The sequence below is a fragment of the Sphingobacteriales bacterium genome, from assembly GCA_016711285.1.
Lineage (GTDB): Bacteria > Bacteroidota > Bacteroidia > Chitinophagales > UBA2359 > JADJTG01.
This window is the reverse complement of record JADJTG010000017.1, coordinates 1-57671: the sequence shown is the minus strand read 5'-3', so window position 1 is coordinate 57671 and position 57671 is coordinate 1. Positions and strand designations below refer to the sequence as shown.

Below are 57671 nucleotides of genomic sequence, written 5' to 3'. Positions count from 1 at the left end.
TATTATTTATCAATAAATAACAACACTACATCAAAAAAAGTGGTAACTTTATCCTCTTATATATGTAAAGATAAAAGCAACAAACAATTAAAGCAGTTTTTTGTTTTTTCTTAGAAAAATTTGTCTTGCTTGTCAGACATTACTTTTTTGTGCATTTTAATCGTATTTGTAGAAGCGGAGATGAAGCGAAAAAGTATGAAATAAGCGACCTGATATAGCCAAAAAGATACAGAGGTGGACAAGGGCTATATAAAAAAGAAGACAAGATTTTCGCTTGATGTGTTGAATATGAATAGAAACTGGGTGTTAAAAGAAACAGATGAAGAAGCTGTGAACTCATTGCACCAGGAACTAAAAATAAATAGTGTTTTATGCAAATTATTGGTCAATCGTGGTGTCTTAAACATCAATCAGGCTAAACGTTTTTTTCGTCCTTCGCTTGATGACTTGTATGATCCTTTCCTAATGAAAGATATGGACAAGGCAGTGAAGCGAATAGAAGACGCTTTGGTGAATGATGAAAAAATTTTAGTGTACGGAGATTATGATGTGGACGGAACCACGGCTGTCGCCTTGGTGTACAGCTTCTTCCATGAAATCTACCCGAAGGTATATCGGTATATTCCCGACCGCTACGAGGAAGGGTACGGTATATCTTTTAAAAGTATTGACTTTGCCAAACAGCAAGGTATTACACTCATTATTGCTTTGGATTGCGGTATTAAAGCAGAAGACAGGGTATTATATGCCAAAGAAAAAGGCATAGACTTTATTATCTGCGACCATCACCGTCCGGGTGCTTCCTTGCCCGAAGCCTGTGCGGTATTAGACCCCAAACGCGATGATTGTGAGTATCCTTACAAGGAGTTGAGCGGCTGCGGCATCGGTTTTAAACTGTTGCAAGCTTTCGCACTCTCCAATGAAGTGCCTTTCCATTATCTGGAGAAGTTTTTGGATTTGGTGGTGGTGAGCATCGCCGCCGATATTGTACCGATTACCGATGAAAATCGTGTATTGTCGTATTACGGACTCAGACGGCTCAATACAGAGGCGCGTCCCGGATTGAGAGCTTTGCTGGAAAGTTGCGGGCTTGCCAGTAGAGAATTGTCTATTTCGGATATTGTTTTTTCGCTCGGTCCTCGTATCAACGCCGCCGGCAGAATGGGCAGTGGCGTGCTGGCAGTAGAATTACTCATCGCCGACAGCGACTACGAAGCCCGTATCAAGGCGCAGGAATTAGAACAACTCAACGAAAAACGCCGTCAGATTGACAAAGAAATTACTGAAGCAGCCTTAGATATGCTGTACAGTGACCCCGACTCCCAACAGCGATACTCCACCGTACTGTATCACCCTGGCTGGCACAAAGGTGTAATTGGTATCGTGGCTTCGCGGCTGACCGAAACTTACTATCGCCCCACGATTATTTTAACCAACGACAACGGCAAAGTGGCAGGTTCGGCTCGTTCCGTAAAAGGTTTCGACATCTACAACGCGCTTACATCTTGCGAAGATTTGCTCATACAATATGGCGGTCACAAATATGCCGCCGGTATGACGATAGAAGAAGCCAATGTACCTGCTTTTATTCAGCGTTTTGAAGAAGTAGTGAATGAGCAAATTGCCGAGAAATTGCTCATGCCGGAAGTATTGATTGATGCCGAATTAGAAATAGACGAACTTAATCCGCAGTTTTACAAAATCCTCAATCAGTTCAACCCCTTTGGTCCCGGCAACCTCAATCCCGTATTCATCAGCCGCCATGTGCGCGATTCCGGCGTGTCGGCATTGGTAGGGCAGGAGCGTAGCCATATCAAATTGCAGGTAGTACAAAACGGCTCTGCACCCATGGAAGGCATTGGTTTTAATATGTCGGAAAAATTTGAAGTGGTAAAAGAAGGCATTTTTGATATTTGTTATCAGGTAGTAGAAAATGAATTCAGAGGTAATAAAAATCTACAGTTGATTGTGAAAGACCTGAAAATTCCGGATGAAGAATAACAGATATTTGAATTGTTTTTTTTAATAAAAAATAAAACAAAAATGGACGGGATAAAAGATCACGTCCATTTTTTTATCCTTTGTTTGCTATTAAAATATTGTGCCGTAAATATCTGTCAGGTTTATAAAAAGGCACTGTTTATTAGCAGAAAAGTTTTACCTTAGCTGTTCGTTTTATTTGAATATATGCAACTTTTAGACGGAAAACGCGTAGCCGATTATTTCAAGGCAAATATCAAAGAAGCTGTTGCAGCCCTGCCGCGTCCGCCGCATTTGGCGGCAATATGGGTGGGCAATGATGGCGGTAGTACTTCTTATATCAAAAACAAAATCGCCTCCTGCCAAGCGGTGGGCTTTGATTCTACCTTACTCCATTTTGACGACAGCATCAGCGAAGCGTTTTTGCTGGAGCAAGTACAACAACTCAACCAAGCCGCTGATATAGATGGTTTCATTGTGCAGTTGCCCCTGCCGCCGCATATCAATGCCGAGCGCGTCAATCTTGCAATTGCCCCCGCTAAGGACGTGGACGGTTTTCACCCCGTCAATGTAGGGCGTATGATGTTGGATATGCCCTGTTATCTGCCCGCTACTCCGCAAGGAATTATGGAAATGCTGAAATTTTATGATATACCGACCGCCGGAAAACATTGCGTGATTGTAGGGCGAAGCAATATCGTAGGAACTCCGATGAGTATTTTGATGTCGCGCAATAAAAATTTTGCCAATGCCACTGTTACTTTATGCCACAGTCGCACCCAAAATTTGACAGACTACACGCGAGCCGCCGATATTTTGATAGTAGCAATGGGCAAACCCGAATGGGTAGGAGCAGATATGATAAAAGAAGGAGCCGTAGTAATAGATGTAGGCAGCACCTACGTTCCGGCTTCCGATACCAAAAGCGGCGTGCGCCTCAAAGGCGATGTTAATTTTGAACAGGTAGCACAAAAAGCCGCATACCTTACGCCGGTACCCGGAGGTGTAGGACAAATGACAGTAGCAATGCTGCTACTCAACACCCTGCGCGCTGCCAAAGGCGAAGTTTATGATAAATAAATAAAATATTATAAACTCACCTGCCAACCCCCCAAAATCCTTTGATACAAAGTCAATAAAATAATTAGCCTATATTCTGCGCATTACGATAAAGTTTTCTATTTTTGTGCCCACACACTGAACGTAATTAGTCCGGATAATTTGATATTCCTTGTCCTTAGTGCGGCTCATAATGGCGAATATCCTTTACTTTTTGTTATTACTGATTTTTTACTTAGTCAACGAACCCCGTGTCAAAAAAAGCAACTTCAGAGAAAAACACCTCCGCATCTTTGGCATCACTCCGCCAGTTTTTTCAAGGAGAATTGTACGATGATACATTGATGCGTACCCTTTACGCTACTGATGCTTCGGTATATCGCGAAATGCCCTTTGCTGTGGCTTTTCCCAAAAACGACCACGATTTAAAACTCCTGATAACTTTTGCTTCCGAGCAAAGTATGGGGCTTATCCCGCGTACCGCTGGTACTTCTTTGGCGGGGCAGTGCGTAGGAAACGGAATAGTGGTAGATTTTTCAAAATATTTCACTCAAATTCTGGAATTGAACGAAGCAGAACGTTGGGTATGGGTGCAGCCGGGTGTGGTGCGCGACGAACTAAATTTGTTTCTGAAAGATAAAGGTTTGTTTTTTGCGCCGGATACTTCCACTTCCAATCGCTGCATGATTGGCGGTATGGTGGGCAATAATTCCTGCGGTTCTACATCTATTAAATACGGCTCTACCCGCGACCACCTCCTCGAAGCCAAAGCATTATTACGCGATGGCAGCGAAGCGCATTTTATGCCACTGAACAAAGCGCAACTCACCGAAAAATGCCACCTCAACAACAGCGAAGGAGCTATTTATCGCGCTATGAACGAAATATTGTGCGATGAAACCAATCAGAGTGAAATTATCAGTGAATTTCCCAACGAAAACGTAAGCCGCCGCAATACCGGATATGCCTTAGATGCGCTGCTGTTTTCGGAATGTTTTTCGGAAGATGATATACAACCTTTTAATGTATGCAAATTGCTCGCCGGCTCTGAAGGCACATTGGCACTCACTACCGCCGTCAAACTCAATTTAATGCCCCTGCCGCCACCGTACAAAGCCCTGTTGATAGGACATTTCAACAGCATTGACGAGTCGTTGCGTGCCACACAAATAGCAGTGCAATACTATCCAGAAGCCATAGAAATGATGGATAATATTGTGTTGGAATGTACCGAGTCGCATGTAGAGTTCAGCAAATACCGCTTTTTTATTGACGGCAAACCCAAAGCAATTATTTGTGTGGAATTTGCCGCGAAAAAACAAGAAGATTTACAAATTACACTGCAACAACTCAAGCAGACGTGGCAGGCACAGGGCTACGGTTACAGCTATCCGGTGGTAGAAGGAAAAGACATTGTCAAAGTATGGGCTTTGCGCAAAGCGGGTTTAGGGCTGCTGTCTAATGTGCCGGGCGATGCCAAACCTGTTGCTTTTGTAGAAGATACGGCTGTGGCAGTTCAGTATTTGCCCGAATATATTGCCGAATTTAATAAAATATTGGAAAAATACGGCAAACGAGCCGTACACTATGCGCATGCCGGTGCCGGTGAATTGCATTTGCGCCCGATTTTAAATCTCAAAGACCCCCAAGATGTCGTTTTGTTCCGTACCATAGCTGAAGAAACAGCACAATTGGTAAAAAAATATGAAGGCTCTAACAGTGGTGAACACGGCGATGGCAGGGTGCGCGGCGAGTTTTTACCGCTTTTGGTCGGCGAACACAACTACGATTTATTTCGGCAAGTGAAACACATCTGGGACCCGCAGGGCATTTTTAATCCGGGAAAAATTGTAGATACCCCTCCGATGGATACTTCGCTGCGCTACGAAGCCGGACAGATTACGAAACAATTTGATACCATCTATGATTTTTCGGAGGAAGGCGGCATTTTGCGAGCAATAGAAAAATGCAACGGCTCAGGAGATTGTCGTAAAAGCCACCTGATGGGCGGCACGATGTGTCCGAGCTATATGGCTACACACAACGAAAAAGACAGCACCCGCGCCCGCGCCAATATTTTGCGCGAATTGCTCACGCGCTCCAATGCCACCAACCCTTTTGACCACCCCGACATAGAAGCGGCAATGGATTTGTGCATTTCGTGCAAAGGCTGTGTATCGGAGTGCCCCTCCAATGTGGATATGGCAACGCTGAAATCGGAATTTTTGTATCAGAAAAACCGCCACCGCAAAGCATCGCTGCAAACAGATATATTCGGCAACTTCTCTAAATGGATGGAGCGTGCATCGTGGTTTCCGGGGCTTTCCAAAATGGCGATGAATATGTCGCTCACCAAAAAAATGGCGGGCGTGGCAGCACAACGCACCTTGCCCAAACCATATACCTACACCCTCGCAAAATGGTATCAGGGACATAAGCAGCAACTCGTGCCTGATTTTCCGCGTGCAACGGTATATTTGTTCAATGATGAATTTACCAATTATATAGATGTAGAAATCGGCATCAAAACCATTGAATTGTTGAGCCGCTTGCGCTATCGGGTAGAAATTCCCGAACACCGCAGCAGTGCCCGCACACAAATTTCAAAGGGACTTTTGGAAGAAGCCCGACAAATAGCACGCGACAATATAAAATTGCTCGGCAATAAAGTGAGCGACGAAAAACCGCTGATTGGTATAGAGCCTTCGGCAATTTTGGGTTTCAGAGATGAATACATCAAACTGGCAGCCCCTGAGCAGCGTGCCACCGCACAGCAGTTGGCGAAGCATACTTTGACGATAGAAGAATTTTTTGCCCGCGAAATAGAGCGCGGACATCTGACGGCTGCCGATTTTACGGAAGACCACAAAAAAGTACTTGTACATGGTCATTGTCATCAAAAAGCACTCTCTACCATAGATGCCACTGCCTGGATGCTTTCTTTGCCGCAACATTATGAAGTAGAAATAGTACCGAGCGGTTGTTGTGGAATGGCGGGTTCTTTTGGTTACGAGGAGGAGCATTTTGATATATCAATGAAAATAGGGGAATTGGTGCTGTTTCCGGCGGTGCGCAGCAGCAGCAACGATACCATCATTGTAGCGGCGGGCAATAGTTGTCGCCATCAAATAGCCGATGGCACGCAACGTCGCGCTTTGCATCCGGTGGAGGTACTGCACGCCGCTTTGCTGCGCAAGTAATGTTTTTTTACATTTTTTATGTAAAAAAATATAAAAGAATGAAATAATCCAAAAGATATAGGGATTGCGAATACTGATTTTTAGCACTATCACAACTTTTAACTTTTTTTGTCGTGAAATCAAAAAAACACCTGCTGTACGCTACACGCGCTTATACCTATCTCGCCGAAAAAATATTGCTTGTTGCCGACCATTATCAGGCGGGAAATATAGAGCACAAACAGTTTCCGGACGGCGAACATTATCTGCGAATTATTGATGATGTAAAAGGTAAAAATGTGGCATTGCTAGGCGGTACTATCTCTGATACCGATACGCTGGAACTCTATGATTTGGCTTTTGGATTGGTAAAACAAGGGGCTTTATCACTCACGCTCGTCATTCCCTATTTCGGATATTCTACGATGGAGCGCGCCGTACATGCAGGCGAAGTGGTGGTTGCCAAAAGTAGGGCTGTTTTGTTTTCTTCTTTGCCTACCGCTCCTTTAGGCAGCCGCATTTTGATGTTTGACCTGCACTCCGAAGGTATTCCCCATTATTTCGACAGCCAAATTCACACGGCGCATATCTATTGCAAACCCTTGGTGTATCAGGCAGTACACGAATTGAGCGGCGGACAAGAATATGTACTCGCAAGCACCGATGCGGGCAGAGCCAAATGGGTAGAGTCTTTAGCCAACGATTTGAGAGCAGAAGCGGCTTATATTATCAAAAAACGCATTTCCGGCGATAGTACCGCCGTATTGAGTGTAAATGCCAATGTACAAGGAAAACCCGTCATTATTTATGATGATATGATACGCACCGGCGGTTCATTACTCAAAGCCGCCGAAACTTATCTTTCAAAAGGGGCTACGCAAGTATCTGTGATTACCACACACGGAATTTTCGTAAATAATGCTTTAGAGCGTTTACAAAACAGCGGCTTGATACACGCTGTTTATTGCAGCGACTCTTATCCGCGTGCGCAAGCCTTACAAAACGGATTTTTAAAAGTTATCAGTATGGCGGGGTTGATAGCAGAGCACCTGTAAAAAATGGATATATTTGAACCAAAAATACTACAATTACCGACCGACATTTAGTGATAAAAAAACTATCCACATAGCGTCTAATAAAAGACACAGTTGTCTTTTTTTTTATTAAAAATCCCTTTATTTTAAAGGATTTTTGACACAAAATGTCTTAAAAAGTGGTTTATTTGGAACTAACAGAAGTATTTGTTTACTTTGGTATATAGGTTGTTGTTTTTATTACAACGATAACCGGAAATTATGTTACTTCATCAAATAAACGCTCGTGTTTTGTTAAGTGCTTTTGGAATGTCAGCACTTATTATTTTTGTACAGGCTTGTACGCCCGACCACGACCAAGACATCACGATTAGCCATAACGACCAAAAACTTATTCAGTTTGTAGAAACAGCAGCTAAAGGAAAAGGTCTTTCTTTTTTTATGTTGCCCGCAAGTGATGATTTCAGTGCTATTCCGCAAGACCCCCGCAACCCCATTACACCGGCGAAGGTAGCTTTGGGCAAGTTTTTATTTCACGAAACAGCCTTGGCGGTCAATCCAAAAAGTAATAAAGGATTGCTCACTTATTCGTGCGCCAGTTGCCACCACGCCAGAGCAGGTTTTCAGGCTTGTTTGCCGCAAGGCATCGGCGAAGGCGGTATTGGTTTTGGGCATACCGGAGAGGGGCGCATTAAAAATAATGAATACACCAACCAGGAAATAGACGTACAGCCCATTCGCACACCCTCGGCTCTCAATAGTGCCTTTCAAACCAATATATTGTGGAACGGACAATTTGGAGCAACAGGTGTTAATGTCGGTACGGAAGCCGCCTGGACGGTGGGTACACCAAAAGAAAAAAACAATTTGGGTTACGAAGGTATAGAAACTCAGGCTATTGCCGGATTAACGGTGCATCGCCTCAGAATAAATAATACTTTTATGATGGAAACACCCATTTATAAACAATTATTCAATGAGGCTTTTGCAGATTTGCCTGTTTCGGAGCGCATCAGCGATATAACGGCGGGTTTGGCGATAGCTGCTTATGAGCGCACCTTGCTCGCCAATCAGGCACCTTTTCAGCGTTGGTTGCGTGGTGATTATGCTGCTCTTACACCTGCCCAACGGCGCGGTGCTACATATTTTTTCGGCGAAGCCAATTGTGTAGCCTGCCACACCGGTGCAGCACTCAACGATATGCAGTTTTATGCTTTGGGTATGAATGATTTGGGCAACAACGGATATGGCAATGTATATAATACCAACGACAACCAACCTGAACACAAAGGACGCGGCGGATTTACCCGGAAGGGCGGAGGATATGTATAAATTTAAAGTGCCTCAACTTTATAACCTTAAAGACAGTCCTTTCTACGGACACGGTGCTTCTTTTTCCAAGATAATAGATGTCATTCGTTATAAAAACAATGCGGTTGCCGAAAACGAAAAAGTACCGAAATCACAATTATCGCCTAAATTTTATCCTTTGCACCTCAGCGAAGAAGCAATACAAGACATCAGCGATTTTATTGAAAATGCACTCTACGACCCCTATTTGAGCCGTTATGTGCCGGAGGATCTACCTTCCGATTTTTGTTTTCCTAACAATGACGTAGCCGCCCGTAAAGATTTGGGTTGCGAATAATCTTTAAAAATAGAAGAACTTATCAAAAATAAACACCCGTGAAATGCTCTGGTAAAAATTTATATGATAAATACATAAAAAACCGCCCTAAGTCTTTTATCTGGGCGGTTTTTTTATAAAAGAAAAAAGGAAACAACACCTGCATTATGCTGTATTGTTTCCTTTTGATGTTAAGAGTTGCGGGGACAGGACTCGAACCTGCGACCTCCGGGTTATGAGCCCGACGAGCTACCAACTGCTCTACCCCGCGATTTGGTGCTGCGAAGGTAAAAACATTTTTATTACTTTTGTAGGAAAATTAAAATTATTTATGAAAAAATATTCTTTGGAAGATTTTAAGGCTGCTTTTAAAGATACTGTTCCCGAAGAAAATCATTCGGAAGAAACCAACACTGCCACCGAACAAGATGCCTTGCCACCCAAACCGCAAACCATACATTTGTATATAGAGCGCAAGCACCGTGGCGGCAAAACCGTAACTTTGTTGCGTAATATTCAGGGCAGTGAGGCACAATTGGAACAGTTGAGCAAGTGGCTCAAAACACAATGTGGTGGCGGCGGTTCTCTGAAAGACGGCGAAATTTTATTGCAGGGCGAACACCGTGAAAAAGTGAAAAATTTATTGGAAAAACAAGGCTATAAAACCAAATTATGCTAAAAAAATAAAAATAAGGGAGTCTGGCGAAACTGCAATACAAGGCAATAGGGCAATTTTAAATCAAATAATATTTTATCATTAATGACAAAACGTTACCCTTTAATTCCCGATATGGTGCAAAATTATGCGGCTTATACAGCGCAGGATTTTGCGGTATGGAAATTACTTTTTGAAAGGCAGATGAAAATTTTGCCGCATTTGGCAGCCCCCGCTTATATAGAGGGCATAGCAGCCATTGGTTTTATGGCGGAGCAAATCCCGAATTTTGACGACATCAACCGCCGCTTGGAAGTTCTTACCGGCTGGCGGCTCAAATGCGTACCCGGTATTATTGAGGAGGCGGATTTTTTTCAGTTGCTCGCCAATCGTGAGTTTCCGGCTACTTCGTGGTTGCGCCGACTTGATGAGTTGGATTATTTACCGGAGCCGGATATGTTTCATGATGTGTTTGGGCATGTGCCTTTGCTCACCAAGCAGGTTTTTTGCGATTTTTATGAAAATATCGGTATTTTAGGCACTCAATATCTGCACAATCCGCAGGCTGTTGCCATGCTGGGGCGTTTGTATTGGTTTACGGTAGAGTTTGGACTGATGCTCGAAAAAGATGAAAAACGCATCTACGGGGCTTGCATTCTTTCTTCTCATAGCGAAACAAAATTTTCACTGAGCGAAGTGCCGCAGCATTTACCTTTTGATGCGGCGAAGATTTTAAACACTCCTTACGAAAACGACAAAATTCAGTCGGCGTATTTTGTTATTGATTCTTTTGAGGAGTTGTTTCATTCCTTGGCGGAGGTGCGGCAGGTGCTGGAGCAAAATTAAAAAAAAACGCCCCTTTGATAAATGATGTCAAAGGGGCGTTTTAGATAGGTCAAAATATTGCTTTATTTTTTTGTTTTTTTAGCGGGTTTGGCAGCAGGTGTTTCTTCCTTGCTTGCTGCCGCTTTTTTAGGAGCAGCGGCTTTTGCTTTCGGGGCAGTGGCACTTGCTTTGGGTGCTGCGGTTGCCTCTTTTTTTTCACCGATTATTTCCATTGCGATGGGCTGTTGCATAAATGACTGACGCACAAAAGTACCCCAAGTAAGATTGTTTGCACCGGCTTTATGTGCCAAAGCACGCTCAATGGTAAATTTAGCGGCGTGCTCTACCACCCACTCAAAGTTCTCTTCGCCTACGGAATGAATATCAGCATCGGGGGCAGGATTGCAAAAATCAATGGCATACGGAATACCATCGCGCACGGCAAATTCTACAGTATTAAAATCATAGCCCAATGCGTGGTTCAATGCCAGCACATATTTATGAATGGTGTCGATGAGTTTTTTCTCGCTGTTGAATTTATTATGTACATAGCGGAGATGATGCGGATTGCGCGGCTCGTATTCCATAATACGCACATATTTTCCGCCCAAGCAATAACAACGATAATACGACTCAAATTTAATTTCTTCTTGCAACATCATCACCAATTGTCCGGTTTCGCGGTGGGCTTGAAACAATTCTTCGGTGTTTTTTACCTGATACACACTTTTCCAGCCGCCGCCGGAATGTGGTTTCATATATGCCGGAAAGCCGATATGTTCAAATATTCTGCCCCAGCTCATCGGAAACGCCAAATTGCGGAAAGATGTTTCTTTGGTATTGTCAGGACGCTCGTGCGAAGGCAACAGCACCGTTTTGGGTACAGGTACGCCAATAGAAACCGCCAAAGCGTTGTTGAAGAATTTTTCATCGGCACTCCACCAAAACGGGTTGTTCACAACGGCAGTACCGGTGATGGCGGCGTTTTTGAGAAAAGCACGGTAAAAAGGTACATCTTGCGAAATACGATCCACAATAACGGCGTAATCGCTGGCTTTACCCTGCTCTACAATATCCACTTTTACGGGTTCGGCGACAATGCCGCTGATTTTTTTGCTATTGATACGCTCTACAAAGGCGGCAGGAAAGGTATTTTCCATACCGTGTAAAATGCCTATTTTTTTCATGCTTTTATTGATTGAATTATTTGTTTTAAAAAATATGTATTTATAAAAATATATGATTTTGAAAAAATTATTTAGTCATTAAAGACAGATAATGTGGAAACATTTCACGCCACGCGGGCCAATCGTGTACTTGTCCGGGGCGCACATCTAACCAGTTGCCGATATTTTTTTGAGTGAGCAAATTGGACATTTTCTGGTTGGCATCTAAACAAAAATCGTGTTCACCCACGCCCAAAAACACAAACAACTCGCGGAAGTGATCGTCCCAGCAATGCGGCATAAAGTCGGTGGGGTTGTTGAAATAAACATTTTCGTCGTAGTAGCCGTTGAGGTGCGAGCGAATATCAAAAGCAGCACCCATATTGAGGATATAGCGCACTTTGTCGGGGTGGCGGAAGCCGAAATTGGTGGCGTGATAGCCCCCAAAACTGCAACCGGCAGTAGCTACTTTGGAATGTCCGGTTTCTGCCAAGCAGCGCGGCACAAGTTCTTCGTAAATCATACGGTCGTACCACATGTGGTTTTTTACGCGCTCGGCGGGGTGAATTTTTTTGTTGTACCAACTGTACTTGTCCACTGCACCCACGCTGTAAATTTTCACCAAGCCATTTTGTACAAACCACCACGCGCTGCCTATAAGTCCAAAATCCTTATTCTGCTGCACCGACCCCATCGAAGTAGGAAATGCAATGACTGGTAAACCCCGATCGCCGAAAACCAAGCAATCTATTTCGCCGCTCAAGTTGGGCGAATGCCATTTAATGTATTGTTCTTTCATTTCTTATCTTTGCAAGCTCTTTTTTTATAAAAAATATTTTTATTGAAAAATTTAAAAAAAATAACGATTAAACGATATGCTGAAATAGGCTCATTGTATCCGCAGTGTACAACATCGCTGCTTATTATTTTATTCCGAAGCAGTAAATGATGCAAGTATTTTGCTGCAGAAATCGCTGTAAAACAATACGAGCGGCGGCTTGCATACAAAATCTGAAAGAGCAATTTTTTACGCGTAATAAAAAAACGCCACAAAATTACAATAAAATTAATTGAATATAAAATATACTTATTCCCATGTTTGAAGGTTGGATAGCGTTTTTATTGAGGCGAAAAAAGTCAGTAAACATCAATGCTTCTCCTGATTTTTCAGATAGCTACGCGCCGCCTTTGCGACAACATTATCGCTCGCATTTTTTGCAACGCACTATTTATATAGATATTTTTTCGCCGACTGCGGCAGCCACACCGACTCAGGATAAATTTCCTTTTTTAGTACTCAATGACGGTCAAGATGCAGAGGCGTTGCGCTTGCGTCCAGCTCTTAACGATTTGGCGCATCAATACGGTGTTGCTCCCGTGGTTTTTGCGCTGCATACCAACGAACGCCGCCTGCAAGAATACGGCACTGCCCATACCGCCGACTACAAAGGGCGGGGTGCATTGGCAGCAGCCTATACGCAATGTGTGGTGCGGGAGCTTTTGCCCTGGCTGCGCCGACATTATCATTTGGAGGAAAGGGGGGTGATAGCGGGCTGTTCTCTGGGCGGTTTGTCTGCTTTTGATATAGGTTGGCATTGTGCAGATGTATTTAAAAAAGTGGGTGTATTTTCGGGGTCTTTCTGGTGGAATGATAGTGCAAAGCACGAAGAAAGTGAGCGCATCGTTCCGAAACGGATAGCGCAGACAAGTCACAAACCCGCTTTGAAATTTTGGTTGCAGGCAGGTACGAATGACGAAACAGACGACCGCAACAACAATGGTATCATTGATGCCATTGACGACACCTTAGATGTGATAGTGGCACTGGCTCAAAAAGGTTTTCGTCCGTATGATGAGGTGGTATATGTAGAGGTTGAAAACGGAAAGCACGATACAGCAACTTGGGCGGCGGTGCTGCCCGATTTTTTGAAGTGGGCTTTTGTAGAAAAATAAAACTGCTACGCCGACCATTTCAAAAAAGTGGCGATAATGAGTAGGTGTTTTTTTAGTAAAAAAAATTACGATAATTCCAAGCCCCAGCGTTGTACCATGCTTTGCAAATAGGGGTTTTTATTCGCCATGTCTGCAAATTTTTCGCGTGGTGTATAGGGGATTTTGTTTTCTTCCTCTTCTTTTTTCACAATTTCTACCGTCAATTCCAAATGTTGTATATCTGCCTTTTCGCGTAGCATTTCTATAAAATTTCTGCCCTCATTGCGCAGGTCTGCCTGCCGCAAGGCACTTTCTACATTTATTTTTATCTGTCCTTTTTCTAAAAGGGGTTCGCATTGCAACCACAGTTGGCGGCTGCGCTCCGAAGTAATGCTGTTGCCGAAATCTTTCCAGTAATTTTCTAAATGCTCCTGTGTCAGTGTAATACGATTATTTCGGTAAGAGGCGGGTTGTGCTTCTTTAACTACATCAATATTTAAGCTCACCGTAGCCATATTTTCGGTTTTTTTATCAGCTACTTTTTTCATATAGCCTGATGTCGGCGGCGGTGCGGCAGTGGCGATAGCGGGTGCGGCGGGCGGCGGTGTTGGTTCGCTTACTATGGCGGTGGGCGCAGCAACAGGCGGCGGCGGTGCAATAGCGGTGACGGTGGGCGGTGGCGGCAGTTCAGTTTTTTTTTCGGCGGTGGCGGCAGTCGTTGCGGGGTTTGCAGGAGCAAGGGCAGCAGGCATTGTTTTAGCCGTTTGCAGCAAAGTGCCGATATGCGCCATTTTCCACAAAGCCAACTCAATCTGCAAGCGTTTGTTTTGTGCATTTTTGTAGTTCAAACTGCACTCATTGGCGATATTTAAACCATTGAGCAAAAAAGCCCGCGACAAAACGGCGGCTTGCTCGGCGTAGCGGTTTTTGAGATGATTGGAACTTTCCAACAGGGGCAGCAATTGCGGTTCTTTTGCCATCAGCAAATTGCGGATATGTTGCGCCAGCCCGATAATAAAATCTTCGCCTTCAAAGCCTTTGCGCAAGATGCTATCCAATATCATAACGGCTTGCGGCAACTGGTCGCGGCTGAGTGCCTCCAGCACACGGAAAAATAATCGTAATCTAAAATATTGAGGTTGTGCAGAACAGCTTCGTATTCCAATTTTCCATCGCCAAAGCTCACCAAGCGGTCGAATAAGGAGAGTGCATCGCGCAAGCCGCCGTCTGCTTTTTCGGCAATCAGGTGAAGTGCTTGCTCATCGGCGGCGATATTTTCTTCGCTGCATATAGTGTGCAGGCGGTTCATTATTTCCTGAATACCGATACGCGCAAAATCAAAAACCTGACAGCGCGAAATAATCGTGGGCAGGATTTTGTTTTTTTCGGTGGTGGCTAAAATAAAAATGGCATAAGAAGGCGGTTCTTCGAGGGTTTTGAGAAAAGCATTGAAAGCCGTAGCCGACAGCATGTGTACTTCGTCAATGATATACACTTTGTATTTGCCGCTTTGGGGCGCAAAGCGCACCTGCTCCGTGAGGCTGCGAATATCCTCCACGCTGTTGTTGGAGGCGGCATCTAACTCAAAAATATTAAACGACTGCGACTGCCGGAATGCCACACACGAAGGGCAGGTATCGCAGGCTTCGTAGTCGGCGGTGCGATTTTCGCAATTAACGGTTTTGGCTAAAATACGGGCACAGGTGGTTTTGCCCACGCCGCGCGGTCCGTTGAACAAAAACGACTGTGCGAGTTTGTTGTTTTTGATGGCGTTTTTGAGGGTGGTGCTGATATGCTCTTGCCCTGCCACTTCGCTGAAACGGGTGGGGCGGTATTTTCGTGCCGAAACAATATATTGGCTCATACGCTGGCTGTTGCTCTAAGATTTCTTGTTGAAACAGAATAAGGCGGCGGTTTCGGAAAGAGCCGCCCGCAATAATACGCCTGCAAGATAAGACAATTCAGCCAAAGCCGCTTGATTTGCAAATAAGAACCGCAAAAATAATCTACAAAAATCCCGCAAACGGGGGAATAAAGTTGATGTCACCCTGAAGGATTTTTGTTCAAAGTAATCTTTTGTTTTCTACAAAATTGTTCAGCCCTGACGGGCTTTTTTTAACGCTTGAAATATTTATTATCTCACTATCAAAATTTTTGTTTGAGCTTCCACCGCCTTTTCGCTGTTGAGTGTACACAGATACAAACCCGCCGGCAGTTGGGCAATTTCAAAAGTGCTGATGCTTTCGCTGTCTTGTGCTTCTAATTGCTGCATTTTCAACAAAATACCCTGTGCGTTGAATATTTGAATCCAAAGCGGCTCTTCGTGTGCGGGCAGCCATATATGGAGGCGGTCGTTTGCCGGATTCGGGAAGGCTTTGAACGATAAATCGGCGGTGGGCGCATTGTTTTGTGTTTTTGCATTTGCCATTGGCGGCATAGGTGCGGCAGTAGGCACACAACCCACAATCATCGCCGTAAAATCACAAGATTCTTTTGCCCAAAAACCCGCTTGCAGCGACACATAATTGCCGGCAGTATAGGTGATAAGCGCAGCGTTTTCTACCGTATTATCTGCTTCTATATAATCAGCCGCCTGATAGAGCATTACAGTTCCTGCATCAAAAGTGTTGTTGATGATATAAAAAGGGGCGCAATTTTGTACGCTGTCGCAAAGGTCGCCGCTACCGTCATTGTCGGTATCCTGTTGGTCGGCATTGGCAATGGAGGGACAATTATCTGTATCATCGCATATACCGTCATTATCACTATCGCTGCCCAATACTACATTAATGGTGGCAGCAGTGCTGTCGCTGCCGCCTGCATTATACACTTTGAGCGTAATAGTATAAGTTCCTGCCGCCGTAAAAACAATACCTTGCGGGTTTTGGTCGTAAGAAACGGAGGGCGTGGCACCTTCAAAAGTCCAACGCCACGCAAAAGGTGCGTTGCTGCTGTTGTCGGTAAAATTGAAAGTAGCTGCTCCGCAAGTGCTGTTTACCGGAGTTGCCGTAAAATTTGCCATTGGTTGGGGGGTAAAAAATTCGGCACTGTTGCAAAAGATAGTATTGCGCAGGGCACTGTTGGTAATGGTTTCCAGAGGAAAGCCCACATTCACCACCTTAAAAGTTCCTGCATACTGCACTGCCGCCCCATCTGCCGTGCCGCCGCTATAATTTATCGCCGCCACAGAGCCGCCTGTAGTACCCAAGCGGTCGGGATATTCCACTAAATAATAATCGGAATAATCATCATCAAATGCGCCGCTTGTACCCGAAAAAATACCACTCGCCGTACCCGAAAACTGGTAAGTATTGGCATCATCGCCTACATAAGTGGCTTTTAAATAATTGTTGTAAAAAGCCACATCAGCATTGGGCGAAGCCGCCCGCCCTATATCCCAGCCGATTTCAGCACCCGAAATCAATAAATTGCCGCCATTGTTGAGGTAGGTGGTCAAAGCGGCTTTTTCGGCGGTATTGAGGGTATAATCCACCGTAGATTCTTCGCCGCAAATCCAGTCCACGCCTTCGTAATTATTGAGATTAACTAATCCATTGGCGATATTTTCATTGGCAGTGCCGTTAAAAGTCAAATCGCAAGCCGCCATAGAAGCGGCGTGTTCGCTCACATAATCGTAGCTGTTCATACGCTCCAGAAATAAGCGGTTGAGCAACCCCAAAGGAGCAGCCGTAGGTTTGGTTTCATTGACCTTTACGGCTGCCGATTTATCCAAACGGTCAAAACCATCTACTATTAAATAAGGTACTTGTGTAATGCCGTTGTCGGGAGTGCGTGCCGCTACCACAGCAGTAGTAAAAGATTCGCCACCGCCATTGACGGCACTTACTTTGAAATAATAAGTAGTGGCGGGATTGAGACTGCTAAAGGTATAAGAAGTGCTATTTCCCAACAAAATACCATCGTTGAAAGCCTTACCGTGTGTGCCGATATAAACTTTGTAGGCGGTGGCGGCATCGCCGTAAATACCCCCCGACACCGGAGCCGCCCAGTTGAGTGTAATGCCGCCACTTCCGTTGTTTTCGGCACGCAAATCGTTGGGCGGTTCGGGTAATAAAATGGCGGTAGTGCCGTTGGCGTTGGCAAAATATTTGGCAATACCCTGATACACCGCCCGCGCCGCTAAATTGCGGAATTTCGGGGTCAATAAAGCACCCGCATCATAAGAATTATCATGAAAGCCCACTTCTATCAGGCAACCGGGCATGGTGGTCAGTTCACGCAGTTCGCCAAAATCCGCCGACTTTTTACCTCTGTTCACCCAGGCAGCATCATATCCTCCCTGAATATCGCCGACTAATTCATCGTGAATAAAATTGCGCAGTTCTAAACTTCCTGCGGTTGCTGCGCCATTGTACATATAAGTTTCAGTACCTGTGCCACTGCAACAAGCGTTGGTATGCCACGATACATAGCAGGCATTATTTTGTTCGGTGGCTGTACCTTTTGCTAATTCCCATTCGGAATAAAAAGGGCGAATGGTGACATCGCCGTTGCAAGTGCCGTAGCCCTGATAAGGAGCATAGTAGCGGGCGGCTTCTTCAAAGCGCGGCTCGCTATTGGTAGTGCCGTAGGTGCAGTCGCTCACCGAACTGGTGCCGCCGCCCAAGCGCACGGCATCGGCAATAACGGCTTGATTGCTTTCGGCAGATTCGTTGCTGAGGATAATTTTTGCATTGCTGCCCGCATCAAAATAAAATTCGCCCAAATATACCCAAGTATTGCCGTGTACTTCCTGATTGAGGTGCACCACGCTGCTGCCTCCGGCGTGCTGAACGATGTATTTGGTGTCGGTGGCGCGGTTAGCACCGTTGAGGTAATACACCGATACCCAATAATAACCCGCTTTGGGAACAGTGGGCGTATAAATGGCGGTGGCGGTTTCGGTGCTGTCGGTATAAACATAGCGGTAGGAACTTCCGTTGTAGCCGGCAGAGGCACTGGTTGTCCAAGTGCCGGTTTCGGTGTAGGCGGGCGCACCGGCATCGTTATTGACGATAATTTCGCTGCTGTTGAAATCGCGTTCGCGCACCGACCACACCGAAGCACCCGCATTGTGCAGGTATTTCATCAAATAATAATGTACTGCCTCTACACTGCCGAAATCCTCCACCAATCCGAAGCCCGCCGAATTGTCGCGCTGCGTGCTGAAATATCCGAGAGAAGTATAGTACAACCAACCGTGTCCGGGACTGAGCCACACTGTTTTTCCGCTTAAAAAGCCGTTGGGCTGTGCTTGTCCGTTATGCGGATTACCATAATTTTTTTGCAGATAAGTATTGCCTTCTGTAGCCGGAAAAGGGTCTTTATTAGGTGGCGTGATATAATGGTCTTTTTCTTGGTGCGGCAACAGAGCCGAAAGCGGCTGCAATACTCCCGCCTCATCGCGATATACCCACTGCACCTGATAAATACCCTCGCTGTGGAGGCTGCCCAGCGTATGCTCCAAGAGTTCGTCATAAGCCACATCGTCAAAATACAGCAAACTCGCGGGGGCGAGTTCCACTTCTATCATCAACTGCTCACCGGTGCGGTGGAGTTGTTGCAGTTGCAAATCCAATTGCAGTTCTTCTTTGGCTGCTTGCAAAATATCGGCTACGGCAAAGGGCAGGGTTTCGGTTTCGCTTACTTGTTGCGCCGATAAATATTGAGCCACTGCCATAAGCACTATTATGCAGCTTATGTAACAATAACGAAACAGATAATTCATTTTTTTAAGAATTTTGGAAAATTATATAAATATCTTGCGGAATAAAATTACAAAAAGATAGCTTAATATTCTTTTAAAAAATCATATTGTATCTCACTTTTTTATTCACAAATCTTTGTGCTTTGATTATTAGTTTTTTTTATATTAAATATTTATTAAATGGTTGCTCTTTTGTGCCGCACCTATCAAACATCTGAACCTTGATTTGTTGGATTCAATGATTTTTGGGATTTTTTAGAGTGCATCGGCTTCGGTCATAACTTTGACAAAGTTCGAACTTTGTCAAAGTTGAGATAAAAAAACCTCCCTCCTGTGAAATAGAAGGATTGAGGGAGGTAAAATTGCTGCACCTAAAGAACTGCTACCCTCGGCGGGATATATATCGTGGTTCACCTAAAGAACTGCTACCCTCGGCGGGATAGGTATCGTGGTTCACCTAAAGAAATGCTACCCTCGGCGGGCGCGGATCGTCGTTCACCTAAAGAAATGCTACCCTCGGCGGGATAGGTATCGTGGTTCACCTAAAGAAATGCTACCCTCGGCGGGATAGGTATCGTGGTTCACCTAAAGCAATGCTACCCTCGGCGGGATAGGTATCGTGGTTCACCTAAAGAATTGCTACCCTCGGCAGGATAGGTATCGTGGTTCACCTAAAGAAATGCTACCCTCGGCGGGATAGGTATCGTGGTTCACCTAAAGAACTGCTACCCTCGGCGGGATAAGTATCGTGGTTCACCTAAAGAACTGCTACCCTCGGCGGGATAAGTATCGTGGTTCACCTAAAGAACTGCTACCCTCGGCGGGCTTGTATCGTGGTTCACCTAAAAATTGTCTGAACCTTGATTTTTATGATTAAATGATTAACAGGTTTTTTTTAAAGTGCCTCGGGTTCGTTATCGGCTTCGGTCACAACTTTGTCAAAGTTTATTTTACAGACTCCAATGCAGTCGTGCAATACGGCGATGTTAGTAACTTCTCTGCTTTTCTAATAGCCTCAAAGAAAACCCCTTACACCTTGATTTCTATTGCTGCTTATTCGGGTGCGAAAATATATCTTCCAAAAAAGTGTTTTCAACCAAATGAGGTAGCGTCACCTGCAACTGCGGATTTTTTTTCATAGCACGCTCTATCGCAAAACGCGCCCCCGCATTGCGTGCCCACGAACGGCGTGCAATGCCATTGTTTACGTCCCAATACAACATATTCTGTAATCGCCGTGTTGCCGCTTCGCTGCCATCGAGTACCATACCGAAGCCGCCATTGATAACATTGCCCCAGCCCACACCGCCGCCATTGTGAATACTCACCCAAGTTGCCCCTCTGAACGCATCGCCAATTACATTATGGATAGCCATATCCGCCGTAAATTGCGAACCATCGTAAATATTACTCGTTTCGCGGTAGGGCGAGTCTGTACCCGACACATCGTGGTGGTCGCGCCCCAACACGATAGGTGCTGAAATTTCGCCTTTGGCAATTGCATCATTAAATGCCTGCGCAATACGGCGGCGACCTTCGTCATCGGCATATAAAATGCGTGCCTGCGAACCCGCCACCAAGCGGTTGGCTTCGGCTTGCTCTATCCACAGCAGATTATCCTGTAATTGCTGGCGAATATCGGGCGGAGCTTCTTGCAGCAATTGGCGCAATACCTGTGCTGCAATGTGGTCGCTGCGCCGCAAGTCGGCGGCATCGTTGGAGCAACACACCCACCTGAAAGGACCAAAGCCATAATCAAAACACAAAGGTCCCATAATATCCTGCACATACGAAGGATATTTAAAAGCACCATCAGGCGTATCAATATCAGCACCTGCATCGTGTGCCTGCTTCAAAAAAGCATTTCCATAATCAAAAAAATACATGCCTCGCGCACTCACGGCATTAATCAGCTCCACATGGCGGCACAAAGTTGCCTGCACTGCTGCTTTGAATGACTGCGGCTGCTCGGCAATCATCGCTTGTGCTGTTTCAAAAGGCATACCCGCCGGATAATAGCCGCCCGACCAAGGATTGTGCAAAGAGGTTTGGTCGCTGCCCAAATCGGGGGTGATATTTTCATCGTATAATTTTTGCCACAAATCCACAATATTTCCCTGATAAATCAAAGCAACAGCTTCGCCCGTTTGGAGGGCAGCCCGCAAGCGCGGAATGAGCAATTCCAAATCGCTGAACACATTGGCAACTTGTACATAACCGTCGTTGCAGCGTTGTTGAATAGCTTTGGGATTGATTTCTGCAATCAGCCCTACGCAACCTGTAATCACCGCCGCCTTTGCCTGTGCGCCCGACATACCGCCCAAGCCGGAGGTTACAAATAATTTGCCGCTCAAAGAAGTAAAAGCAGGGGTGTGGTCGCCACCGTTTCGGCGTTGTTCCAACAGGCGTGCCGCATTGAGTACCGTGAGGGTAGTGCCGTGCACAATTCCCTGCGGACCTATATACATAAACGAGCCAGCAGTCATTTGTCCGTATTGTGTTACACCGAGAGCATTAAAATAATTCCAGTCTTGGTCTTTACTGAAATTCGGAATCATCATACCATTGCTCACCACCACGCGCGGTGCTTCGGGGTGCGAAGGAAACAAACCGAGTGGGTGTCCTGAATACAGCACCAAGGTTTGGTCGTCTGTCATGGTAGCGAGGTATTGCATCGTGAGGAGGTATTGCGCCCAGTTTTGAAACACCGCACCATTGCCGCCGTAAGTGATGAGTTCGTGGGGGTGCTGCGCCACAGCATCGCTGAGATTATTGGAGAGCATGAGCATAATGGCGGCGGCTTGTTTGGAGCGATGCGGAAATTCGTCGATATGCCGCGCCTGAATGGCGTAGGTGGGGCGAAAACGGTACATATAAATACGTCCGTATTGCTCTAATTCCTGCAAAAATTCGGGTGCGAGCGTGGCGTGGTGCGCCGCCGAAAAATAGCGCAAAGCGTTGGCGAGTGCCAGTTTTTTATCTTTGAGCGTAAGGGCAGAAACATCGCGCTTGGGCGCGTGGTTGATGCGCGGGTCGTAGGGTGGGAGCGGAGGCAGTTCTTGGGGAATACCCTGCAAAACAGCCTGCTGAAAGGTAGAATGTGTTGTCATAAGATGCAAGCAAAAATCGCTTAAAAGATAAGCCGATAATTTTGAATTTTACGAGATAATCGCCTTTTGCGCTTGCTTTGCTGCATAAAATGTTAATTTTGCTTTCCAACTCAATTATACCAAAGAGATAAGAGATGCTACATATTGTTCCTACCCCTGTCGGAAATCTGGCAGATATTACGCTGCGTGCCTTGGATACGCTGCGCCGCGCCGATTTAATACTTGCCGAAGATACGCGCACCACTGCCAAATTATTGCAACATTATCAAATTGCAGTGCCTACGGCTTCTTTTCATGCCCACAACGAACATGCGGCTTTGGCAAAATATATAGAGCAACTCAAAAGCGGCAAACACATTGCGTTGGTGAGCGATGCCGGTACGCCTGCCATCTCCGACCCGGGATTTTTGTTGGTGCGTGCCGCCGTGCAAGCGGATATAGCAGTAGAGTGCCTGCCCGGGGCTACCGCTTTTGTGCCTGCATTAGTGGCTTCGGCTTTGCCCTGCGACCGCTTCATTTTTGAAGGTTTTTTGCCACATAAAAAAGGGCGCAAAAGTCGTTGGCTGCAACTCAAGGAGGAAGAGCGCACGTTGGTGTTTTACGAGTCGCCTTTTCGTTTGACGCATTTGTTGGAGGAGGTGACGATTTTTTGTGGCGACGAACGCCCCGTGGCGGTGGCACGAGAATTGAGCAAACTGCACGAAGAAATTAAGCGGGGTACTGCCGCCGAAGTGTTGGAATATTTCAGGCAAAAAGGCGTGAAAGGCGAAATAGTGGTGGTAGTGGGCGGAAAAAGCAGCGAAGCGTGAGGGAAAACAGTTTAAATTTAGGTAGATGGACATACAGTTATCAAATGAATTTTAACCTCGCAGTTAAATGATAATGCACAATTTATTTTAATTGTTGTTATTGTTTTGACTTATTTTTAGGCTTGGTGGTCTTCCATTGCAACGGTAAAACTATTAAAGAAAAATGCAAATGCAGTAACCTGTAAACAATTGTAATTGGAATTCTATATATTTTTCGTTAAATTCTTTGTAAGTGGAATGATGACAAATACAACTCTATAATTTATTAAATCCAATTGATGACTATAGATATAAGGTGATATTATCACATCTTGTTTTTGGGTAAAGAAATGCCTTTTTGAAGTAGCAATTTTATTTTTTAAACGTTCAAGATATTACAATGATGTTAATTTTGTATTAAAGCTTATTGTAAACTGCCTTATGGACCATTAAACGCTAACACTTTCATTGATTTTTATTTTATTGGGCGTATTATTGAGTGTTGCTATTTTATTTCAAGTATCTGTTCATAATACTGAAACATTAGATACATATAGCAATGACGGACAAAATCTATTTTTATTTGCTCCATTGTTGAGTATTGCGCTGGGTGTTTATTTTATCTATAAAGCTACCATTCAAGAAATCAACGAAACCTTTGAAAGGAAATACTCTAATAAAATCCTAAACTATCTGAATAATTTTTTGGCTACAAAAAGCAGAAATCCATTTTGGATATTTTTATTGATGTTTCCTGTTTTTTTCATGGTAACGCTGATTTTAATTTTGTTTGGACAAGACAGCAACTCAATTATAAAAGTGTTTACCGACACGGCAACCTGGAAATTATCGCAGCAAACTCACCCGCCGATTCTTGAACACACAACAGGGCATTATTTATGCACTGTTGCAGCAGCAGGACACCCAAAAATAGTAAAACCCATACGATTTGGGCAAAGAAACGGTAAAACCATCATAGTAAACAGACAATTGCTCATAGCAAACGCATTTGAAGAGCTGATTCAAGATGTATCCCCCAAAGCACACTATTTCATCAGAACCTGCTACGACAAATACGGATACAACCTTTCAAAGAAAATAAATACGGTAGCCCTTTCAAATACAACTTATATTTTGATGAAACCTTTAGAGTGGGTATTTCTAATTTGTTTGTATTTGTTTTGCAATAAACCGGAGCAAAAAAATCAATCATCAATACACTGCTTTGAACTAACTGATGACGATTTTCAAAAACCCGTCTGCACAAAGTCTAAAATCTTATATTGATATTCAATTACTGCCATTCGGAGTTCGGGAAACAATTTTTGCAATAATTAAATAAAAAAAATGATATTTAGATTTATAATAAAAAATGTTTATTTTGGCTGCTATATCTTTCGGGTATAGAAGAAAATATATCATCGTTTTTACACTGAATTATCAAATAAATTACGATTAATATTCTATGACAGCAAACAAAGAATCGTGGGGTACGCGCGTGGGCTTGGTGTTGGCAATGGCGGGCAATGCCGTAGGTTTGGGCAATTTTTTGCGCTTTCCCGTACAAGCTATTCAAAATGGCGGCGGCGCATTTATTGTGCCGTATTTGGTATGTTTTGTGCTGATGGGCATTCCGCTTTTGTATGTCGAGTGGGCTATGGGGCGTTTTGGCGGCAGACACGGGCATCATTCCACGCCTTTTATTTTGGGTAGTATGGATAAACGCAGCTTTTGGAAATATATCGGTGTATTCGGTATTTTTACCAATTTGGCGGTGGCGGCTTATTATTGCTACTTGGAAAGCTGGACACTCAGCTATGTGTATCATTCTGTGGTGGGGTCTTTTGCGGGGCAAAGTTCGGATAGCGTAGCGGCTTTTTTTGATAACTATATTGCGCTCAATACTGCCGAGCCTGTTGTTTTCTGGATTATTTGTTTGCTGCTCAACACTTGGATTCTTTCGCGCGGCTTGAGCGGCGGCGTAGAAAAAGTCGCCAAAATCGGTATGCCTTTGCTAATTGTGTTCGGGGTTTTTTTGGCGGTTCAGGGCATCACGCTCCAAGCCGGCACACACGGAGCCGTGAATGATGGTGCAGTGGGTTTAAACTTTTTGTGGACTCCCGACTTCTCCTCCATCTGGAACGCCAAAGTATGGATGGCTGCCGCCGGACAAATTTTCTTCACGCTTTCGGTGGGTATGGGCAGTATTCAGTGCTATGCTTCCTATATAAAAGGCAAAGACGATATCGCCCTTAATGCCATGAGTGCGGGCTGGATGAACGAATTTGTGGAAGTGGTACTCGGCAGTGCTATCCTTATTCCGATTTCGGTGGGTTATTTGGGCATCGACCGCGTTATTGAAATGACTAAAACCGGCGGCTTGGGATTGGGTTTCAAAACGCTGCCTTATTTATTTCAGCAGTGGGGTGCGCTGATGGCTACTTTTTCGGGCGTGATGTGGTTCGGACTCTTGTTTTTTGCGGGCATCACCTCTTCTTTGGCAATGGGAACACCCTGTATGGGATTTTTGCAAGATGAATTTGGCTGGAAACGCAAAAATGCAGCTTGGGCATTCGGGGCTTGTGTGCTTATTCTGGGCTTGCCTACGGTATTATATTTTAAAGAAGGTGTTTTTGATGAATACGACTATTGGGCGGGTACATTTTCATTGGTGGTATTTGCTTTGTTCGAAACAATTTTGTTTGCCTGGGTATTCGGTATGAAAAAAGGCTGGCACGAAATTACAATGGGAGCGGATATCGAAGTACCCGAAATTTTTAAATTTATTATAAAATACATCACACCTTTGTTTTTATTGGTTGTTTTTGTAGGAAATATTCCGGTGATTTGGGAAAAAATCAGCAACCCTGCCAATATATATGTGCAAATGTCGCGCTTGGGCTTGTTGCTGCTGTTTTTGGGAATTTGCTATTTAGTATGGGTGGCTTATCAAAAGCGGCTGCGTGAAAATCGCTTTCATTGATTGAAAAAATGATGTAAAAAAAAGCAAAAGAGTCGTTGGAAACAACGGCTCTTTCTGCTTTTACAATGCAAAATATTTATAGATAAAAAGAACTACAAAGGCTTGATATGCAATTCTTTATATTGTTTATCATCAATCGGTGAAGGCGCATCAATCATCACATCTCTGCCGGAATTGTTTTTAGGGAAAGCAATAAAATCGCGGATAGCATCAGCACCGCCCATCAGCGCACATAAGCGGTCGAAGCCGAAAGCTAAACCACCATGCGGCGGCGCACCAAATTCAAAAGCTCCGAGCAAAAATCCAAATTTACCCATAAACTCCTCCTCGTCCATACCCAACAATTCAAATAATTGCTGCTGTAAAGCGCGGTCGTGGATACGAATAGAGCCGCCGCCGATTTCTGTGCCGTTGAGTACCATATCATAAGCATTGGCACGCACGGCTCCGGGGTCGCTGTGCATTTTTGCCATATCTTCCTTTTTCGGTGAAGTAAAAGGGTGATGACAAGCCGCCCAGCGTTTTTCTTCTTCGTCCCACTCCAACAAAGGAAAATCAATTACCCATAAAAATTTAAAATCGTCTTTTTTGCGCAAGCCCAAGCGGTCGCCCATTTCAAGGCGCAATATATTGAGTTGTTTGCGTGTTTTGTCGGTTTCGCCCGCCAAAATCAGCAGCAAATCGTTGGGTTGGGCATTCATTTTTTGCGCCCACTCGCGCAGGTCGGCTTCGCTGTAAAATTTATCTACCGAAGATTTCAACGTGCCATCAGCATTGTATTTTACCCACACCAAACCTTTTGCGCCCACTTGCGGACGCTTGATGTAGTCGGTGAGTTCGTCAATTTGTTTGCGTGTAAATTCGGCACAGCCCTGTGCGCAAATGCCCACTACGAGTTCAGCATCGTCAAATACCGGAAAGTTTTTTCCTTTTGTCACTTCGTTCAATTCCACAAACTGCATACCGAAGCGAATGTCGGGTTTGTCGCTGCCGTAGATGCGCATAGCATCATCGTAGGTCATACGCGGAAAATCGCCCACTTCCACGCCGTGCACATATTTCAAAATATGGCGCATCAGCCCTTCAAAGGTGTTCAGCACATCTTCCTGCTTCACAAAAGCCATTTCGCAGTCTATTTGTGTAAATTCGGGCTGGCGGTCGGCACGCAGGTCTTCATCGCGGAAGCAGCGCACAATCTGAAAATAGCGGTCGTAGCCGCTCACCATCAGTAGTTGCTTGAACGTTTGCGGCGATTGCGGCAGGGCATAAAATTGTCCTTCGTTCAGGCGGCTGGGTACTACAAAATCACGCGCACCTTCGGGCGTTGATTTGATGAGATAAGGCGTTTCTATTTCCAAAAAATTGTTTTCGCTGAGGTAGCGGCGCGTTTCCTGTGCAATGCGGTGGCGCAAAATGAGGTTTTTTTGTATAGGATTGCGGCGCAAATCCAAATAGCGGTATTTCATACGCAAATCTTCGCCGCCGTCTGTATCATCTTCAATCGTAAAGGGAGGCGTTTTAGATTTGTTGAGTACGCTGAGGCTATTCACCAACAGTTCTACATCGCCGGTGGGCAGGTTGGCGTTTTTGCTGCTGCGCTCGCGCACCGTACCCTGCGCCTGAATCACAAATTCGCGCCCTAATGTTTTGGCTTGCTCGCAGAGAGTAGCATTGTGTTCGTTGCTGAAAACAAGCTGGGTGATGCCGTAGCGGTCGCGCAGGTCAACAAAAACCATCGCACCAAATTCGCGAACACGCTGCACCCAACCGGCGAGCGTTATTTGCTGAGAAATATGTTGCGGACGCAATTCGCCGCAAGTGTGGGTTCTGTACATATATTGTTTGGAGTGAAATTTGTTTTTATTTGTTTTTTAGTAAGCTAATATTTCAAGGTTAATAGATTGTTTTTCGGGCAAATGCTGATGTTGCAATTCTGTTGCAAGCGGGTCAGTCTGATAAAAATTGTCAGGTTTGCTGCCGCCCGAATATGTTTTTTTAGAAAGTACCAACCCGCGATATTGTATGTCTATATTTTGAGGGTAATTATGCAAACGCTTGGCTGTTTGGCAAATATATTTACAGAATTCATAACCTGCCCGAACTTGTTTCATAGCACCAGTAGGATTGGTTGTTTTCAACTCTATAATAAAAACAAAAAACTGATCTTGTTTTGGATAAAAAATATAGTAGTCGGAAATTTTGCATAAATTTTCTTCCTTCATATTAAAAAAAGGAAAATGATTTTTCACGTTATCAAAACTCAAACATAAAAATTTTCCTTGTTTATTCAGTTTTATTTCATCACCGCTACTGTGTTTCAGTGTAGCATTAGCCCCCGAAAAGAAACTTTGTATGTGATATTGATGATGTCGGATATAGTTTGCAAAAAAATATCGGGTTTCATTCCGTTCAGGGTTTTTCGTTGAAATATAAATCCTGCGTTCTTTGGTTTAATTCATGCGTAACACTATCCATCGTTTCTATTTCAAAGCCGCTTGTATCTACCAAAATCGGAATGGCTTTGCGCGAGTCGTTTCGAAACAAAAGCACTGCGATTTTTTCGGGGTCAAGCATCATATCCGCGCTGTATTTATATTTCTTGGCAAAAGCGGGTTTTGCCTGCAACATAATTAAATTGTTGAGTTCGCGCACAATATAATCGCTGTGGGTGCTGATAAGCACTTTAAAACCTCTATTGACGATTTTGGCAATAATGCGCGCCATCAGTACTTGATTATCAGGGTGCAAACTCATTTCGGGTTCGTCTATGATAATAAAATCCCCTTCAGAAGCCATGTGCCGAAAATAAATCACCAAGCTTGCCAGCGATTTTACCACAGAAGCCGACAGATGAACAGGTAATTTTGTTTTTTTAGTACCTTTCGGTATAAATTCTACTTCTCCTTCTTTGGAAACAAGCACTTGTCCTTTTAAAATCTCACGCTCTATTTCATCAGCAAAATCGTTAAAACTGCTTTTTTGTTTAGAAAAATTGGCAAGGTCTTCTGCAATTTCGAGACTGTCGCGTATAGGGGCAGGGTAGCGTGTGGCGCGGCGGCTGATATAATCAAAGGGGTTTTTAATGTCTTTTTGGCGTTCTAATATATCATCTATCAAGGCACTTCTTTTTAAAGAAAGCTCTTTCGCAAAAATGTTCACCGCAATTCGTTCGGCAGGGGCGATGTAGGTGTTTTTTGGATGGAAAATGCTGTAAAAAAAGCCTCTAAGACAAGAAGCTACTAATCCATCAAAAATTACCTCTGTTTTTTCTATATTAAGATGTTCAATTTTTAAGAGCGGCGAATTTGTATCTTTTTTTATAACTAGGTCAACATCTTCAATATCAGATTTGCTATATTTAAAAGTATAAAAATATTGTTTTGATAATACTGTTTCTTGGAGGTCGTCCAGATTAATTTTGATTTCCGTTGATTTGAAATAGTTTTTTTCAACTCCAAAAACTTGGGCTATTAATGTGACAAAATAAGTTGTAGAAAGCAGCCTTAAATAAGTATCATTATTTTTTACTATATAGTCTATTACATCAATAGTAGTAGTATGTTCATGCTCTTTGCTAAGATCATATGTAAATGTATCTTCTCTTTGGGGTAATTTTAAAGGAACAGGGGGGGTAAAAAGATCCATATACTTCAAAAACCCATACACTGCATAAGCTATATATGTTTTTCCGGTATTGTTGTGTCCGCACAATACCGTAAGATTTTTACTGAGGTCAATGCTTACCTCTTCTACATAGCCCAAGTTTTTTATCTCTACTTGCATGGTTCACTGATAGTATATTTTTTTCAATAACTATGCCACTCCCGTTATTTATTTCCCGCCGCCTTTGAGCATATTATCTCGGATAGCTTTGAGTTTGTGTTTGGTATCAAAAGCGAAATCGCTGCGCTGCACCCAATCGAAGTATTGCGGCTCTTCGCGCAGCACCTCCTCCACAATTCTGCCTTTGTGCTTGCCAAAATTAAAACGTATCACATTGCCGTCGCGCACGAGCCGCATGGCACTGTCCACATATTCGGCATCTTTTGAAAATTCGTGCAAAGCGGGCACTGTACTTTCCAAATCAGGATAGCGTTCTAATTGTGCCAATAGCACCTCCATTGTGGCATCTACATCGGCGGTGGCGGAGTGGGCATTTTCTAATATTTTGTTGCAGTAAAACAAATACGCCGCTGCCAAATCGCGCTTCTCTTTCTTCTGAAAAACTTTAAAAGCATCTACGCAATGGCGGTTTTCCATATCAAATATGATGCCTACACGATAAAATTCTTCCTGTAATAAAGGAATATCGTAGCGATTGGAGTTGAAACCTGCCAAATCGCAGTCTTTCAAAAAATCGTTGAGTTCAAAAGCTATTTTTAAAAAAGAGGGTTTGTCCTGCACATCGGTATCGCTGATACCATGTATGGCAGTTGCTTCCGGCGGAATGGGTATTTTGGGATTTACCAAGGTGTGGTACTCTTCTATTGCACCCGAAGGCAGCAATTTTTTTATATATATTTCAACAATTCTGTCTTTTTGAAAACTCGTTCCCGTGCTTTCTAAATCAAAAAATGCGATAGGGCGTGCTAATTTTAATTTCATGGATTGGTGTGATTGTGTATAGTGTATATATGTGTCAGGTTTTGAAATAATAAAATAATTATATTACCACAGGCGGCTCTATGTAAGCAATACATTTTAGTTCAATGGCGATGGGTGTGGGCAAGGCACTGACTTCTACGGTGGTGCGGCAGGGCTGATTGGTTTTGAAATATTCGGCGTAAATCCGGTTAAAAGTATTGAAATCACGTTTCATATTTACCAAAAAAACCGTCACGTCCACCAAATCTTCCCAGCGTGCACCGCTTGCTTCCAGCACCGCCTGTATATTCCGAAACACCGAATGTACCTGCGCTTCAAAATCGAAAGACTCAAAATTGCCGCGTGCATCTATGCGTGTACCCGGAATTTGGTGCGGATTGTCGCCGGCTTCGCGCGGACCGATACCCGACAAAAACAAAAAATTTCCCATACGCCGCGCATGCGGGTAAGCCCCTACCGGAGCAGCAGCCTGTTGGGTTTTAATAGTTGATGATGATGATGTATCCATCATAAAAATACTGATAATGAAAGATTATTGTTGCGTTTTCCACGCTTCGTAGCCTCCTTCCAAATTATATACATGCGGAAAACCGGCGGCTTTGAGTTGCTGTACAGCCTCGCTGCTGCGACCGCCTACCGCACAATATACAATTATTTTTTCTTGCGGATTGAGGAGCGATTTGGCTTTATCTACAAAATTTTTATCGTAGAAATCAACATTGATAGCCTGTGGTAGCATACCGTCTTTGGTTTCTTCGGCGGTGCGCACATCTAAAAGTTGCAAGGAGCCTTTATTCTCCAACGATTCTTTGAGGGATTTCACCGATACATTTACGGTAGATGGAGTAGCTGCGGCTGGAGGGGTAGTTTCTGTTGCAGCAGGAGCGGCAATTTCGGTTGCTTCTTTGTCGGAGGGGGCTTGTTGTTGCTGACAAGCACTACTCCACAACAGCAGCGTTAATGCTGCACAAAACAAGTATTTATTCATCATTGTAATTAATAAAAACAGATTTTTGCAAAATTACGCTTATTTCAGCATATACCCTAAAAATATTATAGAGCCAAAAGGATAGAAGGGTTTTAAAAAAAAACACACGCTGCACCGCTTTTCGCAGTACAGCGTGATACACAGATGTTGTTGTTTGGTATCTTGTTTTTGAAAATTATCCTTGTAAAGCCGCCGCACCGCTCACAATCTCTGTGAGTTCGGTGGTAATAGCCGCCTGACGCTCTTTGTTGTAGCGAATACGCAATTCGTTGAGCAATTCGTTAGCGTTTTTGGAGGCGTTGTCCATAGCGGTCATACGCGCACCGTGTTCGGAGGCATTATTATCTAAAATAAAACTAAAAAATTGTGTTTTCAGAATTTTTGGTGTCAATTCCTCAATCAAACGCACTTTTTCGGGTTCAAATATATAATCTACTTTTTTTGAGGAAACCGTTGCAGCTTTGTCAGCAGATTTTTGTGCAGCATCGTTGCGCGGAATGGGCAAAAACGGTACTACTTTAAAATATTGTACGGCGGCATTGCGAAACTCACCATAAGCTACCACCACTTTGTCAAAAGCACCTGCCAAAAAACCATTCATTATTTCTTGCGCCACCTCCGATACCTGTTCAAAAGAGGCGTGCTTGAGCAAATCAACGTTGTCGGCAATGATGCGGCAATCGTTGTATTTTTTGAAAAAGTCGTAGCCTTTTTTACCGATGGGCATAATAACGAGTTTGCCGGCAGCGCGTTGTGGAGCCAACTCGTTTTCTATGGTGAGGCGCGCCGCTTTGATAACGTTGGTGTTAAAACCGCCGCACAAACCTTTGTCGGAAGTAATGACTACCAACAAAGCACGCGAGGCATGGCGTTGTTGTGCATAAGCGATATTTACATCGCCTTCGGTGGCAGTGGCTATATTGCTCAACATATCGGAGAGCTTGCGCGAATAGGGGCGCATCTGCACAATGGCATCGGTAGCTTTTTTTAGCTTAGAAGCCGCCACCAATTTCATCGCTTTCGTAATTTGCTGTGTAGATTTTACGGAGGCAATGCGCTCTTTTACTTCTTTTAATTTACCCGGCATAATGTGTTTTTTTTACGATAAAAAAACAAAAAATAAAAAAATCGCCAAAAAGCCCCTGATGACAGCTTTGTTGTATTTAAACTCAACAAAAAACCAAGACAATAGCGAGGCTCTTTGGCGAAAATAATAATGATTGAATAAAAAAATTATTTTTTGAATTGCAACATTGCCTCAGCACTCGCTTTTTCTACTTCGGCGAGGATAGTGTCGTCAATTTTACCCGCTTTCAAAGCATCTAAAGTTCCTTTAAATTTGTTTTCCATCACATTTAAAAAGGCTTCTTCAAATGCCCTTACTTTTGCTACGGGCAAATCGCGCAACAGACCTTTTGTTCCCAAATAGATGATGGCAATTTGCTGCTCTACGCGCAAAGGCGAATACTGTCCTTGTTTCAACACTTCCACATTGCGTGCACCTTTGTCCAATACGGCTTTGGTAGCAGCATCGAGGTCAGAGCCAAACTTGGAGAAGGCTTCTAACTCGCGGTATTGTGCTTGGTCAAGTTTGAGCGTACCCGCTACTTTTTTCATGGATTTAATTTGCGCATTACCACCCACACGGCTCACCGAAATACCTACGTCAATGGCAGGACGAATACCGGAGTTGAAGAGGTTGGAGTCCAAGAAAATCTGCCCGTCTGTAATAGAAATTACGTTGGTAGGGATATACGCTGATACGTCGCCGGCTTGTGTTTCAATAATAGGTAAAGCTGTGAGCGAACCACCGCCTTTTACCAAGGGTTTCAACGGGTCGGGCAAGTCGTTCATTTCGCGAGCAATGGCATCGTTGGTTGTAATTTTTGCAGCACGCTCCAATAAGCGGCTGTGCAAATAGAATACATCTCCCGGATAAGCCTCACGACCCGGCGGACGGCGCAACAAAAGCGATACTTCGCGATAAGCAACTGCCTGTTTGGATAAATCATCGTAAACAATCAATGCCGGACGACCGGTATCGCGGAAAAATTCGCCAATGGCAGCACCTGCAAAAGGGGCATAAAACTGCATCGGCGCGGGGTCGGCAGCCGAAGCGTTCACAATAACCGTATATTTCATAGCCCCTGCTTCTTCCAGCACACGCGCCACGTTGGCAACCGTAGATGATTTTTGACCTATGGCAACATAAATACAATATACAGGGTTTCCTTTTTCAAAAAATTCGCGTTGGTTGATGATGGTATCCACAGCGATGGCGGTTTTTCCGATTTGGCGGTCGCCGATAATCAACTCCCGTTGTCCGCGTCCGATGGGAATCATCGCATCAATCGCTTTGATACCGGTTTGCAAAGGTTCGTTTACCGGTTGGCGATAAATTACACCCGGAGCTTTGCGTTCCAAGGGAAGTTCGTACAATTTTCCGGTGACAGGTCCTTTGCCGTCGATAGGTGCACCTAAGGTGTTCACCACGCGACCAATCAGACCTTCGCCCACGGGAATAGAAGCGATTTGTCCGGTACGTTTTGCCGAATCACCTTCTTTAATTCCTTCGGAAGCACCCATCAATACTACACCTACGTTGTCTTCTTCGAGGTTCAACACAATGGCGCGTACTCCATTTTCAAACTCTACCAATTCGCCCGCTTGAGCATTGGTCAAACCATAGATACGGGCGATACCGTCACCTACCTGCAACACAGTGCCCACTTCTTGCAACTCCGATACGGTGCGGGAGTTGGAAAGTTGCTCCCGCAATATTGCCGAAATTTCGTCAGCTCTTACTTCAGGCATATTATTTAATTGTATTTTTTATTAAGTTGATATAATGTTTTTATTGTAATTGTTGTGTTATTTACTACACCTTCCGAAAAATCACTTTTTCAGATGCTTCCTTTAAAAGAGCAAGGACTAAATATATTTTTTGTTTTATAAAAAATTGATTTCCAATTGATTTTATAGCTCTAAAAATATATTGCTTTTTTAATACTGTTTAATGTAATCGCGTACTGCAAAGCCGCGATACAATTGTTTCAGTTTGCTGGAGATGCTGGCATCATAGCGTTTGTCGTTGTATTCCAGCACAAAACCGCCTATGAGGTCGTTGCTCACTTCGTTGGTGATATGCACCTGATTTGCTCCGGTATCTTTGCGCACAATGTCTTTTACTTTGTTGAGTAAAGCCTCGTTCACAGGCATCGCCGTAATGAGTTTTGCATCAATAATGCCGTATAGTTTTTTGTATTGTTCTCCGAATGATTGGGCAATGTCGGGCAAATCTTCTTCGCGGCGTTTTTTCAATAAAATATCTATGAAAGAAAGCGTAAGAGGACTGATATTTGAACCAAAAACGGCTTGCAGTACACGCTGTTTTTTATCGGCGTTGATGATAGGACTTTTGAGCATCATATACAACTCGCGGCTGCCTGAAATGGTAGTGTGCAGGGTGCTTATATCCTGATGCACAGTTTCTACGACATTTTTTTCCAATGCCAAATCCAACAATGCTTTGGCATAGCGAGCGGCTACTTTTGAAGACATAAATGATGAGTTTAGTTGAGTTTAATTTTTTCTATTTCTTTCATGATATAATCTTCCTGAGCGGCGGTATCATTGAGCTGTTTGCCGAGTACTTTTGCTGCTATATCTACCGAAGTACGACCTATCATATTTTTAATATCATTAATAGCGGCAATTTTTTGGGTTTCTATTTCAGCCAAAGCATCTTCGCGCATTTTTTTCAACTCTGTTTTTTCGCGGTCTTTGGATTGTTCCAATAGCTGATTGGCTTGCTCTTTTGCTTTTTGCAAAATGAGTGCGCTTTCTACTTTGGCTTCGGCGAGCAAACGATGGTTGTCGGCTTGCAGATTGCTCATTTCCTGACGCACGCGGTCGGCTTGGCTTAAAGCATCTTGGATAGAGTTTTCGCGGTCTTTGAGGGCGGCAACGATAGGCTTAAAAGCATAACGACCCAATAAAAACCACAGCATTAAGAAGATTAAGGTTGTCCAAAACAGCAAACCTAAATCCGGTGTTACGATAGAGAAATTTCCTAATAAAAGCATATCAAGAGGTGGAGCATTTTTTTGATGAAAAAAATTCCAAAGGTATATATATAATATATATGTCTTTTTTTTAAAAATTCGGGATAAAAGAACACACTGTACCGGCTCGCGCAGGGTGCATTACACACAGTACAGTGTATTCTTTGGGTGTTACAAAGCACAATGAATTAGCCTTGCAACAAAGCAACTACTATTGCGAAAAGAGCCGCACCTTCTACAAGGGCTGCCGCAATAATCATGTTGGTACGAATATCGCCGATAGCTTCGGGCTGACGAGCGATAGATTCCATGGCTTTACCGCCGATTTGTCCAATACCGATGCCTGCACCAATAACCGCGAGTCCTGCACCGATGGCTGCAATTCCTGTCATATTAAAGAAATGTTTAAAAGTGTTTATATAATAAATTTTAATTCTTCTCAAGAAAATAGACTAATGATGTTCTTCAGCGTGGTGGTGTTCTTCTACTGCCATACCTATAAACAATGCAGACAACATCGTAAAGATATATGCCTGTAAAAATGCCACAAACAATTCAATGGCGTTCATAAATAATACAAACGGAACAGTAACGGCAACACCGCCCGCAACGCCGACAGCGTTTTGACCCATTTTGCCAAAAATAAAAATCAAACTCACCAAACTCAAAATGATAATGTGACCTGCCGAAATATTGGCGAACAAACGTATCATCAATGCGAAAGGCTTGGTAAAAATACCGATAAATTCTAATATTGCCATCAGTGGCTTCAAAATAAGAGGTACGCCGGGCATCCAGAAAATGTGTCCCCAGTAATCTTTGCTGCCGCTCACATTTACCATAATAAATGTAATCACCGACAACACCAATGTTACGGCGATATTGCCCGTTACATTGCCGCCACCCGGAAAGAAAGGTACCAACCCCAATAAATTATTGGCTAAAATAAAAAAGAACAGCGTAAGCAGATAGGGCACATATCTCATATACTTCTTTTCGCCGATATTGGCTTTGGCGATATCGTCACTTACAAATGCGATAAGCGGCTCAAAAACGCTCTGCAATCCTTTGGGAGCCTGGCCGGGGCGTTTGCGATAAGCGGCTGCTACCGAAAAGAAAATTAGACACAAAACCAAAGCCGCCAACAACATCGTAAATACGTTTTTGGTGATGGATAAATCTGTGAATTTAGAGCCATCCACTGTTTTCACGCGCCCGTGCTCCAATTTATAACCATTGTATTCTTTGTGTCCGTGCTCGAATACGCTTGAAGAAAACATATCCAATTTTCCGTCTTTATAAATAATACAAGGAAGCGGAATTGTCCAGGGACCTACATGAAATTCATTAGCATCGGCAATGTGATGCAAAATCATTTCGGCTACATTAAATTCACCTTCGCCGCCTTCGTGTGTGGCGTGTGCTGCTGCTGTGCCTTCGACGTGCGAGGCAGCAGCAGGTTCGTGCGGGGCGGTGGCTGTAGTGCTGTGATGCTCTTGTGCCAAGATACAAGAGCTGCTTATATAAAAACCAATAATAACAAAAAGCGTTCTGATAGAGAGCATAAATGGTGCTTTTGTATTGAAATAGATGAATTGGAAGTATTCAATACTGCTAATTCGGCGGCAAAGATAAGAAAAAAAGATGTTTTGTGTTAAAAAAATTAAGTTTTTTAGTGTGGTAATATGTGTTTTTAAATTTTTTATAAAAAAAGGCTGCTTCTTTGCAGAAACAGCCTTCTCATTATACAAAAAAAACACTTTCTTTATTACGATTCGCGTCCGGCGTTGAGTTGGTCTTGATAATCTTTCAATTCTTTCCACGCTCCTATATCTGCCAATCGCGCTTGCTCAGGCCAGGTGGTGGGGTCGTTGATGCGATAGCGGTCGCTGGCAGCATCTAAAATAGCCCGCAACTCTTCAAAAGTGCTTTGCGACAAGGCATACCACGTTTTGATGCCTGCATTGTGCAATACGCCTTCAAATACCGGTCCTATGCCTTCTACTATTTTCAAGTCGTCTTGTTTTATTTTTTTGCCAAAAATTGCCAGCACCTGTGCATCGTCTATTGCTTTGCCCAGGTTGCCTTCCAATTCGCTGATGCGGGCTTTGAGGCGGCTGTTTTCGTCTTCTAAACCGCTGAGTTGGAGTTGGAGCGAGTTGCCGGCACCGCTCAGACGGTTGGTCAAATCCAAGTTGGTGGTTTCCAAATTGCTCAAACGCAGCTGCCAAGAGGCGGCATCATCGGAGGCAGCCGAAAGCTTGCTTTTGAGGTCTTTGATTTCGGTTTCGTAGGCACTCAAACGGGTTTGCCATACTTGCTCGTTGTTGTCGTTGTTTTTGCCCTCCAATTCGGCAATGCGGCGTTTGAGGGCGTTGTTGTCGTTTTCAAAGGTGCTGATGCGTGTGGTGAGGCTGTTTTTATCGCTCTCCAAGGAAGTAATCGTAGCACGCCAGCGGCTGTCGTCGGCAGGGGCAGTGCGCACTACCTCCTTAATTACTTCTTTTTCCACAACTTTTTCTTTTGAGAGCAAGCCGCGCAAAAGCCAGCCCAATAAAGTAGCTCCCAACAACATCAGGAGGATTTCAAAAAAGTGGTTGGTGCAATTTTGCAAAAGTGATGAAAACAAAAATATATAATGTAACATAGTATTTTATGGTATAAATATTATTGTTAATAAAATAAAAAAAATAAAATTTTAAGGTTTTATGTCAATGGTAGTACGGCGATTGAGGCGTTTGCCTTCGGGTGTAGCATTGTCGGCGGCAGGTTGGGTTTCGCCTTTGGATTCTGCCGTAACGCGCGAAGCAGCAATTCCTCTTTTTTCTAAGAGTTGTTGTACTGCTTTGGCGCGGCGCAATGCTAAGTTGTAGTTGGCATCTTCGCTGCCGTCGCTGTCGGTATGTCCGGTTACAAGGAAGGTAGCTTTGGTATTTTTATGCTTTTTGCTTAGTTTATCCAAATATTCCTCCACTGTTTTATTTCTTTCTTTCTGTGATGAATTAGTCGGGAAGTAGATAATAACCTGTTCGTCTTTTTCCACTACAGTCGTTTCATTTTCTTTCGGCATCATTTTAGCATAGCCAAATGCCGTTGCATTAAAAGGTGCAGTGCGCATATCGCCGTGCTCATCTACCAAAGACGAGGTTGTTTTGATAAGTTTGGCATCGTAAGGCGGTGTCCATAAAGCTTTGGCTGCTTCGGCACGCGCCAAGCCCATATTGGCAAAGTTGGCAGGTTTAGCCTCATCTTTGGTATAAAAACCGGTGATGACAAGCGTATCGCCCGCAGCAGCAAGGCGCAAAATAGAATCTTTGTATTGCGGAAATGCAGCACTCGTAATCGCATTGGCATCAGACCACTTGAATACCAAAGGTCCTACGGTGGCGGTACGCTCTACAGTGGCACTTGGCGGAGCAACTACATTTTGTGTAGCATCGCAGCAGCCGCAAATTTTGCACAAATACCACCAGGAGCAGAGCAAATACCACAATGCAATACCAATCAAGCATAATAATACTCTCATGTTCATTATTGGGTTTTAGTTAATAAAAAAAGAGATACAGATAAATTTATTTAATTAAACTTTATATTGTTTGCTGTTTTTTCTTTCTTGTTTTTACATACTATAATAAAATATATAATCTCTAAAATTAGAACATTTATATTGAATTTTGATAGTTGTGTAATAAAAAAAGCGATAAATCATCGTATTAAGATGAATTTATCGCCTTGTATTGATAATATAAGCACATCAATCATTTCTGTTGTAAGAGCCAAAAGTCTGTTTATCACAGATATTAGTGTTGCTATCAGAGCGATACCCAACTTAAAAATGTAGTTGATGTCTTAAAAAAATAAAAATGATATAATTAGCTTTGGTGCTTATATGACGCAATTATGCGATTTTGTCACATTTATTTTATTGTTTTTTTATATTTACTTCTCAAGATAATCAAACGGCTTTTATCCCCATTTATTCCTTTATAATTTCGTATTAAAATTATGGCTTTCCGATTTTCCGATTTATTTCGCCGCAAACCTATCCAAACTACTTTATCGCAGATTGAGTCTGAACCTGACGGCGAAGAAAAAATCAGCCTGAAACGACACTTGGGCGTGCGCGATTTGGTGGCTTTGGGCATTGCTGCCATTGTTGGGGCGGGTATTTTCAGCACTATCGGCACTGCCAGCTCGCAGGGCGGACCGGCGGTGATTTTGCTGTTTATTTTCACCGCTTTTGCCTGTGGCTTTGCCGCTTTTGCTTATGCCGAATTTGCTTCGCTGATTCCGGTGTCGGGGAGTGCTTATACTTATTCGTATGTGTCGTTTGGGGAGTTGTTGGCGTGGATTATCGGTTGGGCTTTGATTATGGAATATGCGGTGGGCAATGCTACGGTGGCAGTGTCGTGGTCGGATTATTTTTCCGGTTTGCTCGAATCGCTGCGGCTGCCTTTTTTGGGTATTCATCAGGGCATACACTTGCCGGTTTGGAGCGGTATTGATTATACGAGTGCCAAAAACGGTTTTATAGAAGCTGCCGCCATTCTCAAAAGCGGCACACCTTTTGAAAGTTTGCCCGCTTCGCTGAAAACAGCTTATTTGGCGTGGAATCAAGCTCCGCAATTAGGTGGCTTGCGGTTCATTGCCGACATTCCCGCTATTATTATCACCATTTTAATTACTGCATTGGTGTTGCGCGGTATTCGCGAGTCGCGCAATGCCAGCAATGTGATGGTACTCATCAAGTTGGCTGTTGTGATGATGGTGATAGCAGTGGGGGCTTTTTATGTAAATACCGACAACTGGTCGCCTTTTGCGCCAAATGGTTTTGGTGGTGTTGCGGCGGGCGTGTCGTCTGTGTTTTTTGCGTATATTGGTTTTGATGCAATTTCTACTACCGCCGAAGAGTGCAAAAACCCTCAACACGATTTGCCGCGCGGTATGATGTATTCTATTATTATATGTACCATATTGTATATCGCTATTGCTTTGGTGCTTACCGGTATGGTTCCTTATCATCAATTAGGTGTAAATGACCCCTTGGCTTTTGTTTTTGAAAAAGTGAATTTAAAATGGTTGTCGGGGATTATTGCGGTGAGTGCGGTGGTGGCATTGTCGAGTGTATTGTTGGTGTTTCAATTGGGGCAGCCGCGTATTTGGATGAGCATGAGCCGCGATGGTTTGTTGCCGCCTGCTTTTCAAAAAATACACCCGCGTTTTCATACACCCTCTTTTGCTACCTACGTCACGGGTTTGCTCGTTATTGCCACTATTTTGTGTATTCCAAGTGGTGTGGTGGTAGATTTGTGCAGTATGGGTACGCTGTTTGCTTTTGTATTGGTATGCGGCGGCGTATTGATTCTACAAAAAGACCCCCACGCACCGCGCGGCAAATTCCGAACGCCCTACATCAACTCTAAATGGATAATGCCTTTGCTGGCAATAGCAATGTTGGCTTTGCTTTTTACACGTTTTGAAAAACCCACCAAGGCATTTATCAACAATGCACCGCAAGTATATGCTCCTTCCGAATTAATGGAACACTTAGATGAACAAGACACTCAACAACTCAAAGCCTTGCTCACCGACAAGGGCGGCGATGACGAACTGAGCGCAAAAAATACCAAATTACTGCCTTATTTAGAAAAAATGTCGCCCGAAGATTATGCTTATGTGGTGAGCTTGGCTAATACCATCAGCCCCGAAAAACGCTATGAATCGGGTTGGGCTACTTTCAAGCACAAAATACCGCTTTGGTTGTTTGTAATTGTTTTTGCCATCATCACGGTATTGTCGTTTTTATATAGTTTGTCCTTAATTCCGGTGTTGGGCTTGCTGTTTTGTTTTTATATGATGGCGCAAATTCCGGCAAGCAGTTGGTTCGGCTTTTTTATATGGCTCATTATTGGTTTAGTGATTTATTTCGGATATAGTTTTTCGCACAGCAGACTGAATAAAAAAATGGCTACACACGCCTGATTTTTTTAAAATCATTTCTAAATATTACATTTTTTAATAAAAAATACACGAATCATCTATAAAAATGGATAAAAACGCCCTGCAAACACTTATTGAAGAAGCGTGGCAAGAGCGCAGCCTCTTGCAAAGCAGCCCACTGCATCAGGAAGCGGTGCGCAGTATTGTCGCCGCCTTAGACGAAGGAAATTTGCGTGTAGCCGAACCGCTTGGCAACAGTCGCTGGCAAGTAAACGAGTGGATAAAAAAAGCGGTGCTGTTGTATTTCGTTATTTCTCCTATGGAAACAATAGAAATGGGGGCTTTTGAATTTTATGATAAAATCCCTCTCAAACGCAATTTTAAAGAGCGCGGTATGCGCGTAGTGCCGCCGGCAATGGCACGCCATGGTGCTTTTGTGGCAAAGGGTGTTATTCAGATGCCTTCCTATATCAATATCGGTGCTTATGTAGATGAGGGCACTATGGTGGATACTTGGGCAACGGTGGGAAGTTGCGCCCAAATCGGAAAAAATGTGCATTTGAGTGGGGGCGTAGGTATCGGCGGTGTATTAGAGCCTTTGCAAGCCAGCCCCGTAATTATAGAGGACGATTGTTTTATCGGCTCGCGCTGCATTGTGGTAGAGGGTGTAATTGTGGAGCGCGAAGCAGTATTGGGCGCAAATGTAGTACTCACACAATCTACCAAAATCATTGATGTCACAGGCAGCGAACCCCTCACTTACACCGGAAGAGTACCCGCACGCTCGGTTGTCATTCCGGGAGCTTATACCAAAACCTTTCCGGCAGGAGCCTACCAAGTGCCTTGCGCACTGATTATCGGCGAGCGAACGGTATCTACCGACAAAAAAACCTCGCTCAACCAAACCCTGCGCGATTTTGAAGTGGCTGTTTAAAAACAACAAACAAAAAAGTTATCGTTAAAACTCCTTAAAGCGAAGATAGCGGCAGCCCTTCATCTGAGGCAGCGCGTATATATCCTACTTTCTGAACACCGCCCAACATACGGCGGCTGAGTTTTTCGCCTACACTGATGATTTTGTTGCTTTCAAAATCTGCCGTGATAGAGTCATTTTCCAAAGCGGCTTCTATCACGCTGTATATAAATTCCGATAAAATATCCTGATCAAGTATATTTTGGGCAATGTCGGGATACAAAAAGTGCATTTGCCGCACACCCTCTATATAAAAATGTCGTTCGCGATTGACAAAAAGCCGTGCCAACAGATAACCTATATCATTCAGGCGATTATAGCGCAAGGAGTCGTTTAGAAAATTATATACCGTAAATGTTCCGAAATAGCGGCGATTTTCGTCCTCTTTGATATAATTACTCGTACTGAGCAGATGCGTGGCAGGAAAAGTAACAATATTGGAATGTATAGAAAATACTACCAACTCGCCCGACAAACGGATATGAAACTCAAATTCGCTGAAGTTGGTATATTCCACCGATACTCCTTTCTTTAACTCTATTTCATTGTTGATTTTATTGACAATTTCTTTTGCCAAACGCCGCATTTCTGCAAAAATATCCAACGTAATGCGATATACTTCCTGTTTGGTTGCCGATTTGTTTTCCAAAAAATCTTTTACAATGTCAAATTTTTCTTCTATCATAATAAAGGAAAGATACTTTGGTTGATGTATAATTTATGAAAAATGCAAGATAATGTTATCTGCATTGCAAAAAAAATTTCACAATAAAAATAAATATAAAATTGCCTTATAATACTTCTTCCGTAAATACCGCCGATGATGTTTGTTGCAATTCAAGCAAAGCTCTGAATTTGCCATTTGGCATATTACTCAATTCTTCGTGTGTACCTTGCTCTACAATTTCTCCGTCTTCCAATACAAAAATTTTATCCACTTCGCGTATGGTAGAAAGGCGGTGTGCGATGATGATGCTGGTGCGTCCTTTCATCAATTCATTCAAAGCCTCTTGCACCAATTTTTCCGACTCCGAATCCAAAGAACTCGTGGCTTCGTCCAATATCAAAATGCGGGGATTGCGCAGCAGCGCGCGGGCAATGGCGATACGCTGGCGTTGTCCGCCCGACAGTTTGATACCGCGCTCACCGACTATTGTGTCCAAACCTTCAGGAAACGACTGGATAAAACTCAAAGCATTGGCGCGGCGGGCTGCTTCCATAATAGCGGCATCGTCTGCATCTAAGTTGCCGTAAGCGATATTTTCGCGGATAGTGCCGCCAAAGAGCAGAATTTCCTGTGGCACTACACCAATATTGGAGCGGTACAAACTCATTTCGTAGTTGCGAATGTCTTTGCCGTCCAACAAAATACTGCCCGTCTGCCAATCATAAAATCTTTGCAGCAATTGTGTAATTGTGCTTTTTCCGGCTCCGCTTTTGCCCACCAACGCTACTTTTTCGCCCGCTTGAATATGCAGTGTCAGCCCTTTCAGTACTTCAATATCAGGGCGTGAAGGATAATGAAAATGCACATCTTGATAGGTAATATTGCCGCGTACCGGTATTTGAGCCGGCGTTATTTTTTGCAAAGCTACTTCGCTGTTTTCGCCCAAAATTTCGCGTACCCGCTCACTTGCGCCCACCGCTTTTTGGAGGCGGCTGTATAAATCGCTCATACCGCCCAGCGATGCACCGATGTAAATGGTGTAAATGACAAAAGTGGTGAGTTCGCCCGTACTCATTAGCCCCTGCTCAATGTACGAAGCACCAAACCACAGCACCAAAATAATACCTCCGAAAATACCAAAAATAAAAAAAGAAGTAAATAATCCGTAAAATAAAGAGGAGCGCAAGGCAAAATTAACCACATTTTTCAAAAAACTGTTGTAGCGGTTGGATTCGTAATGTTCGTTGGTAAATGATTTCACAACCGACATGTTTTGCAAAGTTTCTTCGGCAATTACGTTGGCTTCGGCTAAGGATTCCTGTGTTTTTTTTGATAGCTTTTTAATATATTTTCCAAAAATAACCGCCCCGATAATCAATGCCGGAAAAGTAGAAAGCATCACCAAACACAATTTGGGCGATAAGAGCAATAAAAATCCGATACCAATAACCAAGGTAAATAATTGACGAAAAAATTCGCCCAAAGTCCACGAAATTGCATCTTGAAGTTGGGTAATGTCGGCGGTGAGGCGGCTTGTGAGGTCGCCGACACGATTTTTTTCAAAAAAAGAAAATGGCAACGTGAGTACCTTTGAAAAAAGGTCTTTGCGAATATCCGCCATTACGTTTTCGCTCACGAACGAAAAAGAAATTACTTTGCAAAACGAAAAAAATGCTTGCAACACCAATACTAAAAACAATATTTTGGACACCGTGAGCAAAGAAGCATTGCCGAGTCCCGACCAATAGCGGCTCAAAAAATTGCCTGCCTGCTTACCTACCGCCGTATCCAGCAGCGTACCGATGATAGCCGGAAATGCCAATGCCGTCATACTCGACAGCACCAAAAAAATCATTCCTGCTATAAAATAGGTTTTGTAAGGAAGAATGTAGCGGTATATGCTGAAAAATTGGAGCAAATCACCTTTTTTAATACGCGGCGAAGAAGTAGTATTATTTTCCAAAACAAAGAAGCTGTTAAAAGCACAAAATTATATAAATAAAATGGCTAACGATTAAAAAATACGGAATGTTTATTTCTTTTTTAAATATTAAAAAAACGAAGGAATATAGAAAATGTTTGTTTCTGTGTGCCAACTTCTGCCAAAAAAAGAAGCCGCCCTTCGTAAAAGGCGGCTTCTTTTGTGTATAATTATATTATAATGATACGATGTGATATTATTTTACTAACATCAAAGTAGCGGCAGCACTTTGATTGCCTACATTTACTTTTACGGTATAAGTACCACTTGGCAAATACGACAAATCCAAACGCTCTTGGATAGCATTAGTCACTACATTTGGTAATTGTACTACTTTTTGACCGCTGATGTTATAAATTTCTATGCTGATATTTTCAGTTTTGTTGAGCTGCAAAGAAAGTTGTACATCGCTGGAAGTAGGGTTCGGTGTCATTTGGAAAGACACCACACCGTTCAAATCTTCAATGCCGGAAGCAGGAACTTCAAAGTTAAAGCTGTCGCTGCAGCCCGAAGCATCAGTTACTGTCAAAGTATAAATCTGGGCAGAAACCAAATTGGAAGCAGAGTTGCTGGCACTTACTACACTACCTGCTGCATTGGTCCATTGATATTGATAAGGAGCAGTACCATTAGAGAAATTGCTGGCAAATGCTCCGGCAGTAGAGCCGTCTAAAACAACAGAGTTAATAGTAAAAGCACAAGTGCTGGTGGTGAAAGTAGCAAGGGCTTCGCAACCGGATACATCAGTTACTGTCAAAACATAAGCAGTATTTTCAGATAAGCCGGTAATGTTTGCATTTGTACCCAAAGTTTGTCCGCCAACGGTTTGCCATTGATAAGTAGCTGGTGTACCGCCTGTTACCACCGCAGTAGCAGTAGTGGCAGTAGCATTTACGCTGGCTGCCAAACTGCAACCTACTGTTATTTCATAAGTATCTGTTACAGGAGTACCGCCGCCATAAGAACCGCTTACTGTTACAGTATAAGTACCGCCGTTGGCATAAGTGTGCGATACACTGGTGCCAGTGGCACTACCGCCGTCACCGAAGTTCCAAGTGAGGTCACACAAAGCACCGCCGCTGATGATAGCATTAAAATCTGCTTGCAAACCATCGTTGGCGGCTTCAATTTCTACATTATCGGCAACACCGATAGCCTCTGTGGTGGTGCTTACAAAAATCCAGGGAACAAAAGTACCCGCACTTACAGAAAACCAGTTTTCATCGCCTAAGTGGGCAATGATAGCTCCATTGGTATAGAAATAATTAGAGCAAACGATAGCACAATCGTTGCCGATTTCATCATGAATGACTACTGCATAAGCACCCGCAGCCAAAGAAACAGGGCATTGCAAAGGTGCGTTTAAAAATTCACCATTGTCCTGTCCGCCTGTAGCTGTATAAGGTACAGTAGTAGCTATTTCGTTACCGAGGCTGCCATCTGTATTGATGCTGTATAAAGAAAGGGTAATATCGCCCTGTGCTTCTGAACCCAACAACGCCGACAAAGAATCAACGGTAGTTTCATTGACTACTTCGAAAACATAACCGATAGCACCTGCGCCATCATTACCCTGATCATCATCGAAAGAAAGGAATTGTGTAGAAAAGTCGCCTATTAGGGGATTTCCGTCTGCATCTTGCAGTGAATTATAGAAATAAGCGGCTCTGCCATAAGCACCATCTGTAATATTAGCAAAAGCAAGGTCGGCAGCCAAAGTGTCTTGCTGGTCGGAGTAAACAAAGTACTCAATGGCGTGTAAACCAACCGCAGTAGGAGCGTAAGTTTCTGTAATACTGAGGTTTTGTGAACCTGTAGAAGCAATATCGGCAGAAGTGCTTTGATTAAATACTTCTACGGGATTTCCGTCTATATCAAAAGCAGTGATAACCGTGCTGAATGTAACGTTGGTTTGTCCCTGTGCGCCAGTATTACCTACTGTGATAGCAAAGCCGCCCCAAGAAGGGTTTTGGTCAAGCGGATACTCTGCATATTCTATCGGCATCACCGAACCCGACAGTGCCAACTCAAATTCAGTAGGAGCATCTACTGAAAGGTTATCCAACAACAACAGGAATTTGTCGTTGGATATATTGTGGAAACCTATATAAATGGTTTGACCTTTGTAAGCATCTAAAGAGATGGCACGACTTGTCCAATCGTTCGGGCTGGCTGTTTCGGAATACACCACTGTACCTGCCTGCAAATTTGCCAAAGTATTGCCCGCCGTAGAAACTACCACTTGATAAGCCTCCAAGAAATCTACATCTTGCGATTTTACCTGCCACTTGAACTGCAAACCATCGGTATTCGGAATAGCAATCGCTGGTGTACCCAACCATTTGTCGGCTTGACCAAAGGGGTCGTACCAAGAATTACTTACCATGATACCGTCTTGGGTTGCGTCCCAAGCATCTTGCCAGTTCCAACCTTGTGTAAAGTCGGCAACGTTTGTGGCGGGTGTCTGACCGTCCACATCATACATCGACCAGCCTGTGGAATTTTGTCCGTCTTGGAAAAAACCGTCAAAATCGTTAAAATTCTCCGACCATACTTGTGCCTGAGAAACAAAAGCAAAGAATAAACCCGCCACTAAACCGGAGAGCTTAATTCCTGAGCGTAAAAAATTCAATTTCATCGTTTGTAAGTAATTAAATTTAATTATTTGGTTTGTTTATTAATATTTTATAAAAAAATGGTTTTGTAATAAAGAAAAATAGTATTTTTAACCACATAAATATATGTACTCTTGTTCTTTGGCGCAACATTTCAATGAATAATGTTTTATATTTGCAGCTATGATGAACAAGTAATTTATGAAATATAATAGTATTCTACACATGCGGTTAAATCAATATTTTTTAGCTTTTTATAAAAAATGGTTTTGTCAGACTAAGTTAAACTAAAAAATTTATTCAATTTGCAAAGTTAATAAAAACAAACAAAATGGTAAAAAAACTTACAATTTCTTGTATCCTTCTTGCAGTTATGGCTTACGGTATATTTTTTGACCCGCAGCCCGCTGCTACTTATCATACTGTGCCGCCACCTTTTAATGCGGGTGCATCCGGGCAAGGTTCTTGCTCTATTGTCGGCTGTCATAGCGGTTCGGTGAATACTGGAGGTGGCAGTACTGCTATTATCTTTAACGGAACAGACAATAACTATGAATCCGGAAAAACCTACGATATGAGTTTGCTCATTAGCGACGCTACGGCTTCACGCTATGGTTTTCAGATGGTAGCATTTGATGAAACTGACAAAAGTGCAGGTGATTTTATAGCTGCCAACAGCAATACCACCACACAAACTACTGCTTCGGTACAATTCATTAACCACAACAATGTACCCAATCCCAGTCCTTCTTCCTTTAATTTTCAATGGACGGCTCGGGTACTGATAAAGGTGTGGTTACTTTTTATGCCGCCGCCAATGCAGCCGATGGCAACGGCACTTCTACCGGCGACAAAATATACACCACTTCGCTTTCTGTTAATCCCAAACAAACAGTGGGCTTTGAGCAGTTGTTGGTGCAGACCTCCGTATTCCCTAATCCCGTCAGCGATGTGTTAAACGTTCATTTAGAAAATATATCGCTTGGAAATATGGGAATTGTGCTTACTGATATGAACGGAAAAATGGTTCAGGCACAAGACCATTTCTTATATGACAATTCTTTTGAAACACAATTGGATATGAGCAGTTTGCCCACAGGTACTTATTTGCTGGTCATTGCCAATGAGTTTCATCATCTTACAAGAAAAATTGTAAAAAAATAATCAGTATTTGACTTTTTTAGCTTTGACAAAGCTAAAAAACAAAAGGGGTTTGCACTATAGTGCAAACCCCTTTTGTTTTTTTAAAAATATCCCTGCATTTTGCGGTCTTCCATTGCTGTTTCCGAACGGCGGTCATCGGCGCGTGTGCCGCGTTCTGTTACGCGCGAAGCCGATACTTCTTCAATGATTTTGTGCAAATTGTCGGCATCGGATTCTACGGCTCCGGTGCAGGTCATATCGCCGATGGTGCGGAAGCGGACGGTGCGGATTTCGCTTTGCTCGCTGGGTTTCATTGCAATATAATCGCATTTGGCAAGCCACTGACCATCGCGCCAAAATACTTCGCGCTGGTGCGAAAAATAAATGGAAGGAATAGGAATGTTTTCTTTGAGAATATATTGCCACACGTCCATCTCTGTCCAGTTGCTGATAGGAAATACACGAAAATGCTCGCCCATGTGCTTGCGCCCGTTGAACAAATTCCAAAGTTCGGGGCGTTGGTTTTTGGGATTCCATTGTCCGAACTCATCACGGTGGCTGAAAAAACGTTCTTTGGCGCGTGCTTTCTCTTCATCGCGGCGTGCCCCACCCAAAGCGCAATCCACTTTCAGCTCTTCCAAAGCATCTAAAAGTGTGACGGTTTGCAACAAATTGCGGCTGGCATTATAGCCTTTTTCTTCTACGGCTCTGCCTTTATCAATGGAGTCTTGCACATAGCGCACTTGTAATTTTACGCCCAATTGTGCTACTACATTATCTCTGTAATCAATGGTTTCGGAAAAATTGTGTCCGGTATCTACATGCAATAAAGTAAAAGGAACAGCCGCCGGATAAAAGGCTTTGCGTGCTAAATGCAATACGCAAATGGAATCTTTTCCGCCTGAAAATAACAAAACAGGATTTTGGAACTGTGCCGCTACTTCGCGCAATACGAAAATACTCTCCGATTCCAGCTCTTGCAAATGCGTCAGTTTATAATGTGTCATTATTATTAATTAAATACGATGATTCTAAAAATATATAAAGATAAGATAATCAATAAAAAATATCACCGCCCTTATTCGGTATAGGTGATATGCGGCAGCAATTTGTCTAAAATATGTTGTGCCGACTGCTGTATGCTATAACCCGCCGTAAGCACACGAATTTCGGGGTTTTCGGGGGCTTCAAAAGGAGCAGAAATACCTGTAAAATCTTTGATTTCGCCGCGCCGCGCTTTGGCATACAAACCTTTTACATCGCGCTGCTCGCAAATTTCCAAAGGCGTATCAATAAATACCTCCATAAAATCTGCTTCGCCGATGATGTCGCGTGCCATCTGGCGCAATGCCACCGTAGGGCTTACAAAACAACAAATGGTGATGATGCCGCTGTTACAAAATAATTTGGCTACTTCGGCTATGCGGCGTATATTTTCGTGGCGGTCGGCTTCCGAAAATCCGAGATTGTTGCAAATGCCCGTGCGTACATTGTCGCCATCGAGGAGCATGGTGAAAAAACCGGCAGCGTGCAGGTTTTTTTCCAAATATTCGGCAATGGTAGATTTGCCGCTGCCCGACAGCCCACTCAACCACAGCACTTTGGCGCGTTGGCGCAACTGGGTTTCTTTGTCGGAACGCTGGAGCAGCCGTTCAAATATCGGGTGTATATGGTCGGAGGCGAAAGACTTGTTCATGGCGGCTGCAAAGGTAGTATTTTTTTCAAAAAAACTGAAAGTTTTATAGCATTTCTGCTATACCTTTTCTCTTGTTTTATTCCTATTGTCACAAAAAAACGCACTTATATCTTATTCTTCTTCAAAGTAAGAACGCGCTTTTTGGAGCAGTTGCTCGCTGCCCGAAATATTTTTACTCAATAAAAAACTTTCAAACAAAGTTTCTAAATTTTCTAATTGCTGGGTGGGTAAATTGCTGAAGAAATGTGCTTCGTGGCGGTTTTCGCTGCGCAAATTGACGACTAAGGCTTCTTCAAAAATTTCTTTTACTTTGGCGTGCGCCAAATCGTAGCGTTGTTCGGTTTTTAGGTCGCTGAGGTGCAAACTGATAATGGCTTGCTGGCAGAGGTGAGTGTCGCGGAGGTGTAAGAGTTCGTTGCGAATCTCTGTCACCGACTTTTCGTGGCAGTTGCCGATGTGCCATTTGTGCCAAGTGCGCGTGGGAATAGCGTGAAAAGTGGGTGTGCTGATGCCTTGCGGCGTGAGTTGCAAAGTACAATAGCCCTTTTCGCTGCTGATTTCGCTTTCGCTGAGTCGCTCGGTAGAGCCGCTGTAACAAGCGTTGCGAAATCCTTTTAATTGCTGATAATTGTGCCAATGACCCAATGCTATATAATCAAAAGTATCCAAAAGCGGGTAGCTGGCAGACGGAAAAAACTCAATGCCCAATTCCTCCGACATATAATAATTCGTGCCCAGCGAGGTGTGGAGCATCAATATGTTTTTTTTGCCTTCGGTAGGTTGTATGTGGGCTATTTCATCGGCTTGCCGGAGAGGGTCGTTGATGTGGGGCAAACCATGTACGCACACTTCGCCAAACGACAGCACTTCATATTTTTGTTGGTAAATGGGATAAATGTGCGGCAGCGACTCAAAGGCTTTGAGAATAGGGGCAGTGTAGGCATTTTTGGTGTGGAATGATTGCCGCAATCAGTACAAAAGGAATACCCAGCACACTCACGCGGCTCAGTTGTTCCAAAGCAAAAGTGATGGCGCGGTTGCTCGGCGAAGGACGATGAAAAAATCGCCGGAGTGCAATACCAAATCGGGGCGTTGTTCTACAATGCGGTCAATGATGAAGCTAAAAGCATCGTAAAAATCCTGCTCACGCGCATTGACACCTTCTTCTGTGATTTTATCGTAATAATGATACCCCAAGTGGGTATCAGAAAAATGCAAAATATTCATCTACCCTGAGCTTTTTTAACAAAATTTTATTTTTGCTCTACTGCCTCAACATCAATTGCTTCATAAATAATTGCCTGAGGAAAATATGACATTAAAGTTTGGTATAAATCGTGGACAGAAGTGAAGGCATAGCGCGTATCTGTAAAATGAAACACGGCTCTTTTATTGTTGAAAGAAGGTTTTCCGGTGCAGTCCATACCGGCTTGGTCGGCGTATTTGACCAAAGCAGGTGTTAATATCATACCTTCTTTTACCTTATCCGTGCGCCCGTGCAGAGCCTGCCGCAATACGCTTTTGTTTTCTTCTGTATTATACAGCATAAAAATTCCCGTATCGCCTGTTTTATATCCAAATACCTGCTTAGATCCCGAACTTCTTTGATTCATTTTACCCAATTTTTTATCTGCCAGCGTTGCTCCATTGTAAAGTGTCAAAATTTGTAAGGTATCGCTGCTTATATTTCCTTTGAATAAACGGTGTATCTTTAAAGTTTGCAAAATATAAGGGCGTTCGGGATTATAATATATATCGTAGCCTTCGGTGTTCAGATAAATCGTATCGCTTTCGGCAATTACGGTGGCTTCCACAATCATATCGTATTGGTTGAGTTCGGTGATAAATGCCGCTTTGGTGCTGTCGTTTTCAAGGCACACCGAGCGTTTTTTATGCTGATTACTCACCCCGCAACATTGTGCCTGCGCAATGGAGGTACTTATCCAGCAGCCTACAAAAAACAACACTATTTGTTTTATATTTATTATCAATAGATTTTGCATATTTATATTGTTTAATAAAAATTTATTCAAAAAACCGCACAATTGTTTTACAAAGCTAAGAGATTGTTTTAACATTGCCGTAACAGAATCTTATAAAATTTATTATTTAAGATAGCCTGCCGATAGTTTTTAATCATCATCAAAAATATTGTTCCTTTGTTTTTTTTATGTGGATAATGATAATTGCTCTTGGCGTTGTTATATTATATGTGTGCTGTTTGATGATATTTTTCATCTACTCTTTATCTTTATTGCATTTAACCCGCCATTTTATTCGCAGCACTGCCTCTGTTTCTTCTCCTCCTTTGCTGCCGGATTTGCCGCATATTACCATTCAATTGCCGATTTACAACGAAGGTGCTTTGGCGACACGACTCCTGCAACATATCGCTGCTTTTGATTATCCAAAAGAAAAACTGCATATCCAAATTTTAGACGACTCCACCGACATTTTTACTACTGCTCTTTGTACTCAACAGGCGGCACAACTCCTACAAAGAGGTTTTTGTGCGGAGCACCTGCACCGTCCCCACCGCGAAGGATTTAAAGCGGGAGCATTGCGGGCGGCGTTGCCTGCGGCACAGGGCGAACTCATCGCTATTTTTGATGCTGATTTTATACCTGCTCCTGATTGGCTGCTGCGCTGTGTGCCTTATTTTCAGCAGTACCCGCAATTGGGTATGCTCCAAACGCGTTGGTCGCATCTCAATGGCTCTGCTTCGTGGCTCACGCGGGTTTTTGCCTTTGCCTTAGATGCTCATTTTACTTTGGAACAAAGCGGCAGACAGGAGGCAGGGCATTTTATTAATTTTAATGGCACTGCCGGTATGTGGCGCAAAAGTTGTATCGTCGCAGCCGGCAATTGGAGTAGCGATACCCTCGCCGAAGATTTAGATTTGAGCTATCGCGCTCAGTTGCAGGGCTGGCAAATGCGGTATGTTCCCGATATTCAGGTAGCCGCCGAACTACCCGCGAATTGGAGTGCGCTGCGTTCGCAGCAATTTCGCTGGAACAAAGGAGGTGCGGAAAACTTTGTGAAATTGTTGCCTTCGCTCTGGAAAAATAAACAAGTGTCTTGGCAAAACAAAATACAAGGTACTTTGCATTTGGGCGGGAGCACTTTGTTTGCAGTGCTAGGCTGCTCACAATATGCAATATTTTGCTGGTATTTTTAAAACCGCTCGTACCTGCCATTGCTCCCATTTTACAATTTAGTTCTTTTTTAGCGTCACTACTTTGCTCTATGCCTTTTGTTATGCACAAATGTATCGCTGCGACCCACAGCCGCGCCGTTCTTTTTTGAGTTTGTTTGTGATGTTTTCGGTGATGTTTTTGGGGCTGTCGTGGTACAATACGGGTGCGGTATGGCAGGGTTGGCGCGGCATCAAAACGCCTTTTGTGCGCACCCCAAAAAGCAGTGATAGCACAGGCTACGTTTTTACAGTACCGTACTTTATTGCATATAAAGGAGAATATTCAATGCTGCTGCTATTGTTGGCAGCATTGGTGGCGGCTTATTACCAACAAGATTATGTAGCGTTGCCGTTTTTGATGTTGGCGGCGGCGGGCTATGCACTTGCGCTCTGCTTGGCGTGGAACGAAAGAAGAGTTAAAAAGGAGGCTTCGCCGGAAATTCAGCGAAGCCTCCTTTTATAGAAAAAAAACTACAATTTTGTTTTTTATCCCCAAATGCTACTATTCCGCAGCACTGCTTTCTTCGGCAGGGGTATCGGCAACAATATCAGCGGCAGGTTCTTCAATCGGCGCAGCAGCTACTTCCAAAATATTAGCGGCAGGTTCTTCAACCGCATGCAGCAGCTACTTCCAAAGCTTTTTTTGGCTTCGGCGGCTCTTTGGTTGCGTTTTTTCTACTTCGGCAGCATCTTGTTTGCCCAATTGCTGCTGACGGCTATCTTTGAGCGTTTGGATACGGTTTTGATTTTTGCACTTTGTCGGCGATGAATTTTGAAAAATTGGCATCGGCTTGCTCTTGTGTCAAAGCACCTTTGCTCACACCACGTTGCAAGTGTTTTTTGTACAACACACCTGTATAAGACAAAATAGCCTGTACGGTATCGGTGGGCTGTGCGCCATTTTGCAACCAACGCAAAGCAGCATCTACATCTAATTCAATAGTAGCGGGCTGTGTGTTGGGGTTGTAATAGCCTACACGCTCAATAAAAGCACCATCGCGGGGGGAACGCGCATCGGCGGCTACAATGTGATAAAAGGGTTTTCTTTTTCTTCCGTGTCTTTGAAGACGTAATTTAACCGGCATAAAAAATTGTTTTTTTTTAAAATTGTTTAATAAATAAACGTTTCAGTTCCAAACTGATGAACAGGTAACTGAATTTCGGAGCGCAAAGATATATTTTTTATTTTAACTTTAAAAGCACAGATTTATATTATTTTTAAAAAACACAAAATAATCACTGTGCCGCTTATTTTATATATCAATAACTCCTTTTCGCTTTTTAAAATTCAAAATCTATGCTTTAATTTGCATATCTTTACCTTTGTATTTTTATATTTTAATTTCAGATGAAAAAAAAATCTGTCATTTTTGACGAAGCCGCACGGCGGTTTTTATACGAATATCTCAACAATCCTTCGCCTACCAGCCACGAGGCGAAAGGGCAGCAAATTTGGTTGAATTATATGCAACGCTATACGCAAAAGCAACACTGCGATGCTTATGGTACTGCTTACGGCATTATCAACCCCGACAACGACTATAAAGTGGTGATAGAAGCACATCTTGACGAAATTTCGTGGATGGTGCATTATATCAGCGACAATGGTTTGATATATGTGCTGCGCAATGGCGGTATGGATCATCAGATTGCACCCTCCAAACGGGGGTTTATTCATACGCCCAAAGGAAAAGTAGAGGGGGGTTTTGGTTGGCCTGCCATTCATTTGCGCGATGCCGCCAAAGAAGAAAGCCCCAAAGTGAGCAACCTCACCATTGATTGCGGCTGCGACTCGCGGCAGGAAGTGAAGATTTGGGCGTACATATTGGCTGCGTGGTCACTTATCAAGATGAACTCACCGAACTCAACGGCGGCAGGTATTTTTGCGGCAGGGCTGGTGGACAACCGCATTGGCGGCTTTATGATTGCGCAAGTGGCGCGGCTTTTGCACGAAAACAAGATAAAATTGCCTTACAGCCTCTATGTCGTAAATTCGGTGCAGGAAGAAGTGGGCTTTGCGCGGAGCAAATGATCGCTCAATACCTGCAACCCGATGTGGCACTTGTCACCGATGCGGCGCACGATACTACTACTCCGATGATTAGCAAAACCGAAAAAGGGCGAATTTTGGGTGCGGCAAAGGGACTATGCTGGCGTATGCTCCAGCAGTACATACAAATTGTTGAATTTAATCATCGAAACGGCTCAGGAACAAATCTGCCTTTTCAGCGGGAAGGCAGTTTCGCGGAGTACCAAGCACAGATACCGATGCTATTGCATACAGCGGAAAAGGTGTAGTGTCGGCTTTGTTGTCGCTGCTGCCTTGCGCAGTGTACACCACCGTAGAAATGGCGCACCGCGATGATATTGAAAACACCATTAAACTGATGTATTATACTTTATTAAAATTCAGTATCGCCACGATTTTAAGTATTTAAAAAATCAAATATTTGCTGAATAATAAAAAATACCTGTAAAATTTAACATATAAATAACATTTTTTATCAAATTTTTTATTGATACTGCCAATGGCGCATATCCGACAAGCACTGGTTAACAGTTATTTTGGACGGCGTAACTACCAACCCTTGGCTGATGGTGAAAGAGGGGCATCAAAGGTGAACGCCCGTATTGCAACACTACAAAACCATTGCCGACTTGCTCGGTGACGGCGATAAGCAGTGAAGTACTCGCCACCGACTACGAAGGCATCGTGCGCGAAGGTGAAACACTCACGAAATTGCGGATAATATTGTCGTAAAAGTGCCGATGATTAAAGACGGCATCAAAGGATTCGCTATTTTACGGAGCAGGGCATGCGCACCAATTGTACGCTTGTTTTCTCGGCAGGACAGGCTATTTTGGCTGCCGGCCGGGTGCTACTTATGTGTCGCCTTTATCGGGCGATTGACGACATCAACCCGGGACGGCGTACAACCCATTGAGCAAATTGCGGGTATTTATACCACTCACGCATCGCCACCGAAATTTTGGCAGCTTCCATTCCGCAACCCGGCTTGTCATTATCTTGTTCTTTGAAGTAGGTGCTGATGTATATTTGTCCTTTGATTCTATTGTTATGGGCTAAGCCTCTCAAACACCCGCTTACAGACATCGGTTTTATGAAATTTTTGGAAGATGCCCAGAAAATGAAGGACAATTCCATCACTTTTTATAAAAGATGAAGTATTTCTGCAAAAGGCAGTACTCCATTTTGCAGCATACTAATTACCCGACAGTGGCAGTGATGGTGCAAAGTGGGAGATTAAATTGCTTGGTGTCATTAGTTGTCAATCCGTTATTATGTATGAGCGATGAAAACAGGGTTCGTGCTTCCCTATGTATACGGCATCTTGGAAACACTACCGCGGCACTAAAGTGGCTGATTATCCAGAGTTCTGTTTTTAAAGTTTTTATCCTTCTTTATCCGTATTTCTTCGTCCTTATCATCAATCGAGTATTTGATTTGTATAAATGAAATTGTGTTTGTATTTTTCTATGATTTTTCCTTCAAACTTTGCGCCATTAACCATTTTTTTGCGCTTCTTTACTTGAGGCTTCAGACGCTCTGATATACCTGGGTTTTGGGTTCTTTGTTTGCGATGCTGAATAGTAGTAGTTTCATTTTTTCGATTCATCCAGATCTTTCAAATTTCCATAACCTTACATTGGTTTTTGCGCCTTACGCTGAAGTCTTTGAGGATATTAATAAACAAATTTCGATTTTGCTTCATCAAGTCCTAAACTCTTTCGGTATC

Annotated in this window: 44 protein-coding genes, 1 tRNA gene and 4 pseudogenes; 20 read left to right on the top strand and 29 right to left on the bottom strand. The window is 43.4% G+C overall.

Annotated elements, in window-relative coordinates; genetic code table 11:
- Positions 1-288 precede the first annotated feature (288 nt).
- From recJ to IPL35_16200, 5 genes and pseudogenes are all read left to right on the top strand, one after another.
- Positions 289-2001 (top strand): single-stranded-DNA-specific exonuclease RecJ, encoded by a 1713-nt coding sequence (gene recJ / locus IPL35_16220; GenBank protein MBK8444848.1) that lies wholly within the window; start codon positions 289-291, stop codon positions 1999-2001.
- Positions 2002-2187: 186 nt separating this feature from the next.
- Positions 2188-3060 carry a bifunctional 5,10-methylenetetrahydrofolate dehydrogenase/5,10-methenyltetrahydrofolate cyclohydrolase gene (locus IPL35_16215; GenBank protein MBK8444847.1) on the top strand — a complete coding sequence of 291 codons (873 nt, stop codon included), beginning with the start codon at positions 2188-2190 and terminating at the stop codon, positions 3058-3060.
- A gap of 323 nt (positions 3061-3383) precedes the next feature.
- Positions 3384-6239 carry an FAD-binding protein gene (locus tag IPL35_16210; protein MBK8444846.1) on the top strand — a complete coding sequence of 952 codons (2856 nt, stop codon included), beginning with the start codon at positions 3384-3386 and terminating at the stop codon, positions 6237-6239.
- 113 nt (positions 6240-6352) lie between these two features.
- Positions 6353-7273 carry a ribose-phosphate pyrophosphokinase gene (locus tag IPL35_16205; GenBank protein ID MBK8444845.1) on the top strand — a complete coding sequence of 307 codons (921 nt, stop codon included), beginning with the start codon at positions 6353-6355 and terminating at the stop codon, positions 7271-7273.
- A 288-nt stretch (positions 7274-7561) separates the two neighbouring features.
- Positions 7562-8900: pseudogene (locus IPL35_16200) on the top strand (cytochrome-c peroxidase).
- 177 nt (positions 8901-9077) lie between these two features.
- On the opposite strand, the gene IPL35_16195 reads toward IPL35_16200, so the two are convergent.
- A tRNA-Met gene (locus IPL35_16195) sits at positions 9078-9150 on the bottom strand.
- Here IPL35_16195 and IPL35_16190 point away from each other — a divergent pair.
- Positions 9115-9558 carry a translation initiation factor gene (locus IPL35_16190; protein MBK8444844.1) on the top strand — a complete coding sequence of 148 codons (444 nt, stop codon included), beginning with the start codon at positions 9115-9117 and terminating at the stop codon, positions 9556-9558. The two genes, IPL35_16195 and IPL35_16190, sit on opposite strands and share 36 nt — an antisense overlap.
- 111 nt (positions 9559-9669) lie before the next feature.
- Positions 9670-10380 carry a phenylalanine 4-monooxygenase gene (locus IPL35_16185; GenBank protein ID MBK8444843.1) on the top strand — a complete coding sequence of 237 codons (711 nt, stop codon included), beginning with the start codon at positions 9670-9672 and terminating at the stop codon, positions 10378-10380.
- Positions 10381-10442: 62 nt separating this feature from the next.
- Here IPL35_16185 and IPL35_16180 read toward each other — a convergent pair whose 3' ends face one another.
- Positions 10443-11546, bottom strand: coding sequence for a hypothetical protein (locus IPL35_16180; protein MBK8444842.1), 1104 nt, complete (start codon positions 11544-11546; stop codon positions 10443-10445).
- A gap of 67 nt (positions 11547-11613) precedes the next feature.
- Positions 11614-12324, bottom strand: coding sequence for an esterase (locus IPL35_16175; protein ID MBK8444841.1), 711 nt, complete (start codon positions 12322-12324; stop codon positions 11614-11616).
- Between the two features lie 296 nt (positions 12325-12620).
- Here IPL35_16175 and IPL35_16170 point away from each other — a divergent pair, with 296 nt between their 5' ends.
- A complete protein-coding gene (locus tag IPL35_16170; GenBank protein MBK8444840.1) occupies positions 12621-13478 on the top strand; it encodes an esterase family protein in 858 nt (285 codons plus the stop codon).
- A gap of 65 nt (positions 13479-13543) precedes the next feature.
- Here IPL35_16170 and IPL35_16165 read toward each other — a convergent pair.
- From IPL35_16165 to IPL35_16155, 3 genes and pseudogenes are all read right to left on the bottom strand, one after another.
- A pseudogene (locus IPL35_16165) lies at positions 13544-15321 on the bottom strand (DNA polymerase III subunit gamma/tau).
- A 270-nt stretch (positions 15322-15591) separates the two neighbouring features.
- Positions 15592-19137: an N-acetylmuramoyl-L-alanine amidase gene (locus tag IPL35_16160; protein ID MBK8444839.1), complete on the bottom strand. Its 3546-nt coding sequence runs from the start codon at positions 19135-19137 to the stop codon at positions 15592-15594.
- Positions 19138-20207: 1070 nt separating this feature from the next.
- The gene (locus tag IPL35_16155) at positions 20208-22274 is read right to left on the bottom strand and encodes a urocanate hydratase (GenBank protein MBK8444838.1); all 2067 of its coding nucleotides are present in this window, start codon (positions 22272-22274) and stop codon (positions 20208-20210) included.
- A 134-nt stretch (positions 22275-22408) separates the two neighbouring features.
- Here IPL35_16155 and rsmI point away from each other — a divergent pair, with 134 nt between their 5' ends.
- The 3 genes from rsmI (at position 22409) to IPL35_16140 (ending at position 26045) form a co-directional block, all read left to right on the top strand.
- Positions 22409-23083, top strand: coding sequence for a 16S rRNA (cytidine(1402)-2'-O)-methyltransferase (rsmI, locus tag IPL35_16150; GenBank protein ID MBK8444837.1), 675 nt, complete (start codon positions 22409-22411; stop codon positions 23081-23083).
- 447 nt (positions 23084-23530) lie between these two features.
- Positions 23531-24349, top strand: coding sequence for a hypothetical protein (locus tag IPL35_16145; GenBank protein MBK8444836.1), 819 nt, complete (start codon positions 23531-23533; stop codon positions 24347-24349).
- Positions 24350-24527: 178 nt separating this feature from the next.
- Complete coding sequence (locus tag IPL35_16140) at positions 24528-26045, top strand: sodium-dependent transporter (protein MBK8444835.1); 1518 nt, start codon at positions 24528-24530, stop codon at positions 26043-26045.
- 92 nt (positions 26046-26137) lie between these two features.
- Here the strand turns inward: IPL35_16140 and aspS are convergent, their stop codons facing one another.
- From aspS to IPL35_16070, 14 genes are all read right to left on the bottom strand, one after another.
- Entirely contained in the window at positions 26138-27880 is a 1743-nt protein-coding gene (gene aspS / locus IPL35_16135; GenBank protein ID MBK8444834.1) for an aspartate--tRNA ligase, read from the bottom strand.
- A 36-nt stretch (positions 27881-27916) separates the two neighbouring features.
- Positions 27917-28156, bottom strand: coding sequence for a hypothetical protein (locus IPL35_16130; protein MBK8444833.1), 240 nt, complete (start codon positions 28154-28156; stop codon positions 27917-27919).
- Between the two features lie 298 nt (positions 28157-28454).
- Complete coding sequence (locus IPL35_16125; protein MBK8444832.1) at positions 28455-29828, bottom strand: AAA family ATPase; 1374 nt, start codon at positions 29826-29828, stop codon at positions 28455-28457.
- A 48-nt stretch (positions 29829-29876) separates the two neighbouring features.
- Positions 29877-30650, bottom strand: a complete 774-nt coding sequence (locus tag IPL35_16120) for a 3'-5' exonuclease (GenBank protein ID MBK8444831.1) — start codon at positions 30648-30650, stop codon at positions 29877-29879.
- Between the two features lie 58 nt (positions 30651-30708).
- Positions 30709-31158: a RidA family protein gene (locus IPL35_16115; protein MBK8444830.1), complete on the bottom strand. Its 450-nt coding sequence runs from the start codon at positions 31156-31158 to the stop codon at positions 30709-30711.
- Positions 31159-31182: 24 nt separating this feature from the next.
- Positions 31183-31638, bottom strand: coding sequence for a rhodanese-like domain-containing protein (locus IPL35_16110; GenBank protein ID MBK8444829.1), 456 nt, complete (start codon positions 31636-31638; stop codon positions 31183-31185).
- A 175-nt stretch (positions 31639-31813) separates the two neighbouring features.
- Positions 31814-32725 (bottom strand): ATP synthase F1 subunit gamma, encoded by a 912-nt coding sequence (gene atpG / locus IPL35_16105; protein MBK8444828.1) that lies wholly within the window; start codon positions 32723-32725, stop codon positions 31814-31816.
- A 146-nt stretch (positions 32726-32871) separates the two neighbouring features.
- The gene (locus tag IPL35_16100) at positions 32872-34452 is read right to left on the bottom strand and encodes a F0F1 ATP synthase subunit alpha (protein ID MBK8444827.1); all 1581 of its coding nucleotides are present in this window, start codon (positions 34450-34452) and stop codon (positions 32872-32874) included.
- 189 nt (positions 34453-34641) lie between these two features.
- Positions 34642-35199 (bottom strand): ATP synthase F1 subunit delta, encoded by a 558-nt coding sequence (gene atpH / locus IPL35_16095; GenBank protein MBK8444826.1) that lies wholly within the window; start codon positions 35197-35199, stop codon positions 34642-34644.
- An 11-nt stretch (positions 35200-35210) separates the two neighbouring features.
- Positions 35211-35723: a F0F1 ATP synthase subunit B gene (gene atpF / locus IPL35_16090; protein ID MBK8444825.1), complete on the bottom strand. Its 513-nt coding sequence runs from the start codon at positions 35721-35723 to the stop codon at positions 35211-35213.
- Between the two features lie 167 nt (positions 35724-35890).
- Positions 35891-36094 (bottom strand): ATP synthase F0 subunit C, encoded by a 204-nt coding sequence (gene atpE / locus IPL35_16085; GenBank protein ID MBK8444824.1) that lies wholly within the window; start codon positions 36092-36094, stop codon positions 35891-35893.
- 60 nt (positions 36095-36154) lie between these two features.
- On the bottom strand, positions 36155-37267 hold the full coding sequence (gene atpB / locus IPL35_16080) for a F0F1 ATP synthase subunit A (GenBank protein ID MBK8444823.1): 1113 nt from the start codon (positions 37265-37267) through the stop codon (positions 36155-36157).
- 203 nt (positions 37268-37470) lie between these two features.
- Positions 37471-38349, bottom strand: coding sequence for a hypothetical protein (locus IPL35_16075; protein MBK8444822.1), 879 nt, complete (start codon positions 38347-38349; stop codon positions 37471-37473).
- Positions 38350-38400: 51 nt separating this feature from the next.
- On the bottom strand, positions 38401-39228 hold the full coding sequence (locus IPL35_16070) for an OmpA family protein (GenBank protein ID MBK8444821.1): 828 nt from the start codon (positions 39226-39228) through the stop codon (positions 38401-38403).
- Positions 39229-39707: 479 nt separating this feature from the next.
- Here IPL35_16070 and IPL35_16065 point away from each other — a divergent pair, with 479 nt between their 5' ends.
- Positions 39708-41684 (top strand): amino acid permease, encoded by a 1977-nt coding sequence (locus IPL35_16065; GenBank protein MBK8444820.1) that lies wholly within the window; start codon positions 39708-39710, stop codon positions 41682-41684.
- 64 nt (positions 41685-41748) lie between these two features.
- A complete protein-coding gene (locus IPL35_16060; GenBank protein ID MBK8444819.1) occupies positions 41749-42576 on the top strand; it encodes a 2,3,4,5-tetrahydropyridine-2,6-dicarboxylate N-succinyltransferase in 828 nt (275 codons plus the stop codon).
- A 34-nt stretch (positions 42577-42610) separates the two neighbouring features.
- On the opposite strand, the gene IPL35_16055 is transcribed toward IPL35_16060, so the two are convergent.
- From IPL35_16055 to IPL35_16045, 3 genes are all read right to left on the bottom strand, one after another.
- Positions 42611-43300: a hypothetical protein gene (locus IPL35_16055; GenBank protein MBK8444818.1), complete on the bottom strand. Its 690-nt coding sequence runs from the start codon at positions 43298-43300 to the stop codon at positions 42611-42613.
- A gap of 106 nt (positions 43301-43406) precedes the next feature.
- Complete coding sequence (locus tag IPL35_16050; protein ID MBK8444817.1) at positions 43407-45137, bottom strand: ATP-binding cassette domain-containing protein; 1731 nt, start codon at positions 45135-45137, stop codon at positions 43407-43409.
- Between the two features lie 322 nt (positions 45138-45459).
- A complete protein-coding gene (locus IPL35_16045) occupies positions 45460-47901 on the bottom strand; it encodes a choice-of-anchor J domain-containing protein (protein MBK8444816.1) in 2442 nt (813 codons plus the stop codon).
- Positions 47902-48251: 350 nt separating this feature from the next.
- On the opposite strand from IPL35_16045, the gene IPL35_16040 reads away from it, so the two are divergent.
- Together IPL35_16040 and IPL35_16035 are read left to right on the top strand one after the other, a co-directional pair.
- Positions 48252-48836 (top strand): hypothetical protein, encoded by a 585-nt coding sequence (locus IPL35_16040; protein MBK8444815.1) that lies wholly within the window; start codon positions 48252-48254, stop codon positions 48834-48836.
- Positions 48830-49042: a T9SS type A sorting domain-containing protein gene (locus IPL35_16035; GenBank protein ID MBK8444814.1), complete on the top strand. Its 213-nt coding sequence runs from the start codon at positions 48830-48832 to the stop codon at positions 49040-49042. The genes IPL35_16040 and IPL35_16035 overlap by 7 nt, the downstream gene beginning before the upstream one ends.
- A gap of 80 nt (positions 49043-49122) precedes the next feature.
- Here IPL35_16035 and cysD read toward each other — a convergent pair whose 3' ends face one another.
- The 5 genes from cysD to IPL35_16010 form a co-directional block, all read right to left on the bottom strand.
- Positions 49123-50028, bottom strand: a complete 906-nt coding sequence (cysD, locus tag IPL35_16030; protein MBK8444813.1) for a sulfate adenylyltransferase subunit CysD — start codon at positions 50026-50028, stop codon at positions 49123-49125.
- Positions 50029-50099: 71 nt separating this feature from the next.
- Positions 50100-50717 carry an adenylyl-sulfate kinase gene (gene cysC / locus IPL35_16025; GenBank protein ID MBK8444812.1) on the bottom strand — a complete coding sequence of 206 codons (618 nt, stop codon included), beginning with the start codon at positions 50715-50717 and terminating at the stop codon, positions 50100-50102.
- A gap of 111 nt (positions 50718-50828) precedes the next feature.
- On the bottom strand, positions 50829-51686 hold the full coding sequence (locus IPL35_16020) for a hypothetical protein (protein MBK8444811.1): 858 nt from the start codon (positions 51684-51686) through the stop codon (positions 50829-50831).
- Between the two features lie 36 nt (positions 51687-51722).
- Positions 51723-51944 (bottom strand): metallophosphoesterase, encoded by a 222-nt coding sequence (locus IPL35_16015; GenBank protein MBK8444810.1) that lies wholly within the window; start codon positions 51942-51944, stop codon positions 51723-51725.
- A 26-nt stretch (positions 51945-51970) separates the two neighbouring features.
- A complete protein-coding gene (locus tag IPL35_16010; protein ID MBK8444809.1) occupies positions 51971-52720 on the bottom strand; it encodes a hypothetical protein in 750 nt (249 codons plus the stop codon).
- Positions 52721-52941: 221 nt separating this feature from the next.
- Between IPL35_16010 and IPL35_16005 the strand changes: the two genes are divergently transcribed.
- The 3 genes from IPL35_16005 to IPL35_15995 all read left to right on the top strand — a co-directional run bounded on the left by IPL35_16005 (position 52942) and on the right by IPL35_15995 (position 54682).
- Positions 52942-53895, top strand: coding sequence for a glycosyltransferase (locus tag IPL35_16005; GenBank protein ID MBK8444808.1), 954 nt, complete (start codon positions 52942-52944; stop codon positions 53893-53895).
- A 61-nt stretch (positions 53896-53956) separates the two neighbouring features.
- The gene (locus IPL35_16000; protein ID MBK8444807.1) at positions 53957-54376 is read left to right on the top strand and encodes a hypothetical protein; all 420 of its coding nucleotides are present in this window, start codon (positions 53957-53959) and stop codon (positions 54374-54376) included.
- Between the two features lie 33 nt (positions 54377-54409).
- The gene (locus IPL35_15995) at positions 54410-54682 is read left to right on the top strand and encodes a hypothetical protein (GenBank protein ID MBK8444806.1); all 273 of its coding nucleotides are present in this window, start codon (positions 54410-54412) and stop codon (positions 54680-54682) included.
- Here the strand turns inward: IPL35_15995 and rpsP are convergent.
- Positions 54630-54998 (bottom strand): 30S ribosomal protein S16, encoded by a 369-nt coding sequence (rpsP, locus tag IPL35_15990; GenBank protein ID MBK8444805.1) that lies wholly within the window; start codon positions 54996-54998, stop codon positions 54630-54632. The genes IPL35_15995 and rpsP overlap by 53 nt on opposite strands.
- Before the next feature lie 263 nt (positions 54999-55261).
- Between rpsP and IPL35_15985 the strand changes: the two are divergent.
- Together IPL35_15985 and IPL35_15980 are read left to right on the top strand one after the other, a co-directional pair.
- A pseudogene (locus IPL35_15985) lies at positions 55262-56351 on the top strand (M20/M25/M40 family metallo-hydrolase).
- Positions 56352-56448: 97 nt separating this feature from the next.
- Positions 56449-57098 (top strand): annotated as a pseudogene (locus tag IPL35_15980) (fructose-6-phosphate aldolase).
- The last annotated feature ends 573 nt before the right edge of the window (positions 57099-57671 follow it).

What these genes read in the sequence shown, in the direction of transcription:
- recJ (MBK8444848.1), top strand. Translation starts at nt 289, where the DNA reads ATGAATAGAAACTGGGTGTTAAAAGAAACAGATGAAGAAGCTGTGAAC.
- IPL35_16215 (MBK8444847.1), top strand. Translation starts at nt 2,188, where the DNA reads ATGCAACTTTTAGACGGAAAACGCGTAGCCGATTATTTCAAGGCAAAT.
- IPL35_16210 (MBK8444846.1), top strand. Translation starts at nt 3,384, where the DNA reads ATGCGTACCCTTTACGCTACTGATGCTTCGGTATATCGCGAAATGCCC.
- IPL35_16190 (MBK8444844.1), top strand. Translation starts at nt 9,115, where the DNA reads ATGAGCCCGACGAGCTACCAACTGCTCTACCCCGCGATTTGGTGCTGC.
- IPL35_16185 (MBK8444843.1), top strand. Translation starts at nt 9,670, where the DNA reads ATGGTGCAAAATTATGCGGCTTATACAGCGCAGGATTTTGCGGTATGG.
- IPL35_16180 (MBK8444842.1), bottom strand. Translation starts at nt 11,546, where the DNA reads ATGAAAAAAATAGGCATTTTACACGGTATGGAAAATACCTTTCCTGCC.
- IPL35_16175 (MBK8444841.1), bottom strand. Translation starts at nt 12,324, where the DNA reads ATGAAAGAACAATACATTAAATGGCATTCGCCCAACTTGAGCGGCGAA.
- IPL35_16170 (MBK8444840.1), top strand. Translation starts at nt 12,621, where the DNA reads ATGTTTGAAGGTTGGATAGCGTTTTTATTGAGGCGAAAAAAGTCAGTA.
- IPL35_16160 (MBK8444839.1), bottom strand. Translation starts at nt 19,137, where the DNA reads ATGGCAGTGGCTCAATATTTATCGGCGCAACAAGTAAGCGAAACCGAA.
- IPL35_16155 (MBK8444838.1), bottom strand. Translation starts at nt 22,274, where the DNA reads ATGACAACACATTCTACCTTTCAGCAGGCTGTTTTGCAGGGTATTCCC.
- rsmI (MBK8444837.1), top strand. Translation starts at nt 22,409, where the DNA reads ATGCTACATATTGTTCCTACCCCTGTCGGAAATCTGGCAGATATTACG.
- IPL35_16140 (MBK8444835.1), top strand. Translation starts at nt 24,528, where the DNA reads ATGACAGCAAACAAAGAATCGTGGGGTACGCGCGTGGGCTTGGTGTTG.
- aspS (MBK8444834.1), bottom strand. Translation starts at nt 27,880, where the DNA reads ATGTACAGAACCCACACTTGCGGCGAATTGCGTCCGCAACATATTTCT.
- IPL35_16130 (MBK8444833.1), bottom strand. Translation starts at nt 28,156, where the DNA reads ATGAAACAAGTTCGGGCAGGTTATGAATTCTGTAAATATATTTGCCAA.
- IPL35_16125 (MBK8444832.1), bottom strand. Translation starts at nt 29,828, where the DNA reads ATGCAAGTAGAGATAAAAAACTTGGGCTATGTAGAAGAGGTAAGCATT.
- IPL35_16120 (MBK8444831.1), bottom strand. Translation starts at nt 30,650, where the DNA reads ATGAAATTAAAATTAGCACGCCCTATCGCATTTTTTGATTTAGAAAGC.
- IPL35_16115 (MBK8444830.1), bottom strand. Translation starts at nt 31,158, where the DNA reads ATGGATACATCATCATCATCAACTATTAAAACCCAACAGGCTGCTGCT.
- IPL35_16110 (MBK8444829.1), bottom strand. Translation starts at nt 31,638, where the DNA reads ATGAATAAATACTTGTTTTGTGCAGCATTAACGCTGCTGTTGTGGAGT.
- atpG (MBK8444828.1), bottom strand. Translation starts at nt 32,725, where the DNA reads ATGCCGGGTAAATTAAAAGAAGTAAAAGAGCGCATTGCCTCCGTAAAA.
- IPL35_16100 (MBK8444827.1), bottom strand. Translation starts at nt 34,452, where the DNA reads ATGCCTGAAGTAAGAGCTGACGAAATTTCGGCAATATTGCGGGAGCAA.
- atpH (MBK8444826.1), bottom strand. Translation starts at nt 35,199, where the DNA reads ATGTCTTCAAAAGTAGCCGCTCGCTATGCCAAAGCATTGTTGGATTTG.
- atpF (MBK8444825.1), bottom strand. Translation starts at nt 35,723, where the DNA reads ATGCTTTTATTAGGAAATTTCTCTATCGTAACACCGGATTTAGGTTTG.
- atpE (MBK8444824.1), bottom strand. Translation starts at nt 36,094, where the DNA reads ATGACAGGAATTGCAGCCATCGGTGCAGGACTCGCGGTTATTGGTGCA.
- atpB (MBK8444823.1), bottom strand. Translation starts at nt 37,267, where the DNA reads ATGCTCTCTATCAGAACGCTTTTTGTTATTATTGGTTTTTATATAAGC.
- IPL35_16075 (MBK8444822.1), bottom strand. Translation starts at nt 38,349, where the DNA reads ATGTTACATTATATATTTTTGTTTTCATCACTTTTGCAAAATTGCACC.
- IPL35_16070 (MBK8444821.1), bottom strand. Translation starts at nt 39,228, where the DNA reads ATGAGAGTATTATTATGCTTGATTGGTATTGCATTGTGGTATTTGCTC.
- IPL35_16065 (MBK8444820.1), top strand. Translation starts at nt 39,708, where the DNA reads ATGGCTTTCCGATTTTCCGATTTATTTCGCCGCAAACCTATCCAAACT.
- IPL35_16060 (MBK8444819.1), top strand. Translation starts at nt 41,749, where the DNA reads ATGGATAAAAACGCCCTGCAAACACTTATTGAAGAAGCGTGGCAAGAG.
- IPL35_16055 (MBK8444818.1), bottom strand. Translation starts at nt 43,300, where the DNA reads ATGATAGAAGAAAAATTTGACATTGTAAAAGATTTTTTGGAAAACAAA.
- IPL35_16050 (MBK8444817.1), bottom strand. Translation starts at nt 45,137, where the DNA reads ATGATTTTTTTGGTGCTGTCGAGTATGACGGCATTGGCATTTCCGGCT.
- IPL35_16045 (MBK8444816.1), bottom strand. Translation starts at nt 47,901, where the DNA reads ATGAAATTGAATTTTTTACGCTCAGGAATTAAGCTCTCCGGTTTAGTG.
- IPL35_16040 (MBK8444815.1), top strand. Translation starts at nt 48,252, where the DNA reads ATGGCTTACGGTATATTTTTTGACCCGCAGCCCGCTGCTACTTATCAT.
- cysD (MBK8444813.1), bottom strand. Translation starts at nt 50,028, where the DNA reads ATGACACATTATAAACTGACGCATTTGCAAGAGCTGGAATCGGAGAGT.
- cysC (MBK8444812.1), bottom strand. Translation starts at nt 50,717, where the DNA reads ATGAACAAGTCTTTCGCCTCCGACCATATACACCCGATATTTGAACGG.
- IPL35_16015 (MBK8444810.1), bottom strand. Translation starts at nt 51,944, where the DNA reads ATGAATATTTTGCATTTTTCTGATACCCACTTGGGGTATCATTATTAC.
- IPL35_16010 (MBK8444809.1), bottom strand. Translation starts at nt 52,720, where the DNA reads ATGCAAAATCTATTGATAATAAATATAAAACAAATAGTGTTGTTTTTT.
- IPL35_16005 (MBK8444808.1), top strand. Translation starts at nt 52,942, where the DNA reads ATGATATTTTTCATCTACTCTTTATCTTTATTGCATTTAACCCGCCAT.
- IPL35_15995 (MBK8444806.1), top strand. Translation starts at nt 54,410, where the DNA reads ATGCTACTATTCCGCAGCACTGCTTTCTTCGGCAGGGGTATCGGCAAC.
- rpsP (MBK8444805.1), bottom strand. Translation starts at nt 54,998, where the DNA reads ATGCCGGTTAAATTACGTCTTCAAAGACACGGAAGAAAAAGAAAACCC.